58 protein-coding genes, 14 tRNA genes and 3 rRNA genes (2 of these 75 cut by a window edge) are annotated in these 57,671 nt (G+C 39.4%); 59 read left to right on the forward strand and 16 right to left on the reverse strand.

What is annotated here, in order from left to right; translation table 11 throughout:
- From OLD84_RS05575 to OLD84_RS05595, 5 genes are all read left to right on the forward strand, one after another.
- Window positions 1-522, forward strand: the 3' portion of a protein-coding gene (locus tag OLD84_RS05575; protein ID WP_209463720.1) for a hypothetical protein. It extends 504 nt beyond the left edge of the window; only the last 522 of its 1,026 coding nucleotides appear in the window; the start codon falls outside the window, past its left edge; it ends in the stop codon at window positions 520-522.
- A gap of 122 nt (window positions 523-644) precedes the next feature.
- Window positions 645-1,034 (forward strand): hypothetical protein, encoded by a 390-nt coding sequence (locus tag OLD84_RS05580; protein WP_209463719.1) that lies wholly within the window; start codon window positions 645-647, stop codon window positions 1,032-1,034.
- 647 nt (window positions 1,035-1,681) lie between these two features.
- A complete protein-coding gene (locus tag OLD84_RS05585; protein WP_209463718.1) occupies window positions 1,682-2,557 on the forward strand; it encodes a ComEC/Rec2 family competence protein in 876 nt (291 codons plus the stop codon).
- A 163-nt stretch (window positions 2,558-2,720) separates the two neighbouring features.
- Window positions 2,721-3,569 carry an SPFH domain-containing protein gene (locus OLD84_RS05590; protein ID WP_209463780.1) on the forward strand — a complete coding sequence of 283 codons (849 nt, stop codon included), beginning with the start codon at window positions 2,721-2,723 and terminating at the stop codon, window positions 3,567-3,569.
- Between the two features lie 12 nt (window positions 3,570-3,581).
- The gene (locus OLD84_RS05595; RefSeq protein ID WP_209463717.1) at window positions 3,582-3,761 is read left to right on the forward strand and encodes a type II toxin-antitoxin system antitoxin; all 180 of its coding nucleotides are present in this window, start codon (window positions 3,582-3,584) and stop codon (window positions 3,759-3,761) included.
- 74 nt (window positions 3,762-3,835) lie between these two features.
- Here the strand turns inward: OLD84_RS05595 and OLD84_RS05600 are convergent, their stop codons facing one another.
- From OLD84_RS05600 to OLD84_RS05615, 4 genes are all read right to left on the reverse strand, one after another.
- Window positions 3,836-4,612, reverse strand: coding sequence for an ABC transporter permease (locus tag OLD84_RS05600; protein ID WP_209463716.1), 777 nt, complete (start codon window positions 4,610-4,612; stop codon window positions 3,836-3,838).
- Window positions 4,612-5,520, reverse strand: a complete 909-nt coding sequence (locus OLD84_RS05605; protein WP_209463715.1) for an ABC transporter ATP-binding protein — start codon at window positions 5,518-5,520, stop codon at window positions 4,612-4,614. The genes OLD84_RS05600 and OLD84_RS05605 overlap by 1 nt, the downstream gene beginning before the upstream one ends.
- Window positions 5,521-5,724: a PLD nuclease N-terminal domain-containing protein gene (locus OLD84_RS05610; RefSeq protein WP_209463714.1), complete on the reverse strand. Its 204-nt coding sequence runs from the start codon at window positions 5,722-5,724 to the stop codon at window positions 5,521-5,523.
- 96 nt (window positions 5,725-5,820) lie between these two features.
- Entirely contained in the window at window positions 5,821-6,237 is a 417-nt protein-coding gene (locus OLD84_RS05615; RefSeq protein ID WP_209463713.1) for a helix-turn-helix domain-containing protein, read from the reverse strand.
- Window positions 6,238-6,393: 156 nt separating this feature from the next.
- On the opposite strand from OLD84_RS05615, the gene OLD84_RS05620 reads away from it, so the two are divergent.
- Window positions 6,394-6,687 (forward strand): hypothetical protein, encoded by a 294-nt coding sequence (locus OLD84_RS05620; protein ID WP_209463712.1) that lies wholly within the window; start codon window positions 6,394-6,396, stop codon window positions 6,685-6,687.
- 227 nt (window positions 6,688-6,914) lie between these two features.
- On the opposite strand, the gene OLD84_RS05625 is transcribed toward OLD84_RS05620, so the two are convergent.
- Window positions 6,915-7,799, reverse strand: a complete 885-nt coding sequence (locus OLD84_RS05625; protein ID WP_209463711.1) for a TIGR01777 family oxidoreductase — start codon at window positions 7,797-7,799, stop codon at window positions 6,915-6,917.
- Window positions 7,800-7,925: 126 nt separating this feature from the next.
- Between OLD84_RS05625 and recX the strand changes: the two genes are divergently transcribed.
- Window positions 7,926-8,741, forward strand: a complete 816-nt coding sequence (gene recX / locus OLD84_RS05630; RefSeq protein ID WP_209463710.1) for a recombination regulator RecX — start codon at window positions 7,926-7,928, stop codon at window positions 8,739-8,741.
- Window positions 8,742-8,848: 107 nt separating this feature from the next.
- On the forward strand, window positions 8,849-9,184 hold the full coding sequence (locus OLD84_RS05635) for a YfhH family protein (protein ID WP_209463709.1): 336 nt from the start codon (window positions 8,849-8,851) through the stop codon (window positions 9,182-9,184).
- Window positions 9,185-9,245: 61 nt separating this feature from the next.
- Here the strand turns inward: OLD84_RS05635 and OLD84_RS05640 are convergent, their stop codons facing one another.
- Window positions 9,246-10,232, reverse strand: coding sequence for a metal-dependent hydrolase (locus OLD84_RS05640; protein WP_209463708.1), 987 nt, complete (start codon window positions 10,230-10,232; stop codon window positions 9,246-9,248).
- Window positions 10,233-10,366: 134 nt separating this feature from the next.
- On the opposite strand from OLD84_RS05640, the gene mutY reads away from it, so the two are divergent.
- From mutY to OLD84_RS05660, 4 genes are all read left to right on the forward strand, one after another.
- A complete protein-coding gene (mutY, locus tag OLD84_RS05645; protein WP_209463707.1) occupies window positions 10,367-11,440 on the forward strand; it encodes an A/G-specific adenine glycosylase in 1,074 nt (357 codons plus the stop codon).
- A gap of 152 nt (window positions 11,441-11,592) precedes the next feature.
- Window positions 11,593-11,763 carry a gamma-type small acid-soluble spore protein gene (locus OLD84_RS05650; RefSeq protein ID WP_209463706.1) on the forward strand — a complete coding sequence of 57 codons (171 nt, stop codon included), beginning with the start codon at window positions 11,593-11,595 and terminating at the stop codon, window positions 11,761-11,763.
- Window positions 11,764-12,595: 832 nt separating this feature from the next.
- Window positions 12,596-13,123: a nucleoside tri-diphosphate phosphatase gene (gene ntdP, locus OLD84_RS05655; RefSeq protein ID WP_209463705.1), complete on the forward strand. Its 528-nt coding sequence runs from the start codon at window positions 12,596-12,598 to the stop codon at window positions 13,121-13,123.
- A 75-nt stretch (window positions 13,124-13,198) separates the two neighbouring features.
- Complete coding sequence (locus OLD84_RS05660; protein WP_209463704.1) at window positions 13,199-14,956, forward strand: ABC transporter ATP-binding protein; 1,758 nt, start codon at window positions 13,199-13,201, stop codon at window positions 14,954-14,956.
- Window positions 14,957-15,083: 127 nt separating this feature from the next.
- On the opposite strand, the gene OLD84_RS05665 is transcribed toward OLD84_RS05660, so the two are convergent.
- On the reverse strand, window positions 15,084-16,379 hold the full coding sequence (locus OLD84_RS05665; RefSeq protein ID WP_209463703.1) for a glutamate-1-semialdehyde 2,1-aminomutase: 1,296 nt from the start codon (window positions 16,377-16,379) through the stop codon (window positions 15,084-15,086).
- A gap of 179 nt (window positions 16,380-16,558) precedes the next feature.
- On the opposite strand from OLD84_RS05665, the gene OLD84_RS05670 reads away from it, so the two are divergent.
- The 5 genes from OLD84_RS05670 to perR all read left to right on the forward strand — a co-directional run bounded on the left by OLD84_RS05670 (window position 16,559) and on the right by perR (window position 20,131).
- Entirely contained in the window at window positions 16,559-17,002 is a 444-nt protein-coding gene (locus OLD84_RS05670; protein WP_209463702.1) for a potassium channel family protein, read from the forward strand.
- Window positions 17,003-17,063: 61 nt separating this feature from the next.
- Window positions 17,064-17,534 (forward strand): thioredoxin-dependent thiol peroxidase, encoded by a 471-nt coding sequence (bcp, locus tag OLD84_RS05675; protein ID WP_209463701.1) that lies wholly within the window; start codon window positions 17,064-17,066, stop codon window positions 17,532-17,534.
- A 195-nt stretch (window positions 17,535-17,729) separates the two neighbouring features.
- Window positions 17,730-18,398 (forward strand): sugar transferase, encoded by a 669-nt coding sequence (locus tag OLD84_RS05680; RefSeq protein WP_209463700.1) that lies wholly within the window; start codon window positions 17,730-17,732, stop codon window positions 18,396-18,398.
- Between the two features lie 57 nt (window positions 18,399-18,455).
- The gene (locus tag OLD84_RS05685; protein ID WP_264917297.1) at window positions 18,456-19,403 is read left to right on the forward strand and encodes a D-2-hydroxyacid dehydrogenase; all 948 of its coding nucleotides are present in this window, start codon (window positions 18,456-18,458) and stop codon (window positions 19,401-19,403) included.
- Window positions 19,404-19,681: 278 nt separating this feature from the next.
- The gene (gene perR / locus OLD84_RS05690; protein WP_209463699.1) at window positions 19,682-20,131 is read left to right on the forward strand and encodes a peroxide-responsive transcriptional repressor PerR; all 450 of its coding nucleotides are present in this window, start codon (window positions 19,682-19,684) and stop codon (window positions 20,129-20,131) included.
- Between the two features lie 77 nt (window positions 20,132-20,208).
- On the opposite strand, the gene pabB is transcribed toward perR, so the two are convergent.
- Entirely contained in the window at window positions 20,209-21,948 is a 1,740-nt protein-coding gene (gene pabB, locus OLD84_RS05695; protein WP_319962001.1) for an aminodeoxychorismate synthase component I, read from the reverse strand.
- 429 nt (window positions 21,949-22,377) lie between these two features.
- Complete coding sequence (locus OLD84_RS05700; RefSeq protein WP_209463698.1) at window positions 22,378-22,770, reverse strand: YgzB family protein; 393 nt, start codon at window positions 22,768-22,770, stop codon at window positions 22,378-22,380.
- A 1,126-nt stretch (window positions 22,771-23,896) separates the two neighbouring features.
- Between OLD84_RS05700 and OLD84_RS05705 the strand changes: the two genes are divergently transcribed.
- From OLD84_RS05705 to OLD84_RS05790, 18 genes are all read left to right on the forward strand, one after another.
- Window positions 23,897-25,464 (forward strand): 16S ribosomal RNA (locus OLD84_RS05705).
- 195 nt (window positions 25,465-25,659) lie between these two features.
- Window positions 25,660-28,578 (forward strand): 23S ribosomal RNA (locus OLD84_RS05710).
- Between the two features lie 167 nt (window positions 28,579-28,745).
- Window positions 28,746-28,861 (forward strand): 5S ribosomal RNA (gene rrf / locus OLD84_RS05715).
- Together the 16S, 23S and 5S rRNA genes with 14 tRNA genes alongside form the textbook arrangement of a ribosomal RNA operon.
- An 86-nt stretch (window positions 28,862-28,947) precedes the next feature.
- A tRNA-Asn gene (locus OLD84_RS05720) sits at window positions 28,948-29,022 on the forward strand.
- A 1-nt stretch (window position 29,023) separates the two neighbouring features.
- Window positions 29,024-29,115: transfer RNA gene (locus tag OLD84_RS05725), tRNA-Ser, on the forward strand.
- Window positions 29,116-29,131: 16 nt separating this feature from the next.
- Window positions 29,132-29,206: transfer RNA gene (locus tag OLD84_RS05730), tRNA-Glu, on the forward strand.
- A gap of 74 nt (window positions 29,207-29,280) precedes the next feature.
- Window positions 29,281-29,356 (forward strand) — tRNA-Val (locus OLD84_RS05735).
- Between the two features lie 17 nt (window positions 29,357-29,373).
- Window positions 29,374-29,450: transfer RNA gene (locus tag OLD84_RS05740), tRNA-Met, on the forward strand.
- A 78-nt stretch (window positions 29,451-29,528) separates the two neighbouring features.
- Window positions 29,529-29,605 (forward strand) — tRNA-Asp (locus OLD84_RS05745).
- 53 nt (window positions 29,606-29,658) lie between these two features.
- Window positions 29,659-29,734 (forward strand) — tRNA-Phe (locus OLD84_RS05750).
- 27 nt (window positions 29,735-29,761) lie between these two features.
- Window positions 29,762-29,846, forward strand: a tRNA-Tyr gene (locus OLD84_RS05755).
- Window positions 29,847-29,867: 21 nt separating this feature from the next.
- Window positions 29,868-29,941: transfer RNA gene (locus tag OLD84_RS05760), tRNA-Trp, on the forward strand.
- A gap of 12 nt (window positions 29,942-29,953) precedes the next feature.
- Window positions 29,954-30,029: transfer RNA gene (locus OLD84_RS05765), tRNA-His, on the forward strand.
- Window positions 30,030-30,036: 7 nt separating this feature from the next.
- Window positions 30,037-30,111 (forward strand) — tRNA-Gln (locus tag OLD84_RS05770).
- A 3-nt stretch (window positions 30,112-30,114) separates the two neighbouring features.
- Window positions 30,115-30,189, forward strand: a tRNA-Gly gene (locus OLD84_RS05775).
- Between the two features lie 10 nt (window positions 30,190-30,199).
- Window positions 30,200-30,273, forward strand: a tRNA-Cys gene (locus OLD84_RS05780).
- A gap of 11 nt (window positions 30,274-30,284) precedes the next feature.
- Window positions 30,285-30,366 (forward strand) — tRNA-Leu (locus OLD84_RS05785).
- Between the two features lie 615 nt (window positions 30,367-30,981).
- Window positions 30,982-32,148, forward strand: a complete 1,167-nt coding sequence (locus tag OLD84_RS05790; RefSeq protein ID WP_209463697.1) for an MFS transporter — start codon at window positions 30,982-30,984, stop codon at window positions 32,146-32,148.
- A 550-nt stretch (window positions 32,149-32,698) separates the two neighbouring features.
- Here the strand turns inward: OLD84_RS05790 and OLD84_RS05795 are convergent.
- Window positions 32,699-33,025: a hypothetical protein gene (locus OLD84_RS05795; RefSeq protein WP_209463696.1), complete on the reverse strand. Its 327-nt coding sequence runs from the start codon at window positions 33,023-33,025 to the stop codon at window positions 32,699-32,701.
- A gap of 373 nt (window positions 33,026-33,398) precedes the next feature.
- On the opposite strand from OLD84_RS05795, the gene OLD84_RS05800 reads away from it, so the two are divergent.
- The 3 genes from OLD84_RS05800 (at window position 33,399) to OLD84_RS05810 (ending at window position 35,297) form a co-directional block, all read left to right on the forward strand.
- Complete coding sequence (locus OLD84_RS05800; protein ID WP_209463695.1) at window positions 33,399-34,052, forward strand: SDR family oxidoreductase; 654 nt, start codon at window positions 33,399-33,401, stop codon at window positions 34,050-34,052.
- A gap of 283 nt (window positions 34,053-34,335) precedes the next feature.
- Entirely contained in the window at window positions 34,336-34,977 is a 642-nt protein-coding gene (locus OLD84_RS05805; RefSeq protein ID WP_319962265.1) for a YczE/YyaS/YitT family protein, read from the forward strand.
- A gap of 155 nt (window positions 34,978-35,132) precedes the next feature.
- Complete coding sequence (locus OLD84_RS05810; protein ID WP_209463693.1) at window positions 35,133-35,297, forward strand: hypothetical protein; 165 nt, start codon at window positions 35,133-35,135, stop codon at window positions 35,295-35,297.
- Window positions 35,298-35,382: 85 nt separating this feature from the next.
- On the opposite strand, the gene OLD84_RS05815 is transcribed toward OLD84_RS05810, so the two are convergent.
- The 3 genes from OLD84_RS05815 to OLD84_RS05825 all read right to left on the reverse strand — a co-directional run bounded on the left by OLD84_RS05815 (window position 35,383) and on the right by OLD84_RS05825 (window position 37,345).
- Window positions 35,383-35,526, reverse strand: coding sequence for a hypothetical protein (locus OLD84_RS05815; RefSeq protein WP_209463692.1), 144 nt, complete (start codon window positions 35,524-35,526; stop codon window positions 35,383-35,385).
- 252 nt (window positions 35,527-35,778) lie between these two features.
- On the reverse strand, window positions 35,779-36,909 hold the full coding sequence (locus OLD84_RS05820) for an NAD(P)/FAD-dependent oxidoreductase (protein ID WP_209463691.1): 1,131 nt from the start codon (window positions 36,907-36,909) through the stop codon (window positions 35,779-35,781).
- Entirely contained in the window at window positions 36,899-37,345 is a 447-nt protein-coding gene (locus OLD84_RS05825; protein ID WP_209463690.1) for a DinB family protein, read from the reverse strand. The genes OLD84_RS05820 and OLD84_RS05825 overlap by 11 nt, the downstream gene beginning before the upstream one ends.
- 81 nt (window positions 37,346-37,426) lie before the next feature.
- Between OLD84_RS05825 and OLD84_RS05830 the strand changes: the two genes are divergently transcribed.
- The 9 genes from OLD84_RS05830 (at window position 37,427) to acsA (ending at window position 47,784) form a co-directional block, all read left to right on the forward strand.
- The gene (locus tag OLD84_RS05830; protein WP_209463689.1) at window positions 37,427-37,993 is read left to right on the forward strand and encodes a hypothetical protein; all 567 of its coding nucleotides are present in this window, start codon (window positions 37,427-37,429) and stop codon (window positions 37,991-37,993) included.
- Window positions 37,994-38,080: 87 nt separating this feature from the next.
- On the forward strand, window positions 38,081-39,010 hold the full coding sequence (locus OLD84_RS05835; protein ID WP_209463688.1) for a manganese-dependent inorganic pyrophosphatase: 930 nt from the start codon (window positions 38,081-38,083) through the stop codon (window positions 39,008-39,010).
- Between the two features lie 206 nt (window positions 39,011-39,216).
- Window positions 39,217-39,492, forward strand: a complete 276-nt coding sequence (locus OLD84_RS05840) for a DUF485 domain-containing protein (protein ID WP_209463687.1) — start codon at window positions 39,217-39,219, stop codon at window positions 39,490-39,492.
- Window positions 39,489-41,033: a solute symporter family protein gene (locus OLD84_RS05845; RefSeq protein ID WP_209463686.1), complete on the forward strand. Its 1,545-nt coding sequence runs from the start codon at window positions 39,489-39,491 to the stop codon at window positions 41,031-41,033. Before OLD84_RS05840 ends, OLD84_RS05845 begins: the two co-directional genes overlap by 4 nt.
- Window positions 41,030-42,790, forward strand: a complete 1,761-nt coding sequence (locus OLD84_RS05850) for a LytS/YhcK type 5TM receptor domain-containing protein (protein ID WP_209463685.1) — start codon at window positions 41,030-41,032, stop codon at window positions 42,788-42,790. The genes OLD84_RS05845 and OLD84_RS05850 overlap by 4 nt, the downstream gene beginning before the upstream one ends.
- Before the next feature lie 203 nt (window positions 42,791-42,993).
- Complete coding sequence (locus tag OLD84_RS05855; protein WP_209463684.1) at window positions 42,994-43,743, forward strand: LytR/AlgR family response regulator transcription factor; 750 nt, start codon at window positions 42,994-42,996, stop codon at window positions 43,741-43,743.
- Between the two features lie 202 nt (window positions 43,744-43,945).
- Window positions 43,946-44,302 (forward strand): DUF485 domain-containing protein, encoded by a 357-nt coding sequence (locus OLD84_RS05860; protein WP_209463683.1) that lies wholly within the window; start codon window positions 43,946-43,948, stop codon window positions 44,300-44,302.
- Window positions 44,302-45,837 (forward strand): solute symporter family protein, encoded by a 1,536-nt coding sequence (locus OLD84_RS05865; RefSeq protein ID WP_209463682.1) that lies wholly within the window; start codon window positions 44,302-44,304, stop codon window positions 45,835-45,837. Before OLD84_RS05860 ends, OLD84_RS05865 begins: the two co-directional genes overlap by 1 nt.
- A gap of 234 nt (window positions 45,838-46,071) precedes the next feature.
- Window positions 46,072-47,784: an acetate--CoA ligase gene (gene acsA, locus OLD84_RS05870; protein ID WP_209463681.1), complete on the forward strand. Its 1,713-nt coding sequence runs from the start codon at window positions 46,072-46,074 to the stop codon at window positions 47,782-47,784.
- Window positions 47,785-47,960: 176 nt separating this feature from the next.
- Here the strand turns inward: acsA and OLD84_RS05875 are convergent, their stop codons facing one another.
- Entirely contained in the window at window positions 47,961-48,161 is a 201-nt protein-coding gene (locus OLD84_RS05875) for a cold-shock protein (RefSeq protein WP_209463680.1), read from the reverse strand.
- A 335-nt stretch (window positions 48,162-48,496) separates the two neighbouring features.
- Here OLD84_RS05875 and OLD84_RS05880 point away from each other — a divergent pair, with 335 nt between their 5' ends.
- From OLD84_RS05880 to OLD84_RS05910, 7 genes are all read left to right on the forward strand, one after another.
- Complete coding sequence (locus OLD84_RS05880; protein WP_209463679.1) at window positions 48,497-48,658, forward strand: small acid-soluble spore protein P; 162 nt, start codon at window positions 48,497-48,499, stop codon at window positions 48,656-48,658.
- A gap of 384 nt (window positions 48,659-49,042) precedes the next feature.
- Complete coding sequence (locus tag OLD84_RS05885) at window positions 49,043-49,648, forward strand: Dph6-related ATP pyrophosphatase (protein ID WP_209463678.1); 606 nt, start codon at window positions 49,043-49,045, stop codon at window positions 49,646-49,648.
- Between the two features lie 218 nt (window positions 49,649-49,866).
- Window positions 49,867-50,109 carry a CotD family spore coat protein gene (locus tag OLD84_RS05890; RefSeq protein WP_209463677.1) on the forward strand — a complete coding sequence of 81 codons (243 nt, stop codon included), beginning with the start codon at window positions 49,867-49,869 and terminating at the stop codon, window positions 50,107-50,109.
- A 78-nt stretch (window positions 50,110-50,187) separates the two neighbouring features.
- Entirely contained in the window at window positions 50,188-50,742 is a 555-nt protein-coding gene (locus OLD84_RS05895) for an SLOG family protein (RefSeq protein ID WP_209463676.1), read from the forward strand.
- A 78-nt stretch (window positions 50,743-50,820) separates the two neighbouring features.
- Window positions 50,821-51,489 carry an SIMPL domain-containing protein gene (locus OLD84_RS05900; RefSeq protein WP_209463675.1) on the forward strand — a complete coding sequence of 223 codons (669 nt, stop codon included), beginning with the start codon at window positions 50,821-50,823 and terminating at the stop codon, window positions 51,487-51,489.
- 629 nt (window positions 51,490-52,118) lie between these two features.
- Window positions 52,119-52,910: an ABC transporter ATP-binding protein gene (locus OLD84_RS05905; protein WP_209463674.1), complete on the forward strand. Its 792-nt coding sequence runs from the start codon at window positions 52,119-52,121 to the stop codon at window positions 52,908-52,910.
- Entirely contained in the window at window positions 52,907-54,676 is a 1,770-nt protein-coding gene (locus tag OLD84_RS05910) for a putative ABC transporter permease subunit (protein WP_209463673.1), read from the forward strand. Before OLD84_RS05905 ends, OLD84_RS05910 begins: the two co-directional genes overlap by 4 nt.
- A 95-nt stretch (window positions 54,677-54,771) precedes the next feature.
- Here the strand turns inward: OLD84_RS05910 and OLD84_RS05915 are convergent, their stop codons facing one another.
- On the reverse strand, window positions 54,772-55,068 hold the full coding sequence (locus tag OLD84_RS05915; protein WP_319962012.1) for a type II toxin-antitoxin system death-on-curing family toxin: 297 nt from the start codon (window positions 55,066-55,068) through the stop codon (window positions 54,772-54,774).
- 99 nt (window positions 55,069-55,167) lie between these two features.
- Entirely contained in the window at window positions 55,168-55,419 is a 252-nt protein-coding gene (locus OLD84_RS05920) for an AbrB/MazE/SpoVT family DNA-binding domain-containing protein (RefSeq protein ID WP_209463672.1), read from the reverse strand.
- Between the two features lie 160 nt (window positions 55,420-55,579).
- Here OLD84_RS05920 and OLD84_RS05925 point away from each other — a divergent pair, with 160 nt between their 5' ends.
- From OLD84_RS05925 to OLD84_RS05945, 5 genes are all read left to right on the forward strand, one after another.
- Window positions 55,580-56,062, forward strand: a complete 483-nt coding sequence (locus OLD84_RS05925) for a GNAT family N-acetyltransferase (RefSeq protein ID WP_209463671.1) — start codon at window positions 55,580-55,582, stop codon at window positions 56,060-56,062.
- Window positions 56,063-56,106: 44 nt separating this feature from the next.
- Window positions 56,107-56,283 carry a hypothetical protein gene (locus OLD84_RS05930; protein ID WP_209463670.1) on the forward strand — a complete coding sequence of 59 codons (177 nt, stop codon included), beginning with the start codon at window positions 56,107-56,109 and terminating at the stop codon, window positions 56,281-56,283.
- A gap of 87 nt (window positions 56,284-56,370) precedes the next feature.
- Window positions 56,371-56,877 (forward strand): GNAT family N-acetyltransferase, encoded by a 507-nt coding sequence (locus tag OLD84_RS05935; protein WP_209463669.1) that lies wholly within the window; start codon window positions 56,371-56,373, stop codon window positions 56,875-56,877.
- A gap of 126 nt (window positions 56,878-57,003) precedes the next feature.
- The gene (locus tag OLD84_RS05940) at window positions 57,004-57,426 is read left to right on the forward strand and encodes an NUDIX hydrolase (RefSeq protein WP_209463668.1); all 423 of its coding nucleotides are present in this window, start codon (window positions 57,004-57,006) and stop codon (window positions 57,424-57,426) included.
- Window positions 57,427-57,437: 11 nt separating this feature from the next.
- On the forward strand, window positions 57,438-57,671 hold the 5' portion of the coding sequence (locus tag OLD84_RS05945) for an ASCH domain-containing protein (protein WP_209463667.1). 120 nt of this gene lie beyond the right edge of the window; 234 of the gene's 354 nt are visible here — the first part of the coding sequence; it begins with the start codon at window positions 57,438-57,440; its stop codon lies beyond the right edge, outside the window.

Raw genomic sequence — 57,671 nt, forward strand, 5'->3', positions numbered from 1 at the left:
TCAACTGCCCTATATCAACATCTTGCCAATGAAGGATTAGCAGAAAAGGAAGCGAATTATACTTCGAACTTTATTACAGAAGAAGTTATAAATCGAATAATAAGCGAGGTAGGAAAAGGTGCTGATTCTATCCAAACATGGATAGAATTTCAATCTGGGAAACAAGAACTTGAAGAAGCAATAACAATCGGAGATTCTCAGAAAGCAGCTGCTTTCTTAGGAATGGAATTTTCAATTTCACAAAATCGTTCTGTTCCTGGACTACAGCATGGAACAGATGTCCAGCTCTATCCTACTGAAACCACATATGCTATTGTTGATAGATGGCAAACAGTCCATGAAATTAATTCGAGTATTCCTTATCCGAAAAACCATATTGCATCACAAAATTGGTATAAAGTCAGTGATTTTTTAAGTGATAATAATACACAAATCGATGATGATATATTAGATTATATTACAAATGAAACTCCAAGCGATAATCCGACTGTTGAAGCAGCAATCACTAAAGACAATAATTAAATTAATAATCAACCAGAATAAATTAAAATGGAACCATCATTTTCTGCGTATTTTTCTTTCTTTGAATAAACCATTTTAATTTTTAGTACTGATATACGCAGAAGATCAAGGGGGGACTTACTATGAATATGAAGAAAACTTATTTGCTGACCTTTTCTCTTTTAATCTTTGTTCTTGGAGGATGCACTGAAGAAATAACAGAAGAAAATTTAATAGGAGGAAATTGGGTAGCGATAGCAGGGTTCCAAGATGGAGAAGTAGTTGGAGATCCTAATTGCTCTCCTTTTGAAGAAGGAATAGAATTTAAAGATGAAGATACTGTTTTTGTTGAAACGCATGATAGGGATTATGAGTACTGGTTATATGAAGCTGATAATGGGTTTGAGATTATGTTTAATGATACGGGTTCGGGAATTTACAGTTACGAAATCTCGATATTAGGAGAAAATGAAATAGGCATTACAGGTAAAGGGGATTTCCAAAGTGAAGAATCATGTTACTTAGAAAGGTAGTATTGCTTTTTCATAAGGTTGAGGGATATTATAGAAGATGGTGAAGTGGCGGCTGACCCTTATTGTAATCCATTTGATGAAGGTATAGAATTCACTGATGAAGAATTCCGTTTATGTCGAGTGGTTTGAAAGAGAGTTGAATACAGGCTTAGTGAAAATGATGAAGGTTTTACAATTACTTTTCGTGATAGAGGTCCAGACTCTCCATCTAGAGATCCAGGATCCGTTGATTATTACTTTCAAATAAAAATGTCAAGTTCAGATGAAATGGTTTTAGAAGGAGATGGGATGAAGGAGGGTCATAATTGCTATTTGGAAATGGAAGAATAAATAAGGAAAAAATAACAAAACATCCTCATACCCAGTCTTCAAATAATTTTTAAATCCTTAGCATAGAAGCTAATCAACAATATAGTATGATTAGCTTTTGTTAATGCTGTAAGTATAAAACAGGAAATTTTTGAGAAGATTTTCAAAGCATACTTCTGTCAACTATTGATCCTCCAGCTTGCTCACGCTTACCCCAATTTCGTATAAAGGAATCCCAAAGTTTCTAATAGCAACAGAAAAATTTCAACCCAAGTAATAAATATTAAACAAGATCTGTGTAAAAACTAACAACATCATTTTAATAAAGGATGTTTTCCATGCGTAGCAGCAAAATTTCCCTCGTATTTATACTGTTCATTTCCATTTTCACCCTGCAACCAGCACAAATTCACAGTGAATCCCAAGATGAAATGCAAGTTCATTTCATTGATGTAGGCCAAGGGGACAGCATTTTAATACAAACACCAACAAATAAGACAATCCTGATTGATGGCGGGCCACCTGAAACTGGGAAAAAGGTTGTATCCTACTTGGAAAAGCAACAGGTTGAAAAAATTGATCTTCTTATTGCTACACATCCCGATATCGACCATATTGGCGGACTTCCCAATGTAATGAAATCCTTTGAAGTAGATCAAATACTGGATTCTGGAAAATTGTATACAACCAAAACGTATGCAAAGTATTTAAATCAAATTCGCAAGCAAAATATTCCTATAAATATAGCGGAGGAAGGCGAACTCATAAAACTTGATCCAATGTTAACGATTCGTGTTCTAAATAGTTTCGAGAAAGACAAAAATAATAACCAATCTTCCATTGCACTAAAAATAACCTATAATGATATTGATTTTGTCCTAATGAGTGATGTGGAGATGGATCAGGAAAAAGAAATAATAGATAAAAATGAGCTTCAAGCTGAAATTCTAAAAGTTGCACACCACGGTTCCAATACAAGTAGTTCATTTGAATTTTTACAGGAAGTTAATCCGCAAATAGCAATACTCACTTACAGTATGGATAATGATTTTGGTCATCCAGTGGATCGTGTTATTAAAAATTTAGAAAAGATAAATGCAACGATTTATTCAACAGCAACGTTTGGAAATGTCGTCGTTACAACAGACGGGGATAACTACTTTATCACCCCACAAAAAAGTCCAATTCATAACTTGGAAAAATCAGCTAGCTAATACTATACAGAATGAAATCAAAGTGACATCATAATAATATTAGTAAACTTAGCGTTCGACAAGCTTTTCGGAGAATGCCTTAGTTGCACTTATGCAAATAGGAAAGTTTTAACTTTCCTATTTGCCAATAAATCACTTTAATTGGGGAAGGTGTGTTTACATGATTCAAGAGAAGAATGCTTGGATGATGAATGGGTTTTTAGGTATTTTTATGATTGCGCTTCTTTTAGCTGGGGCGGTGTTTGGTTTCGTTGAACAACAATTTATATTGGGTGGTATTTGCTTAGTTCTAGCGGTTACTGTAGGTAGCGGGATCACGTTGGTTCAACCAAATCAATCTGTTGTCGTTATTTTTCTGGGGAAATATATGGGAACGATTCGTCGGGAAGGGATTGTAGTCACTGTTCCATTTTCTATAAGGCAGACGATTTCGCTTCGCGTGCGAAATTTTAATAGTAGTCGTCTAAAAGTAAATGATGTTAACGGGAATCCAATAGAGATTGCTGCGGTTGTAGTATATAAGGTGGTTGATTCAGCTAAAGCTGTTTTTGATGTGGATAAATATGAGCAATTCATTGGTATTCAAAGTGAAACAGCAATCCGCGCTGTTGCTACAAAATATCCATACGATACATTTGAGCATGTGGAAGAACTTACCCTCCGCGGAAATGCCCAAGAGATTTCAAATGAATTAACGGCTGAGTTACAGGATCGCCTAAAAGTGGCAGGTGTTGAAATTATCGAAGCACGATTAACTCATCTAGCCTACTCAACAGAAATTGCTCAAGCCATGCTTCAACGTCAACAGGCCAGTGCGATTATTGCAGCAAGAAAACAAATTGTTGAAGGTGCTGTTGGTATGGTTCAGGATGCTATCTCACGGATGGAAAAAGACGGATTAGTTGATTTGGATGACGAACGCCGGGCTGCCATGACAAATAATTTACTTGTTTCTATCGTAGCTGACAGTGGCGCACAGCCTGTTGTGAACACTGGATCATTATATCAATAAAAGAGGGTTTTTATGGCTAAGAAAAAGAATTTTCCATTGCGAATTGACCCGAAACTGTATGATGCTTTACAAGTCTGGGCGAAGGATGAATTTCGCAGCGTTAACAGCCATGTGGAATTTTTGTTAAGGGAATCAGTTAAAAAGGCTGGTAGGCTGCCGAAAAATGAAGATAAGGAGATAGAAGAAGATTAAGTTTATTAAATTTTTTGAGAAGCATAACGATGTGGAATAGAAAGGAGACTGGAGCATATGGCCCCAGTCTTTATTTAGTTCCCCAGTTCTTTATTTTTTAACGTAAAAACCGAAGCAGCTAACAGGATAATCGTAATCACTATTGTCACCAATCCAGTCGCAACCAAGTCTGATGAAATACTACCAGTAATTAGCATTTCATGAATATAGCTCGATAAATGAACCGGACTCCATGTAAGCAGATGTCCAAATATTTGTGTGATGATACTCATCAGCATGATCGTAATGATGGTCAGAAAAGCCACCAGGCCAGGTGTTTTAAATAATGTATTATAAAAGATAGAAACCGTCACAACAAGTGTGAGCCAAAGTCCATAGAAAAAGACTATTTGTAAAAAGGCCAGTAAGGATAGGTGACCAAATAATATATTGGTGTAATACCAGCTTGCCAGCATTCCTAAAAATAATGAACCCCATACAAGTACAAGCAGTGCTGCCCATTTTGCTGTAATATAATTTTGGTAAGAAACGGGTTTTACTAATATAAGCTCAGATACCCCGCTTTTGCGCTCACCCGCTATTATTCCCATTGATATGAGTACAATAACCAATACCCCCAAACTGCTTAACTGTCCCAGGCTCATCATCACGACGTCAGCCGGGGTAAATTCAGGTAGGTCAATAGAAGCTCCTTCAGGCATTCCACCAACTGATTCAATAATCTGCGGCAAATAATAATTGGATATTGGATCAATAATGGCAATTAGAATAATAACTAAAGGAACCCAAATCCATTTCTTATTCCGCCAGTTCTCCAGCATTTCCTTTTTAAAAAGCGTTGACCACTGCATTACGTATTCACCACTTTCATGAACATGTCTTCAAGAGAAGCACGATTTAGTGTAAAGCTTGTTAACGGCCAATATCCACCAGATGCAGCCGTAAAGATTTCCTGCCTTGCTTTTAGAATGTCGGTTGCGGTGACATGTAGTACATTTCGGTCGATATAACTGTTTGTGATAGCTGAAAGCTGATCAATCTTGTCTTTGTATTTTCCAATATCACTCTGAAATTCGAGTTCAATTTTAGCTGTTTGATACTTTTGACGTAATGTATTCATGGACCCTGATTCCACAATTTCCCCTTGATGGAGAAGCAGTAGTTCATCACTAACCTCGTCAGCATCACTTAAAATATGGGTGGAAAATAGAATACTCATTTCTTCTTTTAATTCTTCCATCATGGTTAAAATTTCACGACGCCCAATCGGGTCTAATGATGAAACAGGTTCATCTAATAGCAACAGTTCTGGCTTGTGGATGAGTGCTTGGGCAATGCCAAGTCGTTGTTTCATCCCACCGGAATATTTGCCAATTCGTTTGTCTTTTGCATCGAAAATCCCTACTTTATCTAGCAACTCGTCTGCACGATTATTGGCGTCTGTTTTTGATAGCAAAGCAAGCTCGCCACTGTAGACTAAAAACTCCCGGCCGGTCATCCATGAATAGAAAACAGGGTGTTGCGGCAAATAACCGATATATTTGCGAATATCACCAGTTGTCTTCATATCCCCAAGTTGAAAGGATCCGGAAGTTGAATGTAAAAGTCCTGCTAATGTTCGCAAAATCGTTGTTTTTCCAGCACCATTCGGCCCGATTAATGCAATACATTTCCCGGAATCAATAGAAAAGCTTACATTGTTAACTACAGGTTTACTGTCGTATCTTTTGGAAAGATTGGAAACGGTTAATAATGTCATTTAATCTTTACTCCTTCCAAAAATAAAGTATAAGACAGGACCGATAATATTTACCAAAACAATAATAAAGAACCACATCCATTTTGGCCCATTTATATTATCTGCTTTTGCCCAATCGATGAGGGCAACGATTAGCAATATCCCTTGAATGACTAAGAGCGGGGCAATAACAGCCCAATTAATTTGACTCAAAACTTCCTGCATTTTTGTCACTCCATTCCTTTTCTACTATTCTATTGTACGAATGATAGTAGAAAAGGATTCTTTAAAATATAAAAAATCGAGTTTTCACTCGATTTTTTATATTTTTTCATATTGATCAATGATACCGGCAAACATTGTATGTAATGATAATTGCTTTCTAATAGGTAATTTTTTTAACCGGTATACCTGGTCTTTAAAGTTTGGATGGGTCATTATATATTCGACAAGATCTACTACTTCCTCATCGAAAGATTTTGATTTCGAACTATAGATGCGCTTAAAATCTTTCAAGAGATCCTCATGGTAGGACTGCTTCCCAACTAACTGGTCAAGCGTTACTTCAAAGACATTACTCAACTTTATTAACGATGATATATCCGGGGTAACGGAATTACTTTCCCACTTAGCGATTACCGAGCGAGAAACCACTAGTTGCTCGGATAGTTCCTTTTGTGTCCAGTCCTGCTGATCCCGAAAGAACTTTATATTATATGCAATTTGTTCTAAAGTCATTATCATCACATTCTCACATACTAGATTAGGATTAATGTATCCTTAAAGATTTACTTAATCCTATCATGATTGAAGTGACTAGAAGGGGAAATGCTTGTTCCCATACAGAACATTTAGTAAAATGATCTTATAAAGAACAATGCGAGGAGGATTTCAGTGGTTAGTTGTTTGATTTTGTATCACTCTACAATTACAAACTTAACAAAACGCAAAATACTCCGCGCTATATTTCATCTAGAAGAATTTGAATTACATACTATGGATAATACTACGGTCATTATTTATGTATGGAATATAAACAAGGAAGCGTTTTTAGAAGCAGTTGTTAACTTAGAAACAACTGATATAGAACTCGGTTATGGCTTTGGAAACCGGAAAATGAATGCAAGAATAGATGCAGAGGAATTAGTAGAGAACCATTTAGCACAGGTTAACGGTCAGGTCGACTAAATAAGCACGTCCTGGGACTGCGCGTAAATGCTCGCCCCATCGAAGCCCATTGGGACTGCGCGTGAATGCTCGTCCCACCGAAAAGAATTATAGTTTTTGACACAAGTTCCTATAGCATGCGACGTAAGAGCCAGGTTGATTTCCGCTGTGTACAGTCGCACACCGTAGGGCACGGCTTCAGCCTCCTTGCCCTAGTGTGAAATCATGTGGAGATCAATAATTTGATATCAGGTTTTGATGTCTCGTAATGCATCGCGTAAATAAGGATAGGAAAATTGATAGCCTTTATTCTGGGCTTTTTTTGGTAAAACATATTGGCCTTTGGTAATTAATTGGCTCATTTCTCCTAACGTTAACCGAATAAAAGGGGACGGTGTTGGAAACCAATACGGGCGCTTTAGTACATCAGATAATAGTTTAGTGAAGTCTTTATTTCTTCTTGGGTTGGGTGCCGTAACATTAACGGGGCCTTCTATATTGTTAAATAAACAAAACTGAAGAATACCTACAACGTCTTCAATATGAACCCATGTAATCCATTGCTCTCCATCCCCAATTTTGCCACCGACAAACATTTTCACTGGCAGACTCATATACTGCAGCGCGCCTTTCTCGCCCAAAATGACGCCAAATCGTGCATAAACGGTTCGAATCCCCATTTCTTCCACCTGTTGTGCAGCTTGTTCCCATTCCGTAGCAACCTCTGCTAGAAAGTCATCACCTGGTTGAGTGGTTGCTTCTGTAAAGATTTGTTCGTCAGACATTCCATAAAACCCTACTGCAGATCCACTTATAAATACTTCAGGCTTTTTATCTAACTTACTTATGATGTCGATGACTTTTTGTGTTATTTTTAATCTGCTATTTATGATGGATTCTTTTTTCTTATCGGTCCAATAACCGAAAAGTGATTCACCCGCAAGATTGATGACGCCATGTATCAGTGGAAGTTTTTCAACTGGATAATCATAGCTAATAAAGGTAGTTCTATCGCTGATTGAGTAATTCTCAGGAAATCTAGTGAGTACATAACAATGGTGATCTTTCTCATGTAATGCTGCTGTAAGGTTTCTGCCGACAAAGCCTGTTCCGCCAGTTACTAATATATTCAATGTATAAACCTCCTCTAATAATAGTATATGCAATTGTGATCATTTTTACGGTGTTTTTGCATGAAATCTTTTAAACAGGCACTTTTTATTCGTATTTGTTATTATAAATGAAAGGGGGGGCTATCGTTGAATAAAAAAATAACTCGCATTACCACACAAAAGAAAAGCAAAGATCGATATAATATTTTTTTGAATGAAGGCCAGGATGAAAGATTTGGCTTTAGTGTGGATGAAGCTATTTTAATAGAGTTCAACCTTCGAAAAGATCTTGTATTAGATGACGCTACGATTAATGAACTTATCGAAAAAGATACAGTACATAAATCATATACCCAAGCTATCAACTTTTTAAGCTACCGAATGAGAACAAAAAAAGAAATCCACGATTATTTAGTTAAAAAAGAGGTGGATCCAGAACATATTACGCAGATCATGGAAAAACTGAATGAAGAAAAATTAGTTGATGATAAGCAATTTGCCGAGATGTTTTTGCGAAATAGAATAAACACTTCGACAAAAGGGCCTATGCTCATCAAAAAGGAAATGATTGAGAAAGGTGTCTCAGCCGATTTAGCTAGTCAGGCAGTTGATCAGTATCCGTATGAATCGCAATTCGAAAATGTATCCATTTGGATAAACAAGAAATTGAATGCAGGTAAAAAAGATTCTTTTCGTAAGCAGATTCAACAGCTACAAGCTACACTGATGCAAAAAGGATTTACCCAGGATGTTATTAAAGATGCTCTGTCCGAAATAAATGAAGAAAAAGATGAAGACGCAGAATGGGAGTCCGTCGTTTATCAAGGTGAAAAACTTGTACGAAAGCATCAGCAGAAGGTAACGGGATATAAACTACGAAATAAAGTGAAAGAAGGTTTATTTCGAAAGGGATTTTCAATGGAAATGATTAATCAGTTTTTGGACGAACAGGTAGAGGAATGAGGTCAATTATCAGAATGCAGTTCATCCAAGCCATTACGTAATGGAATAACATACATATTTCCAATGTCTAAAACAATTGGTAAAATAGGCTAGAAGGGGGATAAAAAATGAATTATCGATATAGTGATTACTCAATTGAGCAATTACGCGTAGAAGCTAGAAACTTTAAGGAGAAAGCAATGAAAGCAGAACAACTAGGTAACGTATCAGAGGTAGCAGTGAATGAACGAAAAATGCAAGTTGCTTTAGCATATACGATCAATCCAGAAGACTTTTATGCCACTGGAGTATATCAATTAAATAACGATCCTGGGCATAAATTCAAAATTAATTATATAAACGGTGTGTTTGCATGGGGACATCGGGTTAATTTGTTAAATGAAGCGTATGAAAAAGAAGAAGCTTTACCCATTTCCTTACTAGGTGATGAGATCTCTGAGTAATAATAACAGCAAGTGCAAATGCACTTGCTGTTATTATTGGTACACTGATTGAAGTTTCACTTTATACTGGGCTATCTCTCATATATAATTTACTTTGCAGTTTTTGTTCAGAAAAGATCCATCCCGTATAGGAGCTCATTATCCGCATGTTATCATCAATTTGTACGACTGCAACAAATGGATAACGGCTATCAGATCGGTAACGTAAGTCAATAAATCGAATTTCTGTAAAATCATCAAAATCGTTTATTTCCCATCGATAGACAGGGGAAAATGTTAGGAATGCAGCAGCGTTCTTATCTTTTTTTGCTAATCCCATCATGTCTGAATGAGGCATTGGTACTTTTTTAAATTCATCAACGATTTCAATATGACCATTTTCAACTGTAGCAACATAATAGGTCGTGTCTGTTGTAATGGCGACACGCCAGTAATTATGCTTTATTGTTGGTGAAGTATCAATCTGTTCGATGTTTGGAAGGTAATCTTTAATTTTTTTGACAATTTCTCTTTTATCCATATATCGCTTGATATAATACAGCACAAGGACGCTATACATAATCACCCATGTATAAACAGGGTTTGCTCCGAGGATCCATGCACCTATACCTGCTATATGCAATATGAAAATATAGGGATCAAATGTGTTGATAAATCCATATGCGACCCATCTATGGGTGAATGGTCGATAGGCTTGAGTTCCATATGCATTAAAAATATCTACAAAAACATGTATAATAACTGCTAAGAACGTCCATAGCCATAGATGGAGAAAGTCTACCTGTGGGACGAACATATAAATTATTCCAGAAACTAATAACCCCCAAATTATAACTGCGGGGATCGAATGGGATGCTCCACGGTGGTGACGAATATAAGTAGCGTTGTTTTTTAATTTAAAAACGGTATCGAAGTCCGGCGCGTGGGAACCTATGATTGTTCCAGTTAAAACGGCCGCGAATAATGTAGGGTTAGCTTGCACAACCGGATCTAGTGTTGCCAGTCCCCCTAGTGCAACTCCCATTACAATGTGGGTTCCAGTATCCATAATATTTAGATTCTCCTTGGATCTTTCAAAGTTTCGATTCATTTTTACTTTTTAAGTTGAGAACATTCTATGGTGTTCCATATATTTCAACGTTCATTACATTGAGGTTATTGTACCATAAAGGAAGTGCTTTTATGACATATAAAAACTTACAAAATTTTAACAAGTTGGCTTTTCAACAGAGATTACTTGATTGGTATCAAGCAAATAAACGTGACTTACCTTGGCGTAAGGATCAAAATCCTTATAAAGTCTGGGTATCCGAAATAATGCTACAGCAAACAAAGGTAGATACGGTTATTCCATATTTTTATCGGTTTATTGAAAAGTTCCCTACTGTCTATAAACTCGCTGATGCTGAACCAGAGGATGTCCTCAAGGCATGGGAAGGTCTAGGTTATTATTCCCGTGCAAGAAACTTACAAAACGCTGTGCGGGAAGTCGTCGCCACATACGGTGGTGAAATTCCATCAGATCCAGCCGAGCTTGGATCATTAAAAGGAGTTGGCCCATATACGAAAGGAGCAATTCTTTCCATCGCCTTTGATCAAGCTGAACCGGCAGTAGATGGGAATGTGATGCGTGTGCTTTCTCGTATTTTGAAGATAGAGGAAGATATAGCAAAAGCACGAACAAAGAAATTGTTTGAGTCGTATGTTCGTGAACTGATATCCGAACAAGATCCGTCCTCATTCAACCAGGCGGTCATGGAACTAGGTGCATTAATTTGTACACCTAAATCACCAGCATGCCCGCGATGTCCAGTTCGAGAACATTGCCTTGCTTTTTCTGAAGGAATAGAGCAGGAGCTTCCAATCAAAACGAAAGCGAAGAAGCAAAAAACAATACCTTACGTTACACTACTAATCAAAAATGAAAAAAGTGAGTATATAATAGAAAAACGGGCAAATAAAGGGCTGTTGGCAGATCTATGGCAATTTCCAATGGTACCGATAAATGAAATAGGATGGGATCATTTGGAAAACTGGATTTATAATGAATATGGGTTAGACATTAAAATTTCCGAAAAAAAAGGAGAATTAAAGCATACGTTTTCCCACTTGATATGGGAATTGGAAATTTATACTGCAATGACTTCCCATCAACAAACAGATGATGAGCGTTTATGTTTTGTTGAACCAGAAGGCTTACAGGCATATCCTTTTCCAGTATCTCATCAAAAAATGATGCAATATATAGAAGAATGATCGTTACCACAGACAGGTCGACAAAAAAGACTTTCCTTTGCTTTTATTATGCATAATAAGTTACTGATTATCCACCAAGGTATATTTTCCATGAAAATTTTACGAATAACAACCAATAAAATGGACAAATTAGTATTGCGGAGGTGATACTGATGGCTAAAAAACCTAACAAAACAGCTGCAAAAACCGATGTACAAGAAGTGAAACAACAAAACAAAAAAGCAGCTCAAGGGCAAGGTCAATACGGTACTGAATTTGCATCTGAAACGAATGCACAAGAAGTTAAGAAACAAAATCAGCAATCTCAGCAAAGAAAGAAATAAACACTTTCCCCATATAATACAAAAAGAGCTTCCTTTCTTCCAGGAAGCTCTTTTTTATTGGATAAAGAACTTATAGAGGTTATTCCAAAAGTCCGGTAAAAATGACACGTCGAGTTGGTTTGTTTCTCGCGTGGAAAATAAGGTTGTTTTCTAAGGATTGTTTTTGACACAAAATCTATAAAAGACGAAGTAATTACTGTTTGCTATAAACGCCGTTCGGGATCGCTCCGGGCGGATGCTTTCCGCGGGCACGGCCTCAGACTCCTCGAGAAAACCACTCTGCGGGGTCTTCGGACTCGTGCTATTCCCGCAGGAGTCACCGCCCTTCGCTCACCCGAACTGGTGAGGTGGTCCGATGTTTTGAATATTGGTTACTAATGCAAATTAGCTGCAGTAACCGGAATACTAGCGTAGGAAATACATGGAGACTCCTGCGGGAGGAAAGGCATCGGTGAGACCCCACAGTGCGCTAAATGATGATGGCCAACTAAAACCGCCCTTTGCGGGCAACGTCGGCATACCCCTTGCCGGGGCAAGGGGGGCTCACCAGCCGCCCGCGGAAAGCGGAATGTATTTCCGTAGCGAATTCCTGCTCTCAACCAACGTTTGCAAAAGAAATTTCACTACGTCGTCTTTTATATCAACTACGACGATTTAAAAGAGACAATTGTTTTCGGTGGGACGAGTAAGTGCAGTCCCAATACTTACGAAAAGAGCCAAAAAGAAGAACCTAGGGCGTCTTTGAGTTCATAATACTTTATATTTCATAATGTTACTATTATAATGAATGAAGGATGAAAACGGAAATAATTTGGATAGGAAGGAAGATAGGATGATTGCTCCGAGACCGGGTTCTAAGATGCAAATTCAAAGTTATAAACACAATGGACGACTTCATCGGGTTTGGGAAAACAGTCTCGTGTTAAAAGGAACGGAAAAAATCGTTATCGGAGCTAATGATAAAACAAAGGTGACGGAAAGCGACGGTAGAACCTGGGTAACGAGAGAACCAGCGATTTGTTATTTCCATGCTCATTATTGGTTCAATATTATTGGGATGCTCCGGCAAGACGGCATTTATTATTATTGTAATATAAGCTCTCCATTTATTTATGATGAAGAAGCATTGAAATATATTGATTATGACTTAGATGTTAAAGTTTACCCCGATATGACATATAAAGTATTAGATGAAGATGAGTATGACGAACATAAAGTACAAATGAATTATCCAAAAGTATTAGACCGTATTTTGCATCATAATCTTGAAAATCTATTAATATGTATACGGCAGAGGAAGGGTCCTTTCTCGCCGGATTTTATTGATCAATGGTACGAGCGCTATTTAACGTACCGATAGCTGTTAAAAGGATCCTTGTTACAGGTTGTAGCAAGGCTTTTCTATTCAATGATGATGATAGAGGTAGATTAATTTATGAGTAGTATAAGACAATTTATGAGTTTCGTAAAACCATATAAATGGAAAATTTTGTGGACCATACTAATTGGTGTTGTGAAATTTGGTATTCCACTATTAATGCCCTTGATTTTACGGTATGTAATTGATGATATTATTGGTGCAGATGCAAGTGATGCTGCTAAGATATCTCAACTATTCTGGTTAATGGGAATAGCGTTCGTTGTTTTTCTGATATTACGACCACCAGTAGAATATATTCGACAATACTTAGCACAATGGGTAGGTAACAAAATTCTATACGACATAAGGGATAGACTGTTTGACCATATTCAAAAATTAAGTTTAAAGTACTATTCTCAGACAAAAACCGGCGAAATTATTTCCCGGGTAATACATGATGTCGAACAATCGAAGAACTTTGTTATAACAGGATTAATGAATATATGGCTGGATTTAGCTACCATCGCTATTGCTATTGTCATTATGTTGACGATGGATGTGCCTTTAACACTTGTTTCTATTATTTTATTTCCTTTATTTGGATTTGCGATCAAGTACTTCTACGGGAAGTTACGTCGTCTGACTCGGGAAAGGTCTCAAGCTCTCGCAGAGGTGCAGGGGCATCTACATGAACGAATACAAGGTGTACCTGTTACAAGAAGCTTTGCTTTAGAAGATTATGAACAGGGTCAATTTGATACGCGAAATGGTAATTTCCTTGATAAAGCATTGAAACACACCGACTGGAACGCTAAAACCTTCGCAGTTACAAATACGATTACAGATTTGGCACCATTACTTGTTATTACGTATGCAGGCTATCAGGTCATAACTGGTAACTTGACAATGGGTACGATGGTTGCGTTTGTGGGTTATATGGAAAGGGTTTATAGTCCGCTACGACGGCTGATAAATTCATCAACCACCTTAGTTCAATCTATTGCATCGATCGATCGTGTATTTGAATTCTTTAATGAGAAATATGACGTTGTCGACAAAGATAATGCAAAAGAGCTCAAAAGAGTAGACGGTGCTGTAGAAATTGAAAATATTTCTTTCCGTTATGATGATGAAGAAGATGAAGTGTTGAAAAATGTTAATTTAAATGTGCAAAGAGGGGAAACTATTGCATTTGTGGGAATGAGTGGTGGCGGAAAATCGACGCTTGTCAGTTTAATACCTCGTTTTTATGATGTCACAAGCGGTTCGATAAAAGTAGATGGTATTGATATTCGTGATGTAAAGGCCCGCTCATTACGTAATAATATTGGGATGGTTTTACAAGATAACACATTGTTTAGTGAATCGGTTGCGATGAATATACGAATGGGTTCACCAAATGCAACAGATGAAGAAGTTGTAGATGCGGCAAAGGCAGCCAATGCGCATGAATTTATTGAGCATTTATCCTATGGCTATGATACATTAGTTGGGGAAAGAGGCGTGAAATTATCAGGAGGGCAAAAACAACGAATTGCCATCGCGCGTGTGTTCTTAAAAAATCCGCCAATCCTAATGTTCGATGAAGCAACCTCAGCACTTGATCTGGAAAGTGAACAAACAATACAAGAAGCTGTCGAAAAGCTAGCTTCGGATCGCACGACATTTATCGTAGCACATCGACTGGCAACCATTACACATGCCGACAGAATAGTTCTTATTGAAAATGGAGAGATCCAGGAAATCGGAACACATAAAGAATTAATGCGTATGAAAGGCAGTTATTACGATTTATATCAAGTACAGCATTTAGATGACGGCACGATGACTTAAAAAATATTATATGGTTGATGAGCTCCTTCACATATAGTGTGAGGGAGCTTTATATATGGTTTGGCGTGTGTTTCGCTCAAGCAAAAATGAATACACCCCTAAATCGGAGAGTGTATTCAGTCAAAATCTATTCATTGGCCATCATTGCAAATGCTCGACCTACTGCTTCAATTGTTTCATCAATATCTGCTTCTGTATGTTCTGTCGTTATAAACCACGCTTCAAATTTAGATGGAGCTAAATTGACACCTTGATTAAGCATTAAATGGAAAAATTTTGCAAACGACTCGCCGTCACTTGCTTCAGCTTGATCATAATTGGTAACCTCATCTTCTCCGAAATAAACAGTCAGTGCGCCACACAAGCGGTTTACAGAAAGTGCAACTCCATTCAGGGACGCTTTTTCCAGTATTCCACGTTCTAACCGTTCCCCGAGCTGGTCTAACTTTTCATAAACACCATCTTCTTGTAAAACTTCTAAACAAGCAATTCCTGCTGCAATTGAGGCAGGATTACCAGACATTGTCCCAGCTTGATATGCAGGTCCAAGTGGTGCCACTTGTTCCATAATATCCTGACGGCCACCGTATGCACCTATCGGCAGGCCACCGCCAATAATTTTTCCCATTGCAGTCATATCAGGCTCTATATTGTATACTTGTTGAGCACTGCCATAAGTGAATCGAAAAGCAGTAATGACCTCATCATAAATGACTAATGCCCCCGTACCGTGTGTTAAATCATTGATAGCTTGCAAGAAACCTTCATGCGGCTTAACGATCCCAAAGTTTCCAACAATCGGTTCAACTAAGACAGCTGCAACCTGATCTCCCCATTGATCTAGCGCTTCTTTAAATGCAGTTAAATCATTAAAGGGTACGGTAATCACATCTTCAGCAACTGAACGAGGGATACCAGCTGAATCTGGCGTTCCAAGAGTAGCAGGGCCTGACCCCGCTTCAACCAATACAGCATCGAAATGGCCATGATAACTACCAGCAAACTTGATTATCTTTGTACGATCCGTGTAGGCACGTGCCACACGTATGGTTGTCATGACAGCCTCTGTACCAGAATTAACAAAGCGTACTTTCTCCAGTGACGGAATCGCATCTTTGAGCATTTTAGCAAATTGATTCTCAAGTCGGGTTGGTGTTCCGTATAGCACGCCAGTTGTGGCCGCATGTGAAATGGCCGCAGCAACATGGGGATGCGCATGCCCTGTAATAATCGGGCCATAAGCCGCTAAGTAGTCAATATATTTATTCCCGTCAACATCCCAGAAATAAGCGCCTTGTCCACGTTCCATATATATTGGTGACCCACCCCCAACACCTTTATAGGCACGTGATGGTGAATTAACACCACCAACGATATGTTCTTGAGCTTCTTCGTGTAACGCTTTTGATTTTGAAAAATCCATTGAAGATTGCCTCCCTAAATTTACGTGACTTTTGGTTAAATTAAGTTCCATGATGCTAGGTAAAAGAATAGATGATGTGAATGTGTTTTGCAATGTAGGAATCATCCTGATAAAAAGTTGACAAGCTTTGTAGTAGATAAGCATATATATCAGGTAAAGTATTGAATAGAGGGGATTTTATGGGGATCATTCCTTGGTTGATATTGATTGCGATCTGTTTTGTTATGTTGAAAAGTCTAATTGATTTCATTCGTGGAGGTGGTAAAGCACGTTTACGCATCGACATGCGACAAAGTAGATTTTCGGTTGGTCTTTTTTATATGTTATTAATGATATATATAACCGTCATTATTGGGTTTGGATTGATTTATTTTATTATGTCCTTTAATGGAATAATTTTGGTGGAGGCTGGTGAATTACGCGAGGTTAGTGTATTTGGTTCTTTCATTCATTCGTTGTATTTTAGCGGAGTGACCATGCTTACAATTGGCTATGGAGATATTACACCGATTGGAATTGGGCGGTTTATTGCATTAATAGAAGCACTCATTGGGTATATATTGCCTGCAGCATTTGTTTTGCGTCTTGTTCAATCACAGCAGGAGAGAAGTAGGGATAAATGAAACCTGTGTTTTTGTGTGCTATAGTTGACCATATAATAAAACAAATATGGAGGGGACCCACATGGCAGTTGAAATAGGGAAACAAGTTGCAGACTTTACATTGCCAAACCAAAAAGGAGAAAAAGTCAGTCTGTCTGATTATAGCGGGAAGCATGTCGTATTATATTTTTATCCCAAAGACATGACGCCTGGCTGTACGACAGAGGCATGTGATTTCCGAGATCACCATGAAAGTTTCGGAGAATTAGATGCAGTTATTATCGGGATAAGCCCGGATCCTGCCTCCAGCCATCAGAAATTTATTGATAAGCATGACTTGCCATTTGAGCTTCTAGCAGACGAAGACCATAAAGTGGCAGAGGATTTTGATGTATGGAAGCTGAAGAAAAACTTTGGCAAAGAATATTATGGAATCGAGCGTTCTACTTTCATTCTGGATAAGGAAGGACAGCTGCAAAAGGAATTTCGTAAAGTTAAGGTTAAAGGGCATGTGGAGGAAGCGTTGGAATTTATAAAAGAAACATATAATTAAAATGAGGCAGTCCTATGTGGGCTGTCTTTTTTACAGATACAGGTTAAAACTTTCCTATTTTCATAAGGGTGCAGTAACACTTATGAAAAGAACCTTGTTAATAGATAAATTATTCTATTGTTATATAAACTAGCTTTTTAGAATAGGATATAGTACGAGCTTTACCTATTGCTATTAAAAAGCGGGGTGTTTTATATGGAATTACAGGAAAACGTAAAGTCGAGAGTTGAGGCTAAGAAAATTGCCACACAGCCAAGTAAAATGTATTTTTTTATAAAACGATTGGTAGATATCACTGTAAGCTTTATGCTACTTCTATTGTTAACGCCATTTTTTCTGTTTATCAGTTATAAGATTAATAAAAAAGAGGGAAGGCCTGTATTTTACCGTGAAAGGAGAGCTGGTAGGAATAGTCGTGCATATATAATGTGGAGATTTCGTACGATGACGAATCCATCACGTGTTATCTGTGCATTACCACCACATCCAAAACCGGAATCATGGAAAGATGGAGTTCCAGACACATTTAAATTTCATAGAAATACCAATGTTACGGTAACGTCAACGGGAGCCTGGATTCGAAAATATAAACTTCATAAACTGCCACAATTATGGAATGTATTAAAAGGAAACATGAGTTTAATTGGGCCAAAATCAGAACTACCGGAGATTGTCGACTATTATAACGACTATCAAATGCGGAGATTGAAGGTAAAACCTGGAATGACTGGTTATGCCCAAGTAGCTGGGGATTTAACACATAATGAAAAAGTTAATCATGATATTTATTATATACAGAACTGTTCCATTCGGATGGATGTTCATGTTTTAATGCGTACTATTAAAATACTTCTACCTTTCTAGTGTTCAACAAAACAAAAATCCTTTAATATAGAAGGGAGAATGAGGGAGGTAGTATAGGTGATTTTATTTTCTGCAAAAATTTCTCGCAAACATCACGAAACATTAATGGAAAACCATCCAACCCAAGCTTTTTTATTTTGTAATAACATGGAAGAGGCTAAAGCTTATATAAAGAAAGCTGAAATACTAGTCACATACGGTGGAGATCTTACTCCTGAATTAATTGGACAGGCTCAGAAATTAAAGTGGATTATGGTTATGTCTGCAGGTATTGATCAAATGCCGTTTCAAGCGATTGAAGAAAGAGGAATCCTTGTGACAAATGTAAAAGGGATTCATAAAGTTCCGATGGCAGAGTATGCTATATCCATGTTGCTACAAGTTTACCGTGAAGCAAAAGTATTAAGTCAAAGTGAAAAAGAGCATTACTGGAATAGCGCTGCACGTATGCAGGAGATAACCGAAAAGACAATCCTGATAGCAGGAGCAGGTTCAATCGGTCAAGAAGTTGCGCGCTTGGCAAAAGCCTTTCGTATGAAAACAATAGGCGTATCCAAAAGCGGCAAGCCTGTAGATTATTTTGATGAAAACCATACTACAACGAATCTGGACAAGCTCCTTCCTGAGTCAGACATTGTTGTATCCGTTCTTCCACGTACAAAAGAAACGCAAGGGCTTTTTACATATGAACAGTTTTCTAAGCTTCCAAATCATGCCGTCTTTTTGAATATGGGACGTGGAGATGTTTTAATCGAAGGTGATTTACTGAAAGCGTTACAGGAAAAAAAGATTGCACACGCCATTTTAGATGTTTTTGAAGAGGAACCGTTACCGGAGGAACATCCATTCTGGCAGGAGGAAAGTGTAACCATCACACCTCACATATCAGGGGTTTCACGTCACTATACGAGGCGTGGCTTGGAAATTTTTGGGGAAAATCTTCAACGCTTTTTAGAGGGAAAAGAGCAGTATGTAAATAAAATTGATGTGACTAAGGGGTATTAATGATGTGTATTTATCCACGATCAGTGGTAAAGGACAAACATGATTAAATCACGGAAACTTGCTGATGAGCTTGAGAATATGCTTGTTGTTTCCTATATAAATAAATCGATTAATTGAGGAATTCATGATTTGTATTGTGTTACGAGTTATAAAATTAGTCATTCAATAATATACTTATATTGACATGGTGGTAATATAACAGGTAAACTAATTATAAACACTATTATTTAATAATGAAGTTAGATTTAAATAAATTATTGAAAGAGAGGTGGTTGACCGTGTCTGAACAACAATTAGAACAAGCGATTGATACATTAAGGGACTCAGGCGTCCGGATCACACCACAACGTCATGCTGTTCTTGAATATCTTTTAAAAGCACCAGTTCATCCAACAGCGGATGAAATTTATAAAGCACTTGAAGGGAAATTTCCTAATATGAGTGTTGCAACTGTTTATAATAATCTGCGTGTCTTACGTGAAATTGGCCTTGTTCGTGAATTAACTTACGGTGATTCCTCAAGCAGATTTGATAGTAATACAACAGATCATTATCACATTATATGTGATAAGTGTGGCAAAATTGTCGATTTCCACTATCCGGTGTTAGATGAAGTGGAATCATTGGCAGAACAGGTGACAGGTTTTGACGTTAGCCACCATCGTATGGAGATTTATGGTAAGTGTGAGAAATGTCAAGAAACCGCAACTCCAACTCCAAGTCACTAACATCGTTAAAGAAAAACCCACATGCAGACTGGTGCATGTGGGTTTTCCAGTATATAACTATAAATTTAGGTTAGAAATTACGGTTCTTTGATTAATTGTACATGCACCCATTCTCTAACACTATTTATAAGCCAGATATTTGAAGGTTCCGCGATCTCATCAAGCGTGATTTTTCTTTCTGTAATAACCCTGTCTTTTAGCAGCCTATCTCGATAGGTCCCAGCAAGTAAACCACTTTCAACGGGTGGAGTGTATAATTGATTGTTGATTTCCACTACGATATTTCCTGTTGTGAATTCCGTTAGTTCCCTGTCTTCATTCCACAATAATATATCGAAAACATCAGGATGTTGATGTAGTATCTTCGTATATACGGATCGATTTGTTGTTTTATGGTAGAGGAATATATTTTGTTTATCTATTGGAACGTTTGCAATGGTGACAGGAACTTGATTTTCAAAGGGTGAAGCTTCACTTCCTTCTATAGTAGGTTCACCTTTATCGTTTACGAGAAGACGCACTTTCAAGAAACTATTTTTTTCGTTTTGCGCATAATTCAGCAGTTTCTCTCTTATGAAATGAATATCTATATCAAAATTAAAATAAGCTGCGGAACTCTTTAAACGTTTCATATGTTCTTCAAGTACCAAATATCGCCCATTAACAAGTCCCAATGACTCTAATAATTCAAAGCCAGTATTCGTTGTGTTTACTATCGCTGCTTTCGTTAAAACTTCTTCATATTCTTCTTCATCTGTTGAATCCCAAGTAATTCCACCACCAACACCATATTGTGCTTCATTCGTTTGGTTATTAATCACCACTGTTCGAATTGGAACATTAAAAATGGCTTCCTGCTCAGGGGTAATGAAACCAATGGTACCGCAATACACCTCCCGCGCTGAATCCTCTAATTCATTGATAATATTCATGGTGCTTATTTTAGGGGCGCCTGTAATGGAACCACATGGAAACAAGGCCTTGAATATATCCGGTAGTTGTTTATCATCAGAAACTTCTGCAGTTACCGTTGACGTCATTTGATAGACGGTAGGGTATTTTTCAATTGCAAAAAGTTCTGGTACTTTTATCGTGCCTGGTTTGGCGATCATGCCTAAGTCATTGCGTAGTAAATCAACAATCATTACATTTTCTGCGCGGTTTTTCTCAGATCTATAGAGCCAATCACGATTAGATTTATCTTCTGCTGGTGTTTTACCGCGGGCAACCGTTCCTTTCATTGGCTTCGTCGTGATGTCCCCGTCCTTTATGCGAAAGAATAGCTCTGGAGAAGCGGATAAAATTGTAAAGTCTCCAATATCAAGGTAAGCACTGTAATTGGCTGATTGAGCCTGGGCCAATCGATTATAGTAAGCAACAGTGTCTCCTTCGAACGTTGCTTGCATTCTTATCGTGTAGTTCACTTGATATGTATCACCTTGTCCAATACATTGTTTAATTGTATTTATAGCGTTGTTGTATGTATCAAGGCTCGTCTGCGGAAACCACTCTGTTGTATAAAATGTCTTGGAGCTTTGTAGTTCCTTTTGGACAGGTTTCTCGAAAATACCAAACCAAAGCAATGGCATTTTTGGGTCGTCATTTACTTTATATGCAGAATCAAAAGCTGGTGCGGTCTCATAGGAAAGGTAGCCGGCAGCATAATACCCGTTATCTACAGCAGCTTGCACACTTCGTAAGGCAGGAAGAACTTCTTCAATCGTTGTTGCGACAATATGTTCAACTGGATTATTAAATTGCAATGGCTTCTTTTGACCAAGATAATCCATGTAATTAAAGTAAAGTAGTGGATCCAATTGGTTTCATTCCTTTCACTTGAAAAAATTCGTAACAATGGAAGTCTATCTTTCGTTAAGGTAGATCTTGGATGTGTTTTGAACCTTCTATTTGTTTTATCGCAGTTTAACGGACGTCCAATCATGAATGGAAACTTGACCAATAATGATGAAAATGGTTTCCGTTCATATATAGGATGTATATTAGCATTCGATATTTCTAATAGAAGTATCGGCACCTACCAAGCTCCAGACTTACGACGCCCAAATGTTTTCGACGGGGTGAGCATTCACCTACAGTCCCAATGGTCTTCGATGGGATGAGCATTCACACGCAGTCCCAATGATCTTCGATGGGACGAGCGTTCACGCGCAGTCCCAAAGGTCTTCGATGGGGCGAGCATTCACGCACAGTCCCAGGACATGCAAAAAATCCGTCGATGGGACGGATTAGGATTTTGTGTTATTTTCTTTTGCTTTTTTCTTGTAACTTCGTTTATTGTATTTTGTATCTAATTCTTCACCTTCTAAGTCTTTGTCTAGTGTTAGTGGCTGTTTACAATGCATACATGCATCAACACGGCCTAACATTTTGGTTGGTTTCTCGCAACTTGGGCAAACGATCGGTACTGCCCGTAAGGATAATGTTCCAATCCAAACATAAACAACACAACTAAAGACTATCGCCAAAAGCCCTAAGATAAAGAATATTGCCATTAACCACTCAGTGCTTCTAGTTAAAAGTCCACCATACATTAATAGAATACCTGCAAAAATTAAAATTAATGCAAAAGAACGTATTTTATTTATTTTACTTGAATTGATTGAACCTTGCTGCGCCATGGTTGTCCTCCTTAATTCTTTCATAGGTAGTATAGCATATTTTTATTAAAATATCGTACTAAAAAAGGAACTTAACGTACATATATCATATCAAAAAAATTGTAACGTGAATATGAGGGAACTGTGGATAAGGAAAATTCCCTGAAACCAATATATCAAGAATGAAATAAAAACATTAGGCGTTTTCCTTTAGCGGCTACCAAGTTCTAATAATGGTCAGAGAAGCCTGATGCATGATGGGGTTGCAGAAAGAACAGTAGAACAGCACATCATAACAGCGGGATTTCCTTTAGAATGGACTGATACAGAGTAATAATGTATGAGAAGGGAATTCAATTGGGATAAATTCATAGAAATTCATAGAAATTTAAAGGAATAGTATAGAGGTTTTCTTATATAACACCATATTTTGAACAAACACCATCAATTAAGTTTGTACTGGAAAAAATAAAGGTGTAGACTATTCTAACGTAAGTATCTAGTGATAAGGAATAAAGGATGATATTGTATCAGGTTCCTATGTTAGAAGATATATGTTGTATTCCAATTCAATAATCTAATTATAAAATGAACAACTTGATTGATCGTTTTGATGAGATGAAAAAATGAAGGTAGAAAAATGTCGGATACTTGTTGACTTTATAAATTAACCATGATACATTTAATTCCGTCGCAAAAAATCGATTGTTTATTTAACGATTTGTGGCGTAAGTCTTAATTGCATTCATAAAGTAAGAGATTTTTTATTCTCTTAGATCTGCAAAAGAAAAATTAAATTACTTATTGACTTTAATAAGTCAGCATGGTAAATTAATAAAGTCGCATTTTTGAGAAGCGGCACAAAATCAAATCTTAAAAAACACTTCAAAAAAGTTATTGACTTATAGAAGTGGGCATGATAAGATGAAGAGGTTGCTATTTTAAAGTAATCACTGAAATTTGCTCCTTGAAAACTGAACAAAACAACCAGTATGTCAAGAAGAACAGGTTACTGTTTTTCACATGTCAGAAGAGGTAAGTGAATGTCCGGATTTTATGAATTCGACAAAAACAAATTTCTTTTGCGCATGAAAGGAAGAAAGCTAAGACAATTGATGAGATTGACGGTGTCGATCTTATTCAAACTTTTTTGGAGAGTTTGATCTTGGCTCAGGACGAACGCTGGCGGCGTGCCTAATACATGCAAGTCGAGCGCGTGAAGCAGATGGAATCCTTCGGGAGGAAATCTGTGGACCGAGCGGCGGACGGGTGAGTAACACGTGGGCAACCTACCTGTAAGATTGGGATAACTCGCGGAAACGCGAGCTAATACCGAATGACACTTTTTATCTCCTGATGAGAAGTTAAAAGGCGGCTTTTAGCTGTCACTTACAGATGGGCCCGCGGCGCATTAGTTAGTTGGTGAGGTAAAGGCTCACCAAGGCGACGATGCGTAGCCGACCTGAGAGGGTGATCGGCCACACTGGGACTGAGACACGGCCCAGACTCCTACGGGAGGCAGCAGTAGGGAATCATCCGCAATGGACGAAAGTCTGACGGTGCAACGCCGCGTGAGTGATGAAGGTTCTCGGATCGTAAAACTCTGTTGTTAGGGAAGAACAAGTACCGTTTGAATAAGGCGGTACCTTGACGGTACCTAACCAGAAAGCCCCGGCTAACTACGTGCCAGCAGCCGCGGTAATACGTAGGGGGCAAGCGTTGTCCGGAATTATTGGGCGTAAAGCGCTCGCAGGCGGTCTTTTAAGTCTGATGTGAAATCTTGCGGCTTAACCGTGAGCGGTCATTGGAAACTGGAGGACTTGAGTACAGAAGAGGAGAGTGGAATTCCACGTGTAGCGGTGAAATGCGTAGAGATGTGGAGGAACACCAGTGGCGAAGGCGACTCTCTGGTCTGTAACTGACGCTGAGGAGCGAAAGCGTGGGGAGCGAACAGGATTAGATACCCTGGTAGTCCACGCCGTAAACGATGAGTGCTAGGTGTTAGGGGGTTTCCGCCCCTTAGTGCTGAAGTTAACGCATTAAGCACTCCGCCTGGGGAGTACGGCCGCAAGGCTGAAACTCAAAAGAATTGACGGGGGCCCGCACAAGCGGTGGAGCATGTGGTTTAATTCGAAGCAACGCGAAGAACCTTACCAGGTCTTGACATCCTCTGCAACCGGTAGAGATACCGGGTTCCCTTCGGGGACAGAGTGACAGGTGGTGCATGGTTGTCGTCAGCTCGTGTCGTGAGATGTTGGGTTAAGTCCCGTAACGAGCGCAACCCTTAATCTTAGTTGCCAGCATTAAGTTGGGCACTCTAAGGTGACTGCCGGTGACAAACCGGAGGAAGGTGGGGATGACGTCAAATCATCATGCCCCTTATGACCTGGGCTACACACGTGCTACAATGGATGGAACAAAGGGCAGCGAAGCCGCAAGGTGTAGCAAATCCCATAAAACCATTCTCAGTTCGGATTGCAGGCTGCAACTCGCCTGCATGAAGCCGGAATCGCTAGTAATCGCGGATCAGCATGCCGCGGTGAATACGTTCCCGGGCCTTGTACACACCGCCCGTCACACCACGAGAGTTAGCAACACCCGAAGTCGGTGAGGTAACACGTTTACGTGAGCCAGCCGCCGAAGGTGGGGCCAATGATTGGGGTGAAGTCGTAACAAGGTAGCCGTATCGGAAGGTGCGGCTGGATCACCTCCTTTCTAAGGATAAATAGAAGGAACGCTTCAGAGGTACCCTAACGGGTTCTCTGAGGTCAGGGGCATACATGGTTGTTTGGTTCAGTTTTGAGGGATGTAAATCTCTCATTTTGTTATTTTGTACCTTGAAAACTAAATAAGAGTAATCAACGACATCAAATTAAATTGTACGTTCTTTTGAATGAAAACAAGTAACTTAGTTAAGTGAAGAAGAGCGCACGGTGGATGCCTTGGTACGAGGAGCCGAAGAAGGACGGGACTAACGCCGATATGTCTCGGGGAGTTGTAAGTAAACATTGATCCGAGAATTTCCGAATGGGGGAACCCACTGTTCGTAATGGAACAGGACATTTATCTGAATACATAGGATAAATGAGGCAGACCCGGGGAACTGAAACATCTCATTACCCGGAGGAAGAGAAAGCAAATGCGATTTCCCAAGTAGCGGCGAGCGAAACGGAAACAGCCCAAACCAAAGAGCTTGCTCTTTGGGGTTGTAGGACATTCCATTGGAGTTACAAAGAAATGCGTTAGACGAATCGATCTGGAACGATCAGCCATAGAAGGTAAGAGCCCTGTAGTCGAAAAGGCATTTCCTCCGGAGTGTATCCTGAGTACGGCGGAACACGAGAAATTCCGTCGGAATCTGGGAGGACCATCTCCTAAGGCTAAATACTTCCTCGTGACCGATAGTGAACCAGTACCGTGAGGGAAAGGTGAAAAGCACCCCGGAAGGGGAGTGAAATAGAACCTGAAACCGTGCGCTTACAAGTAGTCGAAGCCCGTTAATGGGTGACGGCGTACCTTTTGTAGAATGGACCGGCGAGTTACGATTACATGCAAGGTTAAGTGGAAGACACGGAGCCGCAGCGAAAGCGAGTCTGAACAGGGCGTCTCTAGTATGTGGTCGTAGACCCGAAACCGTGTGATCTACCCATGTCCAGGGTGAAAGTCAGGTAACACTGACCGGAGGCCCGAACCCACGTATGTTGAAAAATGCGGGGATGAGGTGTGGGTAGGGGTGAAATGCCAATCGAACACGGAGATAGCTGGTTCTCTCCGAAATAGCTTTAGGGCTAGCCTCAAGGTTGATTGTACTGGAGGTAGAGCACTGATTGGACGAGGGGCCCTCACCGGGTTACCGAATTCAGTCAAACTCCGAATGCCAGCTACTTTGCCTTGGGAGTCAGACTATGGGTGATAAGGTTCATAGTCGAGAGGGAAACAGCCCAGACCGCCAGCTAAGGTCCCAAAGTATACGTTAAGTGGAAAAGGATGTGGAGTTGCCCAGACAACCAGGATGTTGGCTTAGAAGCAGCCATCATTTAAAGAGTGCGTAATAGCTCACTGGTCGAGTGACTCTGCGCCGAAAATGTACCGGGGCTAAACGTATCACCGAAGCTGCGGATTGTTCTAATGAACAATGGTAGGAGAGCGTTCCAAGTGCTGTGAAGTCAGACCGTGAGGACTGGTGGAGCGCTTGGAAGTGAGAATGCCGGTATGAGTAGCGAAAAAAGAGTGAGAATCTCTTTCACCGAAAGCCTAAGGTTTCCTGAGGAAGGCTCGTCCTCTCAGGGTTAGTCGGGACCTAAGCCGAGGCCGAAAGGCGTAGGCGATGGACAACAGGTAGATATTCCTGTACCACCTCGTGACTGTTTGAACGATGGGGGGACGCAGTAGGATAAGGAATGCGCACAGATGGAATAGTGCGCCCAAGCAGTGAGAAAGTCGAATAGGTAAATCCGTTCGGCAATTTCAAGCTGTGATGGGGAGGGAAATTGAGTACCGAAGTTCCCGATTTCACACTGCCAAGAAAATCCTCTAGTGAGGTCACAGGTGCCCGTACCGCAAACCGACACAGGTAGGCGAGGAGAGAATCCTAAGGTGAGCGGGAGAACTCTCGTTAAGGAACTCGGCAAAATGACCCCGTAACTTCGGGAGAAGGGGTGCTCACTCGTGAGTGAGCCGCAGTGAATAGGCCCAAGCGACTGTTTATCAAAAACACAGGTCTTTGCGAAGCCGAAAGGCGAAGTATAAGGGCTGACACCTGCCCGGTGCTGGAAGGTTAAGGGGAAGCGTTAGCTTTCGAGCGAAGCGCAGAACCGAAGCCCCAGTAAACGGCGGCCGTAACTATAACGGTCCTAAGGTAGCGAAATTCCTTGTCGGGTAAGTTCCGACCCGCACGAAAGGTGCAACGACTTGGGCACTGTCTCAACGAGAGACCCGGTGAAATTATACGATGTGTGAAGATGCACATTACCCGCGACAGGACGGAAAGACCCCGTGGAGCTTTACTGTAGCCTGATATTGAATGTTGGTATAGCTTGTACAGGATAGGTGGGAGCCTTGGAAACGTGAGCGCTAGCTTACGTGGAGGCATCCGTGGGATACCACCCTGGCTGTACGAACCTTCTAACCCAGGACCGTAATCCGGTTCGGAGACAGTTTCAGGCGGGCAGTTTGACTGGGGCGGTCGCCTCCTAAAAAGTAACGGAGGCGCCCAAAGGTTCCCTCAGAATGGTTGGAAATCATTCGTAGCGTGTAAAGGCACAAGGGAGCTTGACTGCGAGACCTACAAGTCGAGCAGGGACGAAAGTCGGGCTTAGTGATCCGGTGGTACCGCATGGAAGGGCCATCGCTCAACGGATAAAAGCTACCCCGGGGATAACAGGCTTATCTCCCCCAAGAGTTCACATCGACGGGGAGGTTTGGCACCTCGATGTCGGCTCATCGCATCCTGGGGCTGTAGTCGGTCCCAAGGGTTGGGCTGTTCGCCCATTAAAGCGGTACGCGAGCTGGGTTCAGAACGTCGTGAGACAGTTCGGTCCCTATCCGTCGTGGGCGTTGGAAGTTTGAGAGGAGCTGTCCTTAGTACGAGAGGACCGGGATGGACATACCGCTGGTGTACCAGTTGTTCCGCCAGGAGCATGGCTGGGTAGCTACGTATGGCAAGGATAAGTGCTGAAAGCATCTAAGCATGAAGCCCCCCTCAAGATGATACTTCCCATCACTTTAAGTGAGTAAGATCCCTCAGAGACGATGAGGTAGATAGGTTCGAGGTGGAAGCGTGGCGACACGTGCAGCTGACGAATACTAATCGATCGAGGACTTAACTAATTTCTTATTTGATCGGCGTTGATGATACTCTTATTTAGTTTTTAGGGTATAAATGGACAAAAACCCTTGCAATTTAGACAAAAAATGCATATAATAAAACTTGTCCTTATCATAAGGAAGTTCTGTAAAATGTTCACATCCAGTGAATAACACAGAATGACATCAGGTCTGGTGGTAATAGCGGAGAGGTCACACCTGTTCCCATGCCGAACACAGAAGTTAAGCTCTCCAGCGCTGATGGTAGTTGGGGCTTTGCCCCTGCAAGAGTAGGACGTCGCCAGGCAAATTCTATTTCATGGAATAATTTCTTAGCATGTTCATACATATATCTGATTAATTATTCTCGAATGAATTGCTCAAATTGATTATTCCACAGTAGCTCAGTGGTAGAGCTATCGGCTGTTAACCGATCGGTCGTAGGTTCGAATCCTACCTGTGGAGCCATGGAGAGCTGTCCGAGTGGCCGAAGGAGCACGATTGGAAATCGTGTAGGCCGTTCACGCGGCCTCGAGGGTTCGAATCCCTCGCTCTCCGCCACTTTTAATATATGATTGGCCCGTTGGTCAAGTGGTTAAGACACCGCCCTTTCACGGCGGTAACACGGGTTCGAATCCCGTACGGGTCACCAACTTTTAAATTATAAGACTTCTTTATAACCTATCTTATGTATTGGACATAAGACGGTAACGCATCATTTTCACTGGAGGATTAGCTCAGCTGGGAGAGCACTTGCCTTACAAGCAAGATGTCGCAGGTTCGAGCCCTGCATCCTCCACCATTACTAATTCATTATATCGCGGGGTGGAGCAGTCTGGCAGCTCGTTGGGCTCATAACCCAAAGGTCGCAGGTTCGAATCCTGCCCCCGCAACCAAAAAATTTCAGTTGACTACTATGAATGTGTATTTATGTTAATTGAAAATGATAGTGTACTTTAGTGCACAAAAAACATGGTCCGGTAGTTCAGTTGGTTAGAATGCCTGCCTGTCACGCAGGAGGTCGCGGGTTCGAGTCCCGTCCGGACCGCCATTTTATACAGAACTAATGTGTTGATTTATGATTAAATATTTACTGTTTCATCTGGCTCGGTAGCTCAGTCGGTAGAGCAACGGACTGAAAATCCGTGTGTCGGCGGTTCGATTCCGTCCCGAGCCACCACTTTTAATTAATTAGTAAGACATATATGGAGGGGTAGCGAAGTGGCTAAACGCGGCGGACTGTAAATCCGCTCCCTCAGGGTTCGGGAGTTCGAATCTCTCCCCCTCCACCATTTATGTTTAAATAAATACGTAGGGGTATAGTTTAACGGCAAAACGGAGGTCTCCAAAACCTTTGATGTGGGTTCGATTCCTACTACCCCTGCCATTTTTTTATATGGCGGTCGTGGCGAAGTGGTTAACGCACCGGATTGTGGCTCCGGCATTCGTGGGTTCAATCCCCACCGGTCGCCCCATAGAAATTGGGCTATAGCCAAGCGGTAAGGCATCGGGTTTTGATCCCGTGCATCCCAGGTTCGAATCCTGGTAGCCCAGCCACTTGCGGAAGTAGTTCAGTGGTAGAACACCACCTTGCCAAGGTGGGGGTCGCGGGTTCGAATCCCGTCTTCCGCTCCATTTTATTAATGGCGGTATAGCCAAGTGGTAAGGCAGAGGTCTGCAAAACCTTTATCACCGGTTCAAATCCGGTTACCGCCTCCATATATAATTATGCCGGTGTGGCGGAATTGGCAGACGCGCATGACTCAAAATCATGTTCCTTCTGGAGTGCCGGTTCGATCCCGGCCACCGGTATCAGTGTAACATATATATGGCGCTATCTATTCGACTAGGTAGTGTCTTTTTGTTTATAAAATTACGTAGAATGTACATATAATAGTCATGCAACCACGAACAACCATGACGAAGGCTTGACTTTCTTTCCTTATTTACTAGGAAGGATGCTTATTTTTGTGTCTAAACGGAGAAGTAATAATTTAAATCCGTAGGAAATTCGCATAGCAATCGAGTCATAAGAGTTAGAGACGTTGACTTACTACGAAGTGGTAAGGATTCAGCCAAACTGTAAATTTTTAAACAATCACTTTTGTACATATAATAGTGGATTAATGAAGGTCCAGGATATTGCTATAGCATGGTAATGATGGTGGGACGAGAAAGCGGGCAAGATGTCCCAGTTAGCTATATAGAATGGGACACTTTTCCTGTCCCTATGTCCCATAACCAAATTAATTGGTAAAATAAGAAAACTTTCTGTCCCGCAAACAAATATAAATGGAAAATGGGTTTCCGGGTTTGCTCCTGTGAAAATGCTGAAATTTTTACATGACTATCAGGGAGATTCGGACTGAGTATGTTTGGTAAATAGACATGCTCGCGGGTCCAACTAACAACTAAGGTGGATGTACATTGAAACTAAATAAAGCATTGCCAATACTTTTTATCATTATGTTCCTTGTCATGGTTGGCTTTGGGATCATTATACCTGTGCTTCCATTCTATGCAGAGGAACTGGGAGCATCGCCTACGGAACTTGGATTATTAATGGCTGTTTATTCCTTGATGCAGTTTATTTTTGCCCCAATGTGGGGACGTATTTCCGATCGTGTAGGCCGGAAGCCAGTAATCTTGATTGGTATTTTTGGATTGTCGCTATCCTTTTTCATGATGGCACTGTCTACACAGCTATGGGTGCTTTTTGTTGCGCGCTTTATCGGTGGTGTATTATCTGCTGCAAACATGCCGACAGTCATGGCTTATGTTGCGGATATCACAACAGAGGAAGATCGAGGCAAGGGAATGGGAATCGTAGGAGCAGCTACCGGGCTTGGTTTTATATTTGGTCCGGCGATTGGTGGAACATTTACGGACATTAGCTTGGATGCTCCGTTTTATATTGCAGGGATTGTATCGTTCGCTACTATGTTCCTAGTATTCTTTATTCTAAAAGAATCTATCCATCTATCAACAAGTGGAGCGGCTGCACAAAAAAAACTGTCATGGAGAAATGTTTTTCAAGGACCTTTATTCATGTTGTATTTTCTGCAATTTTTTATAACAGTATCATTAGCCGGTTTGGAAGCAACCTTTGCTTATTTTGCAGCGGAAAGGGCAGGGTTGGACGCCGTGTCGTTGGGTTACATATTTATGATTATGGGGCTTGCAAGTGCGGCTGTACAGGGATCTATGGGTGCATTGACAAAAAAATTCGGAGAAGTGCGTATTATACAGGCGGGAATTTTCATTTCTGCCCTAGGTTTTGCGCTTATTCTATTTACACAGAATTTTATCACTGCGGCCATATTTCTGTCCATATTTGGTGTTGGCAATGGGGTAATCCGGCCAAGTGTTTCCTCGCTGTTAACGAAAAAGTCAACTGTTGGGTACGGTATGGTGACGGGATCCTTGTCTTCATTTGATTCCTTGGGGAGAATCATTGGACCTGTGCTTGGAGGACTTTTGTATTCCGTTTTCATAGGATTGCCATACATATCGGGTATCATTCTTTCTTTGTTTGCCTTTGTCCTGTTTCGGACGGCCTTGGCAAAAACAAATCTCGCAGATAGGGGTACATAAAATAAATTCGGTGTTGCGGAATTACATCAAATCACCTTATAAACGTTTGGAGTTTTTTCTTCAGGCGTTTTAATTTGTTGTAAGTAATGGTAAAATTCTGATGATGGCAATAAATAATGGTTAACTGAAGTTTGTGTTGCTATGAGAGAAGTGGTTATTGCTTTTAAAGGATGTTGATTTAAAATGAGTATGTTACTGTAGGCTTTCGCTATCATTCTTCCTTTCTTAGGATTTTTGGTTTATGGCTAGTCCAAAATCGCAGGAGGAATTTAATTTCCATCCCTATTGCAATAATATTAATGCTGTCTGGTAGATTTTGGCAATCAATACGAAAAAAAACAGACAGAGCCTTCTCATTAGCTGTCGGCTCTTTATATAAATGATGGTTTGGAGTAAAGACGTGTTATAATTAGAGTTACTTCCCCCAATCATTTTAGCCTGCTGCACTTTATCTTTTGGATAAATGCAATAACAGGTTCTGCCGGATAGGAATATTCCACCTCGCGGCTAAGATGATCAACAATTTTTTTGCGTTCCATCTGACTCCTTACTATTCAATTTCCTCCAAAAACTGTATATCCTCTTTTGATAGACGTTCTCCGTTAATCTTCACATTCCCATCCAGCTTTACTTTTCCTTCCATCAATTCCTTATGGGACAGTACACACGGAATATCGTGCTTTACTGGTATTCCTTCATTGTCATAAAATATGTATCCTTCTTTTTCATCAAATATAAAAGAGTTGATTTTCATATTTGGTGTAATGAATAATGTCAATTTGTCATTTCCATTCCACATTATTTTTACAAGGATTTTCTTTTTTGTTTTCTTTTCAAGAAGCGTTTTTAAAGCACTAATTGAAACGATGTCATCCATGAGTACACCTCCTGACTGCGATACTCCACTTTGAATTAAAAAATTATCGTATAGATCATATTTTAACTGTTATTCCTTAAATTTAAAAATAAAAATCCTGCATTGTTCAACTGATTAACGGAGGAACGGCATGAAAAAAATATGCAGATCAAATTTCGCGGCACACATTATGATTTTGGCTATTATTAGGGAGAAATACTGAAAGGTTCCATTTTGATAAAAAATAGGGAGCAGCAATGGAAAGTGAGAAATGATCCAGCTAATCAGCTTTACTGCTTGAGTCAGAATAATAGACAACGCCCTGCTAATTATTTACGATAAAGAAAGGGAATACAAAAAGGTCTTATTAAATCTATTAGAAAGGGTGGATAAAGTGAAAGTTCTAGTAGTAGGAGCAAATGGTCAAATTGGAAAACAGTTGGTTAAATTTATACAGGAAAGTGACAACCTTGAAGCTAGGACAATGATCCGCAAACAGGAACAGGCGTCTTTTTTTGAAGATTTAGGTGCAGAAACGGCACTGGTGGATCTGGAAGATGATATCGATGCAATTGCAAAGGCTGCCGATGGAGTTGATGCGGTCGTATTTACTGCAGGTTCCGGTGGTCACACAGGAAAAGACAAAACCATTATGATTGATTTGGATGGGGCTGTAAAAACGATTGAAGCTGCTAAAACTGCAGGAGTGAAACGATTTATCATGATCAGTTCATTTGATACCACTCGTAAAGCCATTCAGGAAGCAAATGAAAACTTTGCACCATATGTTGTCGCCAAGCACTATGCTGATGAATGGTTAAAAGCAACCGACCTAGATTATACGATTATCCATCCAGGGTTTTTAACAAATGATGAAGGAACTGGAATGATAAATGCCGCTCCTGAAGTGAAGAGCGACGAAGTGCCAAGAGAGGATATTGCAAGAGCGATTCTTGCCAGTCTGGAAAATGATAAATCAATCGGAAAGGAATTTCAGGTAGTAAAAGGCACAACAACGGTGAAAGAAGCAGTTGATTCCATCAAATAATTTTAAAATAATTTTACCAGTGAAGACAACTTGCCAAAGAGGTGGGTTGTCTTTTCGTTTTCAGTGATCTCAAAGGAACGTTTTAAATTGCTGATCAATATTGCAGGCACTGGCGGTTTTCTAGTCACATCTGATGATCTGACGAATGCCAAGTCTTCTAATCACTTGTTTATGATAAAATCGATAATGGGTGTTAGTCAGAAGCCTGCTGTGAAATGGATTTTATGTTAACATAGTTATTTATAGGCTCTTTTTTGAAAGAAGGTTGATCGTATTGATACATATGATGCGTTGGTTCTTTTTCGTAATAGGAATTATGTTTTTTAGTTTAGGAATTAGTATTGCAATAAAGGTACAACATCTGGGTATCCACCCGTGGGATGTGCTGAATGTAGCGCTTTTCGAGCGAGTTGGCTTATCGATTGGTTCGTGGGCTATTATCATTTCTGGTGTGTTAATTATTGTGTCGTGGATCCTGGATAAAAGTTATATTAAATCGGGGACCTTCTTCAATGCTTTCTTAGTAGGAGCATTTGTTGATCTTTTTTTATGGGTTGATTTCCTTCCAAATGCTACGCATGCATGGCCGGATATTCTTATTATTCTTTCTGGAATTGTAATTATGGGTCTTGGTGGTGGGATGTATAATGCTGCAGGAGTTGGATCAGGCCCGCGAGATGGGTTTATGTTATCCATTTCTGATAAGTTGAATGCACCTATTAGTAGGGTTCGGATTGTGACGGAAAGTTCTGTTCTGGTATTAGGTCTAGTATTGGGAGGGCCTGTATTTTGGTTTACGTTTATTTTTACATTCATTCAAAGTCCATTGTTTCAATTCTCTTATTATAAATTCGGTAGCCTTATCACTGCTATTGAATCTAATTTTTTAAAGCGCAAGGAACAATATTCAAAAACAAGTGTGTAAATGAATTTTCAGGATAATTTGTACTTAGTTATGGGTTTTTCACCAATAGATAATTGAATTTCACTGTAAAAACCTATTGTAAAATGGTCTTTTAAACTTCTGCAAGTATTTCTCCTCTCTGCTACAATACTTAAAAATAGGAGATGAGAGCTAGGATGATAAACAAGGGGGACGAAAATTATTTTCCGATGAAAAATGTAACAGGGCTGTGCAAGATGAAGAATAATACGGAAGAAATTATTAATGCATTAGTGACGAGAAAAATTAGGATTGTCTTTGTTGACGAATGTAAGTATACAAAAACGATACGGAAGTTGTGATAATTCATGAAGACCAAAGAAACATAACGGTTCCTTTGGTCTTTTGATTTGCTGATTTAAAATTTGATCCTCTGTTCGTAATTCTTTACAGGATATACGTTTCAATTGTATTAGCCATGGCTCTATCAATATCATATGCATCGATTATAAATTCAAGCACGAACCAGCTCAACGTTACCAATAATATAGAAGCTATTAGAATTATAAGTACCATCGTTTTACCTTTCATGATAAATCTCCCTTCATTATCCAGCTTAAGCGTACCAAATCAATTCATAAGTGTAAATATATGTATTCAAGTTGGTAGAGAAAGTATGAACTATCCATATAGATCATACTAGATTAATAGCAGTTGATTAGCTATTTGTACTCCGTTCATCATTATCTCCGCATTATCTCCGATTAGTGGAATCTCCATTTCATTACCTGCAACTCAAGCAGCTTTCTGCCAGCAAAAAGGACAGACTTTTAAAAGTCTGTCCTAATTTATCGCTCCAGACACGTCATAATCAAGTAAATCAATGTCTAAGTCCTCACCTAAAGCAAGTTTTGCTAATTGTATGCCTACATATGGTCCTGTTGTTAGACCAGATGAGCCGAGTCCGTTGGCAAGTAACAGTCCGTCATATTCCGGTAGCGCTCCTACAACTGGAAGGAAGCCAGGAGTGAATGGACGGAATCCAACTCTTGTCTCAAGTACTTTGCTTGAAGCAATACCTGGTGCTATTTGTATTGCCTTAGTTAAAATCTCCTGAATTTTACCCGCAGTAACCCGCGTATCAAAGCCAGTATTATCTTCCTGTGTAGCTCCAATAACGAAGCGTCTATTATTTAAAGCTAGCATGTATGAATTATTAGGAGGCATAATAAGAGGCCAGGCCGCAGTATTCTTTGCTAGCACTTCTAAATGCATGATTTGTGCTTTTTGTGGTGTTACCTCAAACGATATACCTAATGGTTTGAATAATTCATCCATCCAGGCGCCAGATGTGGCAATAACCGTATCTGCTTCAATGATTTGGCCGTCAAGCTTAACACCTGTCACCTGTGCTCCACTATGAACAAGCTTAGCGTTGCCATACGCAATGGTTCCACCATGTTTTTTAACACCACGCAGTAAAGCATCACGTAACTTTCTGCCGTCGACTCGTGCTGCGCCACTAACATGAACAGCCCCATACCCATCGTTGAGTAGTGGAAACAGTTCCTTCGTTTGTGCAGCATCAAGCAGTGAGACATCACCAATTTCTGGGGCATCTTCCCGCCGTTTAAGGATACGATCTTGCATTGCCATTAACTTTTTTTCCTCGGTATGAAGACGAAGGGCTCCAACCTGTAAGTAGCCAGTTTCCGTTTCGCCGTCTTTTGCTAGTTCATCCATTAGTTTTGGATAAATCCTGGCTCCACCTTTTGCTAAGTGATACCATGCTTTGTTTCGACGCTGGGATAACCATGGACAAATAATTCCCGCAGCAGCATCGGTTGCTTGCCCTTCATCTTTTCTATCGATTACAACTACTTCAGCACCGCTTTTAGCAAGGTGATAGGCTGTACTAGCACCTAATATCCCTGCACCAATAATAATAAATTTATTTCTGAAATTAGGATGCATGTACAACTTGCTTCATTGCTTTCATTTTTCCAAGATGCTCACTTTCATGTTGAATTACCATTGCAAATAATTCGTCATAGGTTTTAAAATTCATAAACTTAAAAGGAAGCTCTTGTGCGAAAAAATCATCTGAAAGCTCATTGATGCGCGTTTGCTGTTCTTCTAAAAGGTTGACAAGCTCTGAAATTGCAGGGACTTCCGATGGCCAGTCTGCAGGCTTTGTTCCACCTCCGAACAGATCATTATATTTTTCTGGAAAATTAGCGGATTGTTTCGGGTAGCCAAATAGTAATGCTTCTGCGGTGACAAGTACGTGTCCCACATGCCAGTGTATCGTGTTATTAAACGCCTCAGCCTGGTAATCCGCCGTCTTCTCATCGAGGTCTTTCGCGAATGAAAGAGAAGCGCTCCTTGTAAAATTAAATAGATTTGACATTAGAATCCCACCTTTAATTAATTATTTCTATATTAAATATAAGAATAAATGGTACAATTGTAAAGGAAAGGGGGATAAAATATGGAAAGAAACATAGTCGGGAGAGTTTTATTATATACGGGAATTGTATTTATAATTGCTGGTTTATTTTTAGGAATTTCAATGATAGTGGCGCATAGTGCTCGCCTTCCAGCTAATATGGAAGGGGAAATCAGAATTATGGATATGTTGGTAGGTTTCTCCAATTCATCGCTGCCCTATATAATAGGTGGTTTCTTATTAATAGGTGCTTCTGAAATAATAAAATTATTGCACTCAATTAATAGAAAGCCCGGTCTCTACAAAGAGGTGGCAACAATGCAGCAATCAGATACTGGCGTAAATATTCAAAAAATTGAAGATGAGAGTCGACCAACTGATTGGAAGTTAAGTAAAACAGATGAAGAGAAAATATATGAAGCTTTTTCGGATAAAGCTATTTTGGAAATTATTGCATCTCCCTTTGAAGGTTACTGTATCGTTAAATTACAAGAATATGACGGCCCGTTAGATCCGGTTATTAAAGTGGTCGATTTAAATGGATTAAATCTGCAGGAAGTGAAAGACCATGCTACCAAACAGAAAATATTGGATTGGTATAAGGAGTAAAACTAAAGTAAATGCTTTTTCCTAGGCACTATATTATGGTAATCTTAGAGTTGGACAAGTTATATTACATATGAAGGAGAAATGAACATGGGTAAGACCTTAATTTTCGGACATAAAAGTCCTGACACAGATACGATTTCCTCAGCATTAGCTTATGCTGATTTAAAGAATAAACGAGGTGAAAATGCAGAGCCTGCCAGACTAGGTCCAGTAAACAAAGAAACACAATATGCATTGGATTATTTTAACGTGAAAGCACCACAACTTATTGAAAAAGTAGACGCTGATGTGGAAAGCGTAATTTTAGTTGATCATAACGAATTTCAGCAGAGTGTGGATAATATCCAGGAAGTACGGATTGCTGAAGTCATCGATCACCATCGTATTTCAAATTTCGAAACGAAGGAACCGCTCTATTTCCGCGTGGAGCCAGTTGGGTGTACAGCGACTATTTTGAATAAAATGTATAAAGAAAATGATGTAGCTGTTTCAAAAGAAGTGGCCGGGTTATTAGTGTCAGCAATTATTTCTGACTCTTTATTGTTAAAATCACCAACCTGCACAAAAGAAGATGTGGATGCGGCATATGAGCTAGCGGAAATTGCTGGTGTGGATTTGGAAAAATATGGCCTTGATATGCTGCAGGCAGGCGCTGACTTAAGTGATAAAAAGATTACGGAACTTTTAACAATGGATGCTAAAGAATTTGCAATGGGTGGAGAGAGAGTTGTTATTGCCCAGGTGAATACAATTGATATCAATCAGGTCTATCACCAACAAGCGCAGCTGGAAGAAGAAATAGACAGGTCTATAAAGGAAAAAGACCTTGGATTATTTGTGTTTGTCGTAACCGATATTTTAAACAGCAATTCAGATGTGCTAGCTCTTGGAAGAAATAAAGACAAGTTAGAAAAAGCATTCGATGTAGAATTAAAGGAAAATCGCGCCTTACTTGAAGGGGTCGTATCCCGTAAAAAACAAATCGTTACGACGTTGACAGATGCATATAGTGAATAAGTAAGTCTGATCCCTTTGCAATGAATGTTGTAAGGGGATTTTTTATGTCCGGGTTAGTAAGTGTGCCTCCTCATAAAAAATAGGCTAGTAAATGAAAATTGCATTAATCTTTACAAGTATCCATCGTTGGATTATTATTAGTTTACAATAAATCAAATTTTCTTAATTTATATAATAGACTCAATTATGGTGGTGAGAATTTGGTGATGGAAAACCTATTTCATCAATTAATGAAAAAAAGAAGACGTCTACTCATAAAGCTGTTAACGTTTCTTATCATCTTTTATTTTGCATTGCCGCTCACGTTGACTTTTTTTCCCTATCAAATGAATAGAGCTATCCCTTTTGTAGGTATATCCTGGGGTTGGTTGTATGCATTTGCCCAAATACCAATGACTTGGATTCTTGGGTGGATTTACTATAGGAATGCAAAAGATTTCGATCGATTCATTGAACAAATAAAGCAGGGGGAACAACGGTGAATCTTACCTATTTCTTGTTTTTTATATGCATTATTGTCTGCACGTTAATTATTACATACTGGGCAGCAAAACGAAGTCAAACAACGAATAGCTTTTATACGGCTGCAGGCAGTTTAACAGGCTTTCAAAACGGAATGGCGATTTCTGGTGATTTCATAAGTGCTGCTTCCTTTCTTGGTATTGTTGGCGCAATTGCGATAAATGGCTATGACGGATTTTTGTATTCCATAGGTTTTTTGGTTTCCTATTTGATTGTGATATTTTTAATTGCTGAACCAGTCCACCATTTGGGAAAGTATTCACTTGGAGATGTTATATGCGCTCGATTTCCCAGCAAGCGAATCCGTTTGATTATGGGTTGTGGGGCGTTTGCCATCTCGATTCTTTACATGATCCCACAATTGGTAGCTTCGGGACTGTTAATCCGTTTGTTATTGAATATCGATTATTCGCTTTCCGTTGTTGTTATTGGTGGTTTAATGACTGTTTATGTCGTGTTCGGTGGAATGATTGCCACTTCCTGGGTCCAAATTGTTAAAACAGTTGTACTGATGTCGGGAACATTTCTTCTTTCATTAATTGTATTTTCCCGTTTCAACTGGAATATTACAAACTTAATAGAAGAGGTCAAACAAGGTACGCCTTTAGGAGATGACTTTTTCTCTTCAGGAAATTTATTTAATAGTCCACTGGAATTAATTTCACTGCAGCTTGCTTTAATACTAGGAACAGCAGGACTACCGCATATTTTGATTCGACTTTTTACAGTACGAAATACGGTTGAAGTACATCGTTCCTTAATCAGTGCAACTTGGATTATTGGACTTTTTTATCTAATGACACTTGTTCTTGGTCTTGGAACCGTCGCTTTGTTGGGATACGAGAAATTAATTGCTGCCGATTCCACCGGAAATTTGGCAGCACCATTACTAGCAAGAGAAGTTGGTGGTGACTTTTTGTTGGCTTTTATCTCAGCGGTTGCCTTTACCACCATTGTTGCAGTTGTAGCTGGCCTGGTTATTTCAGCTACAACAGCTATTTCTCATGATATTTACCATCATATTATAAAAAAAGGGAAATCAACTGAAAAGGAGCAACTACGAGCAGCACGTTGGACAGCAGTGGGAATTGGACTAATTTCCATATTGTTTGCTTTAAGATTGGAAAATACCAATGTTACGTTTTTAGTTTCATTAACATTTATTGTGGCAGCGTCCAGTATTTTCCCTGTTTTGCTTTTGACTATATATTGGAAGCGATTTAATCAAAACGGGGTCATAACTGGAATGGTAAGTGGACTGATTGCTTCACTGACATTTCTAATGCTAGGTCCTCATATCATGAATCCAGATGGTGGATGGATTGCAAGAGAAGCTATATTTTCACTATATAATCCGGGGATCGTGGTTATACCGATTGGTTTTTTGGGTGCAATTCTCGGGAGTCTTCTTTCACCCAATTCATCTCAATTCAGCAGGGAATTCAAGCCATTTTATATTAAATCACAGACTGGAATTACTACGAGGAGAGAGAGTTCGTGAATGAATTGATGATCATTTTATTTGAACGAATGGGGTTATTACTTGTCATTGCTTTTGTTCTAACGCGAACTCGTGGTTTCCGGTCGCTCCTTTACCGTGAATCTAGCATTAAAATGTCTATTGTTCATGCTTTTATATTTGGACTTTTTGGTATTGCGAGTACAATAACCGGAATTGTGATCGAAGCTGATTCTACGATCATTCGTGATTTTGTCTGGACAGTCGAAAGTGATCAACTCGTTCTCGGTTCAAGCCTTGTTGCTATAGTAATTGGAGGATTATTAGGTGGTCCATTTGTTGGCTTTGGTGCGGGTATTATCGCGGGATCCCATTTGGTATTTCTCGGAGGAATCGGGTGGCTGGCAAATGGGTTCGTGAATCCACTTACTGGATTGTTGGCGGGGTTGACAGCTCGATTTTTTTCACAAGAACGGGTCATTTCATGGATGAAAGCTTTATTTATCGGTGTTTTTCCAACTGTGCTGCAAATGCAGCTATTACTTATTTTTCATCCAAACACCGATGAAATAATTGCTATTGTGGATACAGTTGGTTTGCCGCTGGTACTGTCGAATAGCATTGCAATTGCCATTTTCACAGCGATGATCGGAATTGTTTTGCGCGAGCAGGAAAACGAGGCAGCATTTGCAGCAAAACAGGCATTAACGATTGCGGAAGAAGCGCTTCCCTTTTTAAAAAGAGATTATCAGCGTGAAATGGCTGCAGGAATCGCCAACCTGCTATACGATCGATTGGAACTGGCTGCGGTATCAATGACTAATGAGCATGAAGTACTGGCGCATATTGGGATGGGTTCTGATCATCATGGGTCAGGAGATAGAATAACGACCCCTTTATCCAAGCAGGCAATTCGGACAAAGTCGATGAAAGTAACGTATACACACTCGGAAATACAATGTGAAGATCCTAACTGTCCCTTACAAGCTGCCATCTTTATTCCAATCACCGAGGCAAATGAGGTAACAGGGCTTATTAAGCTTTATTTTCTAAAAGCACAGCATATCCGTCCAGTAGAACGTATGCTAGCTCAAGGATTGGGACAATTGATTTCCAATCAGTTAAATGTCATTGCTGCAGAGAAACTGAAGGTACATATTCGTGATGCAGAACTGAGGAACCTGCAAGCTCAAATAAATCCGCATTTTCTTTTTAATACCCTCCATTTGGTATCAACACTTATTCGGATGGATGCTGTAAAAGCACGTCATATCACCATTCAATTAGCGCAATATATGCGGTTTAACTTGGGGCTTGCCTCCCATTCACTCATACACATGGAAAAGGAGGCTGAACATGTAAAAGCATATATAGCCATTATACAAGCACGTTTTGAAAGTCGTTTGGATATTTCTTTTACCCAGTCAGAGGGGATATCCGACGTATTGATTCCTCCTTCAACCATTCAGCCACTTGTGGAGAACAGTGTTGAACATGGATTAAGGAATACGATCAACAACGGGAAGGTGAAGATTGAAATAAAAAAAATAAATGAGGTGATTCGTATATCTGTTCGTGATAATGGCCATGGATTTCCTTTCGATATCCTGAATCGTGCTGGTCATGAGCCATTAAAAGAAAAACAAAACGGAGGAAAAGGACTTTATAATGTCAATCAGCGTTTAGTTAGCTTGCTGGGTGATTCAGCACGTATACGAATTAAAAATTTACCTTCTGAAGGAAGTGAGGTATTTTTTGAAATTCCATATGAGTGCGAGTTCAAAAAGGTGCCGAATTAGAAGCAAGAAGGTCGAGGAGGCGTAGTTTTGAGCAGACGACCTTGCACGCAGGAAAAGTGGTTTTCCTTTTCCAAGGAACGGAACGTAGCTTTTAATACGTGAGTAGCGGAAAAACAAGCCAACGAAGAGATTCGCCGCTTATCATTTGGTGACTTTTTGAACAACTTCTATGACGCTCAAACAGAAAGGGGAGGGACTCGACATTGATTCGTGCAATTATAGCCGAGGATGAAAAAGTAACACGGGATGAATTGATTTATGTGCTGCAAAAGGAAGAGGACGTTTATCTTTGCCCAAGTGCTGAAACAGGAGAACAACTGCTTGAATTATTTTTCGAATATAAACCGGATGTGGTATTTCTTGACGTTCATATGCCTGGAATATCTGGGGTGGAAGCTGCAAAACGCTTAACTGAATTGAATGAAGGAGAAAGACCATTATTTATCTTTACGACAGCATATGATGATTATGCTATCCAAGCCTTTGAAATTGAAGCGGTTGATTATTTGTTGAAACCATATGATCATGCACGTTTTCATCAATCAATGGAAAGGTTGAGAAATCAGTTACGGAAATCTGATATAAGAGAAAGTCCGAATCCTTCAAGTTTAAAATCATCAGGTCCATCTAAATTACTAATTGATGATGGGGAAAAGACGATCGTATTACATCCAGATATGATTTATTATGCGGTTCCGTTTAAGCGAATGCTTGAAATTCATACAGAAGACAACGTAATCATGAGTCGGATGACCTTGCAGGAGCTAGAAAAAAAGCTTTCCGGATATACCTTCCTCCGGACCCATCGAAGCTATTTGGTCAATCTGGATCATATTCAGGAAATCACTCCTTGGTTTAATGGAACAAGCAATATAACACTAAAAGATAAAGATCGGACTTCGATTCCTGTCAGTCGAGCATCTAGGAAAATACTTTTTGATTTCTTAGAATGAACCAACCATTAAGGTACCATTCAAAACCGTTCAACCATGAAAAATAACCATTCATGCAAAATTTCCCTAAAGAACCTCTTAACCTTATATACTTCAGTAAGCGTTTTCATTACTGGAAGGTGAGAGAGGGAGTCGTTACAAGATTAATCGTAATCTTGGATAGGGTGCTCCTGAAAAAAACAGATACAAGGAGGATGGTTTGATGAATGGTGAAAGTGGTTCCGCCAAAGAATATCAGACAGAAAAACGGCCTGATTTTGTTAAAGTAGAAAATAGCACACAGTTTAAAAGGCTAATAAGAGAGAAGAAAAAGTTCACTATTCCAATAACGATATTTTTTATGGTGTTTTATTTTTTATTGCCAATTTTGACATCTTATACAACGTTTCTGAACACACCAGCAATTGGTGATATTTCGTGGGTATGGCTATTTGCCTTTGCGCAATTTATTATGACATTTACCCTAAGTATTGTGTATGTAAAAAAGGCAAGCGGTTTTGATAAGCAAGCAGAACAAATTATCGCGGATCAGCTTGAAAAAGGGGAGGATGATGCATAATGGATACTATTGTAATTGTCCTTTTCCTTGCTATCGTATTTTTAACGCTTGCTATTACGTATTATGCTTCTAGAAATACGAAAACAACCGGTGATTTTTACACTGCTGGGGGTAGTTTGACAGGAATACAAAACGGGATTGCCATATCGGGTGACTATTTATCGGCAGCCTCCTTCCTTGGTATCGCGGGGGCTATTGCGTTGTATGGATTTGATGGCTTTTTTTACAGCATAGGTTTTCTTATTGCATACTTGGTTGTCATGTTTCTAGTGGCTGAACCTTTGAGAAACCTTGGTAAATATACGATTGCAGATATGATAAATGCCCGTTTTGACGCGAAGAAGGTGAGGGGGGCTGCCGCACTTAGTACCGTAACGATTGTTATTTTTTATATGATCGCACAACTTGTCGGGGCTGGTGCTCTTATTCAATTATTGTTCGGGATCGACTATTGGATAGCTGTACTCATTGTTGGTGTCATGATGACCATTTACGTGCTATTTGGTGGAATGATCGCTACCAGCTGGGTTCAAATTACAAAGGCTGTCCTGCTAATGGCTGGGATGATTATTATTTCATTCCTCGTTTTATTAAAATATAACTTTGACCTTGGATTTATGTTCAGTGAAGTTAAAACAGCAACAAGCCATGGAGCAGATTATTTGAATCCAGGGTTGCAATATACGAATCCACTGGGGACCCTATCTCTTATGCTTGCATTAGTGTTAGGAACCTCAGGGCTACCACATATTCTCATGCGTTTTTTCACTGTTAAAGATGCCAAGACAGCAAGAAGTTCCGTTATTACAGCAACATGGACTATTGGAATCTTTTATATATTAACGCTTTTCCTTGGTTTTGGAGCAGCTGCATTTGTTGGTGAACAACAAATTATCGCGGCAAACCCTGGTGGAAATATGGCGGCACCTTTATTAGCACAGGCTTTAGGTGGCGATATCTTGTTTGCTTTTATATCAGCGGTTGCTTTTGCCACCATTTTAGCTGTTGTAGCAGGGCTCGTTTTATCAGGTGCATCAGCATTTGCTCACGATTTGTATGCGCAGATTATAAAGAAAGGAAATGTAACTGATAGGCAACAAATGTTAGCTGCACGTTATGCAGCTCTGGCGGTATCCGTATTTTCTATTGTTTTGGCATTATTCGCACAATCGTTAAATGTGGCTTTTCTCGTTTCACTTGCATTTTGTATTGCAGCAAGCGCTAATTTACCAGTGATCCTGTATACCGTCTATTGGAAAAAATTCAACACAGCAGGAGCTGTTACAGCATTACTGTCCGGATTATTCTCAGCCTTAATTCTTGTATCAATGAGTCCAAGTGTCTTTTCACCTGTAGAAGGTGCAGCATTATTTGTAGGCGATCCTATTTTTCCACTTGAAAATCCGGCATTGATTTCCGTGCCATTAGGATTCCTCGGTGGCTATATAGGTACCAAAATATCTAAAAAATCAGATCCTGTACGATATGCTGAAGTTACAGTAAAGGCAAATACCGGCTATAAAGAAGCGAGATAATAGACTTAAACTTAGAAAGTGTATGTGTACGGTGAAGCGGATGGCACGATTTAGCGGGCTGATTCTTATATAGTGTCATTAAAGTAGCAGCCCGAATACACCCTAAAAAGGAAAAGACTGATGTCCTGACAATCCGTCTTTTACTAAGGACTCGGAAAGAAGTGCTGTCATAGTGGCAGCAACTTTTTCATAGATTTGTATAACAAGTATATTATCATAGGGGAGGAAATAAATATGAGTCATTCAATCAAACAGCCAAACATGCAGGATTATGATGAGGCCTATGCAAATTTTTCCTGGAAAGAAGTAGAAGAGGCGTTTTCTTGGCATGAAAGCGGAAAAGTGAATATGGCCTATGAGGCGATTGACCGCCATGCTGAATCATTCAGGAAGAATAAAGTAGCGTTGTACTATAGTGATGAAAAGCGTGATGAAAAATATACGTTTCAGGATATGAAGTACTTATCCAATACGTTTGGCAATGTACTGCGCAACCTTGGAATTGAAAAAGGCGAACGGGTATTTTTATTCATGCCCCGCTCACCTGAGATTTATATAAGTATGATGGGAACGCTTAAAATTGGTGCGATTGCAGGTCCGCTTTTCGAAGCATTCATGGAACAGGCTGTTTTTGATCGATTGGAAAATAGTGATGCTTCCGTACTTGTTACCACGCCAGAGTTATTACCGCGTGTGCCCTATAAGGAACTTCCTTCTTTAAAACATATTATATTAGTAGGAGACGGGGAAATTCCTAATAATAGTAAAGATATAAATTTCTATGTTTATGAACAGGAAATGCGAAAAGCTTCCCGAGAACTAGAGATCGAATGGATGGACCGAGAAGACGGCATGATCCTGCATTACACATCAGGTTCAACAGGGAAGCCAAAAGGTGTGTTACATGTTCATAACGCTATGATCCATCAGTATCAAACTGCAAAATGGATATTAGATCTGAAAGAGGATGATATATACTGGTGTACAGCAGACCCAGGTTGGGTAACAGGTACTTCCTATGGTGTGTTTGGTCCGTGGTTGAATGGTGCCTCCAATGTGATCCGTGGTGGTCGTTTCAGCCCTGAGGATTGGTATTCCACGATTGAAAAATACCGTGTAACCATTTGGTATAGTGCTCCAACAGCGTTTCGACGACTAATGGCTGTTGATGAAGAAGGTATAAAGCAATTCGATTTAAGTTCATTGCGACATATTTTAAGTGTTGGTGAACCCTTAAATGCTGAAGTTGTACATTGGGGTAGAAAGGTCTACGGCTTAAGTATTCATGACCACTGGTGGATGACAGAAACAGGGGGAATTATCGTGTCCAATTATCCTTCCATGGAAATTAAACCTGGTTCGATGGGCAAACCTTTCCCTGGGGTAGAAGCAGCTATACTGGATGGAGAGGGAAATGAAGTGCCGCGAGGGCAGATGGGTCATTTGTGCGTTAAATCGGGATGGCCAGCGATGATGCGTCATATATGGAAGAACGAGGAAAAGTTAAATGGTTATTTTGAAATTCCAGGATGGTTTGATTCCGAAGACCTTGCCACAATGGATGAAGATGGATATATTTGGTTTGAGGGACGGGATGATGACGTTATTCTCACTTCCGGTGAACGTGTAGGACCTTTTGAGGTAGAGAGCAAACTTGTTGAGCACCCATCTGTTGCAGAGGCTGCGGTAATTGGGAAGCCTGATCCGGTTCGTGGCGAAATTATCAAAGCATTTGTTTCACTTCGGGAAGGCTATGAAAAGTCAGACGGACTTGAAAAAGAGCTGCGCGAATTTGTTAAAAAAGGGCTAGCAGCACATGTCGCCCCAAGAGAAGTAGAAATCAGGGACTTCCTGCCGAAAACAAGAAGCGGCAAAATCATGCGCCGTGTATTGAAGGCTTGGGAACTGGATCTGCCAACAGGGGATTTATCGACAATGGAAAAATAATACGTGTGGGTTAAAAAGGATGAAGGATCATCTGATAGGAGATCTAAATTTTCGAAAAAAGTTTCCAGTCAATGGTAACGGACTTCTCTATTTAGGGAAGTCCGTTATATTAACCAATTCAAATTCATTTAAAAAAGCTCTTCCCATCGATGGGAAGAGCTTTTATTAATTGTTAATTAGTTTTTCACAACGTTAGTAGCTTGTGGGCCACGGTTACCTTCTTCAATGTCGAAAGTTACGTTTTGACCTTCATCTAAAGTTTTGAAGCCTTCGCCTTGAATTGCTGAGAAATGTACGAATACATCGTCTCCACCTTCAACTTCGATGAAACCGAAACCTTTGTCTGCGTTAAACCATTTTACTGAACCTGTGTTCATGTTAATTCCTCCAAGTGCTTGATTAGCACATTTATTACTATTTTTGTTCTGGATAATAATTCAAGACGATAACTTAAAAGTTACAATATATCTTGTATTGCTAACGAACATCAATAATTAACTTTAGTATAACACAAACTCTAAAAAATATATACATTTTTAAAGAAATAGTTTTAAATTATTCTTTAACAAGGTGTAACGATCAATAAACCCCCACTGAATGAAGTTTTACTATAGATGGAATGACCTTTTCAATTTCCTAAACTTCACTCATCCGCTTGTGTGAATAAAACTTCATATCTATCCAAAAGCTATGGCAAAAGCAAGGAAGGAGGATGATAACAGTGGGTGGAAAACCAAAAGGACCGAAGCAGCAGGAACATCCGAACTTACCACAAAGTCCACAGAACCCGGATGGCGAACCATTGAGGGGTTCAAAAAAAGTGAAAAATGCCAATCACTCAAGGCAAAATAAGAATCCGAATCATGGATTATAGGCACCTGATATTGGTGAAAATATAAAATCGCAAGTGAAACACTGCAAATCAACTAACCATATAATTAGCTCTGCTTAAATGTGATAGGCACTGCTACTTTGAATTAGATAACTGGTAAGACGAGGTGGACGCAAGAACATTCGCCATATAGCAGTCCCCTCGTTAACCAGATGTTAAAATGATATTATGTTTTTAAAAAGATACTTCTTGTTTTACATTTCATACTGCCCTTTAACCCCTTTTTGCTGTATCCTAAACAAGAAGGGGTTTTTATTTAGCAGTTAACAAAGTATAAAAACTTTCTTACTGCATAAGTGCAACTAAGGTTGTCACTTAAAGGCTTGGTGACAACCAAGTTTTCTAATATGAACAGGAGTTGAGACGATGACTAAAAAGGTCGCATTATCCTTCAGTGGCGGGAAGGATAGTTGTTTGGCACTTTATCAGTTGCAGGAACAAAATATTGATGTTGCTTGTCTGGTTACGACGGTATGGAAAAGAAACCAGCAAACAGTTGCGCACGATGAGAAACGTGATCGAATCAAGGATCAGGCAGAAAGCTTTAACATACCTGTACACTTTATAGAAACCGATTTTGATACATATAAGACAGATTTCGTGGAAACCTTGAAAGAATTAAAGCGTCTTTTCGCTATTGATGGGGTTGCTTTTGGTGATATATACCTAAAAGGACATCGTGAGTGGGGCGAAGAGGTCGCAAAAGAAGCTGAACTTAAAGCATTCTATCCATTGTGGTCGAAGAAAGCGGATGCATTGGATTTATTGCGGGAATTTGTGTTATTGGATTTTAAAGCGGAAGTCATTAAAGTGGATGCTACAAAACTTCCCCAAGAGTGGGTTGGCCGTAGATTGGATGAGGCATTTATACAAGCTATCATGCAACAAGATGTGTGTCCGATGGGGGAGTCAGGCGAATATCATACCACCGTGTTTGATGGGCCGGTATTCAGATATCACCTCCGTGATTAAATGTGAATAGAATATCATTACTTTTCCAGAGCTATTGATAGCATTAGGTTCATCCATCTTTTTCAATTGGGAGAAAGTTACGATGAACAAAGGGTTTGTTAGACCATTATTAGGAGAAGTTTTATAGATATATTTTTTAATTGGGTACGTGTCTTATACAGATCCTGTGTATATACCATATATTAGTAGTGAACCTAATACTGGAAAGGGGATTTTAAATGAGACATCGTCATGGACCGCATTGCGGATGCCCGCAGACAGTAGTTCATCCGACAAAGCATAATTGTGTGAATAAGTACTCTGAAAGCGTTGTGAAGCATGTGCACCCTTCACATACGACTGTCATGAATCATCATCTAGTTAAAAATCAGCATGTTTTTCCGCATTCAACCTCTGTTCAAAATACGACGAACTGTGTAGATGAATTTCCACAAGGTAGACCAGGAATGCGTAGGTGGTAAAAGCCGAGTATATGATGTTAAGTTAGAAGAACTGGCATAACGATGTCAGTTCTTTTATTTAAAGGGGATGTAAAATGTATGAAGATTATAACTGTAACAGGCTATAAACCAATGGAGTTAGGGATATTTAAAGAAGACGATACGAAAATTAAATTCATTAAAGCAGCAATCGAGAAGAAACTCATCGGATTTATAGAAGAGGGTCTGGAATGGGTGCTGATTTCTGGCCAAATGGGTGTGGAATTATGGACTGCTGAGGTTGTGTTGGAATTAAAGGAAATGTATGATATTAAAGTCGCTATCATACCCCCGTTTGAGAACCAGGAAAATCGCTGGCCAGAACAAATCCAGCAAAAATATCAAGAACTTATTCAAGCTGTTGATTTTTATAAACCTATTTATAAAGGCGATTATAAGGGAGCGTTCCAATTTAAAGCGAAAAATTTGTGGCTAATAGATAAAAGTGATGGTTGTCTGTTACTAATGGATGACGAATTTCGTGGTAGTAATCGATTTTTTTATGACATTGCGATGGAAGCGGAAAAGGATTATCCCGTTCATCTTATTACACCTGCTGACTTGGAGGATATCGTTGATGAAATGCAAATGGCGGATCCAGATTATTGGGAATGATCTAGTGGGAAGTATATAATTATTTTGTCCAAACATACATATTAGGTAGCAAAGCTAATTTTAAAGGGGGAAGTGAGTATGTATTATCATTATGTACCTCAATTTAGACAACCGCTACCTAGCGTGGAATCTCAAACAAAGGTCATGACAGTTACTGGAACAGGAAGTGTTACGGTAAGGCCTGATATTGTCACCGTACAGTTAGAAGTTAGGACGGAAAATACACTGCTTCAGCAAGCTCAGCAGGAAAATGCCAACACCATGAATCAAGTTATTCAAGCACTTATGGATGCAGGAATTGCTCGTGAGTCTATTCAAACAACTGCCTACACGATTAATCCGAGATATGATTACATGGAAGGAGAGCAAGTATTTAGAGGGTATGAAGTAAAAAATGAAATCACGGTTCGGATTAGGAATACGAATCATGCAGGTAGTATTATTGATGTTGCTGTCCAAAGTGGTGTGAATCGCGTAGCGGATATTCGGTTTACGGTTGAAAATGAGCAACATTATTACGAGCAAGCACTAAATGCCTCTCTCCAACAGGCCAGTTCTAAAGCCAAAACAATTGCTGAGACAATGCAGTTACCCCTCGACCCTATACCAATTACAATTGTTGAACAATTAAGTGAACCCCCTAGGACGTACCAAACAATGCTTGCTACAGATGAAAGTATGACTACACCGATTGAACCAGGCCAAATGATCATAAGGGCATCCGTTGAAGTGAAATTTCAGTATTAGAATTGCAGGATTATACCTTTCTAAAACTATACATGTCCACCTTCTTTGCAGAAATATAAGCTCACTGAAGAGTGAAGCTATGATGATAGTTCCTGTATTTTGAAAAATCGCTACCCTGAAAAAAGCCTGTTTCTTCTTAGAACCAGGCTTTTAGATAGTATCTGATTGTATAAACTAATTCCATATAAATTAGAGTGGAGGTTATGTTTTCTTTGTCCGGAAACTTTGTATACTTAGGATAGTAGATAAAACAAAAATTAATACCATCCAAATGGCTGTCACATTATGTATGTTGAAATAACTCAAAACACCTAGTAGATCTAAAACGCCAACAAATCCACATACAGTTAAAGCAGTCTTAAAAAACTTCATCATTAAACCTCTTTTCGAACATCTTTCTAAATTTTTCTTCACGAAAAAGTTTTCCGATCGATTCATTGCTAAAAATATAATTCATCGTATCAGCCCTTTTATCTTGCGAATCTATCAAATCTAACTCTTATTCTAACATTGAACTTCGTTTTGACCAAAAAATACATATTTGATTCGTTACATTATTTAAAATACTTTGACCGATACTGGAAGAACCACGTACAATAGATGAAAAAGCATCTGCAAAGGAGATACCTATGACTGTAGCATCAATTAAACTAACAAATATTACAAAATCATACCGTAAACAACTAGCAGTACATAATCTTAATCTGGAAATTCCTAAAGGGGAACTGTTTGGCTTTTTAGGACCAAATGGAGCAGGGAAAACAACGACAATTAAAATGATGACGGGTTTACTGGAACCATCGACTGGGTCAGTTGAAATAGGCGGTATCAATATCTGGGAAGAACCGATCGAGGCAAAGAAACTCATTGCTTATGTTCCTGACCAACCAAATCTGTATCCAAAATTAACAGGTTGGGATTATCTCGAATTTATCGCATCTGTTTTTCGAATTCCACAAGATACATTTCAAGCAAAAGCAGAAGAATTACTACGTGTGTTTCGTTTAACAGACCGAGCAGATGAATTAATTGAAGGTTATTCCCATGGAATGAAGCAAAAAATAGCAATATGTGGAGCATTGGTTCATGAACCTGATGTGCTATTTTTAGATGAACCAACTGTGGGACTTGATCCCCAAAGTGCACGAAGCTTGAAAAGTTTGCTTAGAAGATTATGTGATAACGGTATGACGGCATTTGTCTCAACACATATCTTAGAGATTGCTGAACAAATGTGTGATCGTATTGGGATTATCTCGGATGGACGTATTATCGCACTTGGAACAATGGATGAACTCAAAACACATGAGGAAAAAGGAGAGCAAAGCCTTGAAGATATCTTCCTGGAGCTAACAGGTGGTGAGGAGCAGCAAGACATAATTAGTGAAATTTCAAAAGAAGATCAAGGTGATAGCAAATGATGAAGGTGCTTCTGAAAAATCAGCGTAAACTGATATTAAATGCTATTAAATCACAAAGCAGATCCAATTTCATTAGCTATTTACTTTCATTTATCGTGGTTGGTGTTCTGCTGATTTTCCTGGGCAGGGGTGTTTTGGCTGTAGGTGAATCTATTACGGAACCAGTACTTTTAGGTATTTTAGGTTACGGCTTTTTAGTTAGTATCGTTTTTATTATTTTATTAAGTGTGCCACAAGTATTTAAGCACTTGTATGCTGCAACTGATTTAGGTTTACTTTTCACGTTGCCTATCCCAACACGACATATTTTCTGGATAAAATATCTGCAAAGTTTTATTGGTATTCCCTTGCTGATCTTTGTGTTTCTAGCTGTGCTACTAGTTATTTACGGGATTTTAGTGGATGCGAGCTTGATCTTTTACCCTGTCTCATTTTTTGTTCTACTCGCACTAATGGTCATCGCCCTATCCCTTGCTTATTTAATAAACCTTGTGCTAATACAGATTATCCCTGCGAGTAAGGTTAATGAGTTACTGATGCCGATCGTAAGTGTTGTTGCAGGACTGTTTGGCTATCTTACGGTTATGATACCGAATATGGCAAATGAGGGATCGATAGTAGATTCACTTTTAGCTGGTCTTCCATTATTTCCTGACTGGGTTCCTGTCACATGGGCATGTGATGCGATCGTATATGCAATGAACGGGACAACTGATTTACTACTTCCGTTCATATTATTAATGGTTCTTGCTATTCTTATGGTGTCGGTGACATCTATGCTTGTGGAAAAAGGTTTTCGTACTGGTTGGATTCGGTTAAGTGAAGGTGGGGGGAAGAAGAAAAAGAAACAAAAGGCTGCGAAAAGAGGCCAACGTACAACTCGTCATCCTGTTATTGCGATTGGAAAAAAAGAATGGTTTGCGATTAAGCGTGATATGCGGGAATGGGTCATCTTTTTACCTATTTCATTCATTATTATTATCCCGTTGATTAGTTTGTTCAGTAGTGGATCAGCACTCAGTGATTTACAAGGGTTTAACGAAATATCATGGCCGATCGCACAGATTGTTTTTCTCTTTATTTATGCTATTTTTAATGGACAACTGGCTGCTTTTTCCATTGGACGAGAAGGCGTGTCCGTTTGGATATTACGAACACTTCCATTAACTGGTCGCGATATTGCGCTTGGAAAACTGTGGATTAGCTGGGTGTTGCCGTTTATTCTGTTGACTGTGCTTGAAGTGATTATTGGGATTTTGCTAGGTTGGACGATCACGCAATTTATTATTGGGGTTGCAGTGAAAGCAGCTATCACGATTGGAATTAGTGCGATTGGATTATGGCTTGGTACAACCGGATCTAAATATAACCCGTCCAACCCACAGCAACGGGTGAAATTCGGAACAGCTATTCTCCTAATGGTTGTGTCCTATGTTTATCTGTTTGTTGCTTTAGTCCCGTATGTGCTTTTGGTCATTCCAGGTGATGTCGGGTCATTTCTGACAGAGATAAGTACTGATTTATCTGGATTTTTTGGAGCATTTGTTGGACTTTTTGCAACACTTCTATCCTGGAAGGCGAGCTATCCAGCACTTATGATCATCCTTGGTATTGTTGCTATGCTCATCGTTTCGTTGGGAGTTGCTGCACTGTTCACGTCAGCAAGTGGACGTCGAATTGACAAAGGACTAGAAATTGAAATTGTAAATGAAAGTAATGCTAAAGCATTGTTTAAAAATAAAAAATCCGGTGGTAGTCTGTATTAACAGGAGGGATTGTTAGCTGAGAGGAACGATGAGGACTTTTTTAAAAAACGAAAAGGCATTGTACAAACGCAATGCCTTTTCGTTTTCCCATTTGCTTATCGAAATGGGATACTATTTGCTTCAATTATCTCTACCATTCCATTAAAGCTGTACTTTTTATTAACCACATTGACAGTGAAATCTGCTAGCTCCGTTTGACTGTTCATTGTAAAATCATACCCGTTATAATACAAAAACTGTGTTAATGACAGAAAAGCTGTACGTTTATTACCATTATGAAAAGCATGGTTTTGGGCAATAGATTCAAAGAGTGCCCCTGCTTTTTCAAACACTGAATGATAAGCATCAGAACCAAAAGCGGATTGACTGGGCCGATGCACAGCAGAATCCAACAATTCTGACTACTTTATCCCAATTTGCTCTCCTGGACTAAATCTTTCAATAACGTATTGGTTAATGGCAGCGACTTCCTTGTATGTTAAGTACCGCATTTATCTGTCCACCAATTCGTTTATTGTTTTTTCATGTTTATTCGTATTACGCTCCAACACATCAAAGAAATCTTCACTTATACCTTCAGGAAGCTCTACCTGTTTACCCTTTTTTAACACAATCTCTCCCTCCTTCACTTCCAATTGAACGTTGTCTCCATAAGAAATACCTGCCTCTTTTAATAGTTCTTTAGGGAATGTGATTCCATAGCTGTTGCCGATCTTTGTTACTTTTCTTTCATGCTCACTCATTTTATTCACCTCATATTGTTATAACTGTTATAACAATTATAACATAATCTGAAAATAACGCAATAATTTTTTAAAAAATTAGACGATACAGAAGAGTTGATAGGTGGTATAATATTATAAAATATTGCAATTAAACAACAACTCTATAAGGGTGATGGGAATGAATATTGTTATTCGTAAAATGCGAAAGAAAGATGTACCGCAAGTGCAGGATGTTGCAAGAACAAGTTGGAATGCCACCTATGAAGGGATAATACCTGCCCCAATTCAGCAAAACTTCTTAAATGCTGCTTATAGTGACAAGATGGTGAAAAAGCGTTTAAAGAACACTGTTATTTATGTTGCGGAAGCAGATAGGAAAGTGGTGGGGTTTGCAAATTTTACTCCTGGTTCCAAAGAAGGAAGCGTTGAGCTTGCTGCACTTTATTTATTTCCAGCATATCAAGGAAAAGGGATAGGTACTGCCCTATTACATGAAAGTATGGATCAATTAGGTTCACGAGAAGTTCATTTAAGCGTTGAAAAAAACAATGAAATCGGAACAACATTTTATAAAGCAAAAGGATTTGAAGTCGTCTCTGAGTTTGATGATGATTTTGATGGTCATGTTTTGCGGACAGTACGCATGGTATTGAGAGTGTAGAGATGAATTTTATTAAATGTTGATGGGAGGAGGTTATAAAATCCATGGCGCCTTTTGCAGTGGTTTTGATTGTTGTTTTGGCTGTTATTGTGGATGTTTTTTGGTTTGATATCGATAGAAAGAGATGGGGCTGGATGAAAAATTGGTCTAATTTGAATAAGATTTTGTTTTTCTTAGGGTTTATAGTAGTTTCAGGGGTTATTTATTTGGGTTTGAGTTAGGGGATTCTGTCTTTACCGAAAGCTGAGTAAAAGGAAGAGGAAGGATTGAATCCTGCGTTGTATATGTCGCCTGAAAGGAGATAAACAATGAAAATTAGAAAAGCTACACAACGTGATGCACCGCATATAGCAACGGTACATGTAGACAGTTGGCGAACTACATACAAAGGAATTTTGCCATGTGAATTTTTGAAAAAGTTGTCCTATGAACAGCGAACAAAATTATGGGAAAGTAACGTGACTGAAGAAAATGTGTATGTTGTAGAAAATGAGGATGAAGAGATAGTTGGATTTGCAACTGGTGGTAAAAAGAAAACGGAGAATTATGATCAATTTCATGGAGAGCTGTATGCTATTTATATTTTAGAGGAATATCAAGGAAAGGGGATTGGGAAAATGTTGATGCAACCAGTGATTAAGGAGCTTGAGCAATTTGGTATCAATTCCATAATCGTACTGGTTTTAGAAGATAATCCCTCCAAGTATTTTTACGAAGCATTGGGTGCTAGAGAGATAGATTCATTAGAAATTACAATTGCTGGGGTGGAGCTTAATGAATTGGTTTATGGGTGGGATGATTTGAGTGAATTCTAGTTAAGGTGCAGAGCAATTTAAAAACGAGGAGGCTTTAGTTAATAATGTAGATTTGTTTAAAAAATATATTCTATAAGTGAAAGAAAGTGATTGGATTATCGGCTATCGAAGTACAGGGGGGAGTATATGGAGAAGATAGAGTGGTTTGGTGCTGCTGGCCTTTGTAGCAATGATAACGATCAAATTTTGATGATAAAGCAAGGCAGTTTGGATGAAGAGAAACGTTGGTCTATTCCTTCTGGTGGAAAAGAGGAGAACGAAACATATGAAGACTGCTGTGTCAGGGAATTTAGCGAAGAAACTGGCTATGATATCCATGTAGTTAAACCGCTGTTTTTAAAAGAAACTAAGGATCAAGGTGTAGATGTAAAAGTGCATTATTTTGAAGTTGAAATTATTGGTGGAACAGAAAGAATACAGGACCCAGACCACCTCATTTATGCTATTGAGTGGAAGTCAGCTGATGAGATCAGGTATATAAATCTCTCTTTTCCTGAGGACAGAGATTTGTTCTTAACGTTTATAAAAGAAAATGCAGATGATCTGTGAGGTGATCGTAAATGTTACATAAAATGGGGTTATATAATGGGCCATTTCAATCAATTAAGTCTGGAAGAAAAACAGTCGAGGTCAGATTGAATGATGAGAAAAGAAGGAAGTTAACACGCGGGGATGTTATTGTGTTTACAAGAATTCCTGAGAGAGATGAGGTTTTAACAGTAGAGGTATTGGCACTAAGGAAATATGATACTTTTAGGCAAATGTATGAGGAAATTCCTGCTGAGGATATGGAT

It is taken from the genome of Virgibacillus natechei, from assembly GCF_026013645.1.
GTDB classification, from domain to species: domain Bacteria; phylum Bacillota; class Bacilli; order Bacillales; family Amphibacillaceae; genus Virgibacillus_L; species Virgibacillus_L natechei.

Bases quoted from the DNA above. Each gene is read 5' to 3' on its own strand.
- OLD84_RS05580 (WP_209463719.1), top strand. From the start codon at position 645: ATGAATATGAAGAAAACTTATTTGCTGACCTTTTCTCTTTTAATCTTT.
- OLD84_RS05585 (WP_209463718.1), top strand. From the start codon at position 1,682: ATGCGTAGCAGCAAAATTTCCCTCGTATTTATACTGTTCATTTCCATT.
- OLD84_RS05595 (WP_209463717.1), top strand. From the start codon at position 3,582: ATGGCTAAGAAAAAGAATTTTCCATTGCGAATTGACCCGAAACTGTAT.
- OLD84_RS05600 (WP_209463716.1), bottom strand. From the start codon at position 4,612: ATGCAGTGGTCAACGCTTTTTAAAAAGGAAATGCTGGAGAACTGGCGG.
- OLD84_RS05605 (WP_209463715.1), bottom strand. From the start codon at position 5,520: ATGACATTATTAACCGTTTCCAATCTTTCCAAAAGATACGACAGTAAA.
- OLD84_RS05610 (WP_209463714.1), bottom strand. From the start codon at position 5,724: ATGCAGGAAGTTTTGAGTCAAATTAATTGGGCTGTTATTGCCCCGCTC.
- OLD84_RS05615 (WP_209463713.1), bottom strand. From the start codon at position 6,237: ATGACTTTAGAACAAATTGCATATAATATAAAGTTCTTTCGGGATCAG.
- OLD84_RS05635 (WP_209463709.1), top strand. From the start codon at position 8,849: ATGAATTATCGATATAGTGATTACTCAATTGAGCAATTACGCGTAGAA.
- OLD84_RS05640 (WP_209463708.1), bottom strand. From the start codon at position 10,232: ATGGATACTGGAACCCACATTGTAATGGGAGTTGCACTAGGGGGACTG.
- mutY (WP_209463707.1), top strand. From the start codon at position 10,367: ATGACATATAAAAACTTACAAAATTTTAACAAGTTGGCTTTTCAACAG.
- OLD84_RS05650 (WP_209463706.1), top strand. From the start codon at position 11,593: ATGGCTAAAAAACCTAACAAAACAGCTGCAAAAACCGATGTACAAGAA.
- ntdP (WP_209463705.1), top strand. From the start codon at position 12,596: ATGATTGCTCCGAGACCGGGTTCTAAGATGCAAATTCAAAGTTATAAA.
- OLD84_RS05660 (WP_209463704.1), top strand. From the start codon at position 13,199: ATGAGTAGTATAAGACAATTTATGAGTTTCGTAAAACCATATAAATGG.
- OLD84_RS05665 (WP_209463703.1), bottom strand. From the start codon at position 16,379: ATGGATTTTTCAAAATCAAAAGCGTTACACGAAGAAGCTCAAGAACAT.
- OLD84_RS05670 (WP_209463702.1), top strand. From the start codon at position 16,559: ATGGGGATCATTCCTTGGTTGATATTGATTGCGATCTGTTTTGTTATG.
- bcp (WP_209463701.1), top strand. From the start codon at position 17,064: ATGGCAGTTGAAATAGGGAAACAAGTTGCAGACTTTACATTGCCAAAC.
- OLD84_RS05680 (WP_209463700.1), top strand. From the start codon at position 17,730: ATGGAATTACAGGAAAACGTAAAGTCGAGAGTTGAGGCTAAGAAAATT.
- OLD84_RS05700 (WP_209463698.1), bottom strand. From the start codon at position 22,770: ATGGCGCAGCAAGGTTCAATCAATTCAAGTAAAATAAATAAAATACGT.
- OLD84_RS05795 (WP_209463696.1), bottom strand. From the start codon at position 33,025: ATGGATGACATCGTTTCAATTAGTGCTTTAAAAACGCTTCTTGAAAAG.
- OLD84_RS05805 (WP_319962265.1), top strand. From the start codon at position 34,336: ATGATGCGTTGGTTCTTTTTCGTAATAGGAATTATGTTTTTTAGTTTA.
- OLD84_RS05810 (WP_209463693.1), top strand. From the start codon at position 35,133: ATGATAAACAAGGGGGACGAAAATTATTTTCCGATGAAAAATGTAACA.
- OLD84_RS05815 (WP_209463692.1), bottom strand. From the start codon at position 35,526: ATGAAAGGTAAAACGATGGTACTTATAATTCTAATAGCTTCTATATTA.
- OLD84_RS05820 (WP_209463691.1), bottom strand. From the start codon at position 36,909: ATGCATCCTAATTTCAGAAATAAATTTATTATTATTGGTGCAGGGATA.
- OLD84_RS05825 (WP_209463690.1), bottom strand. From the start codon at position 37,345: ATGTCAAATCTATTTAATTTTACAAGGAGCGCTTCTCTTTCATTCGCG.
- OLD84_RS05830 (WP_209463689.1), top strand. From the start codon at position 37,427: ATGGAAAGAAACATAGTCGGGAGAGTTTTATTATATACGGGAATTGTA.
- OLD84_RS05835 (WP_209463688.1), top strand. From the start codon at position 38,081: ATGGGTAAGACCTTAATTTTCGGACATAAAAGTCCTGACACAGATACG.
- OLD84_RS05840 (WP_209463687.1), top strand. From the start codon at position 39,217: ATGGAAAACCTATTTCATCAATTAATGAAAAAAAGAAGACGTCTACTC.
- OLD84_RS05860 (WP_209463683.1), top strand. From the start codon at position 43,946: ATGAATGGTGAAAGTGGTTCCGCCAAAGAATATCAGACAGAAAAACGG.
- OLD84_RS05865 (WP_209463682.1), top strand. From the start codon at position 44,302: ATGGATACTATTGTAATTGTCCTTTTCCTTGCTATCGTATTTTTAACG.
- acsA (WP_209463681.1), top strand. From the start codon at position 46,072: ATGAGTCATTCAATCAAACAGCCAAACATGCAGGATTATGATGAGGCC.
- OLD84_RS05875 (WP_209463680.1), bottom strand. From the start codon at position 48,161: ATGAACACAGGTTCAGTAAAATGGTTTAACGCAGACAAAGGTTTCGGT.
- OLD84_RS05880 (WP_209463679.1), top strand. From the start codon at position 48,497: ATGATAACAGTGGGTGGAAAACCAAAAGGACCGAAGCAGCAGGAACAT.
- OLD84_RS05885 (WP_209463678.1), top strand. From the start codon at position 49,043: ATGACTAAAAAGGTCGCATTATCCTTCAGTGGCGGGAAGGATAGTTGT.
- OLD84_RS05890 (WP_209463677.1), top strand. From the start codon at position 49,867: ATGAGACATCGTCATGGACCGCATTGCGGATGCCCGCAGACAGTAGTT.
- OLD84_RS05895 (WP_209463676.1), top strand. From the start codon at position 50,188: ATGAAGATTATAACTGTAACAGGCTATAAACCAATGGAGTTAGGGATA.
- OLD84_RS05900 (WP_209463675.1), top strand. From the start codon at position 50,821: ATGTATTATCATTATGTACCTCAATTTAGACAACCGCTACCTAGCGTG.
- OLD84_RS05905 (WP_209463674.1), top strand. From the start codon at position 52,119: ATGACTGTAGCATCAATTAAACTAACAAATATTACAAAATCATACCGT.
- OLD84_RS05910 (WP_209463673.1), top strand. From the start codon at position 52,907: ATGATGAAGGTGCTTCTGAAAAATCAGCGTAAACTGATATTAAATGCT.
- OLD84_RS05920 (WP_209463672.1), bottom strand. From the start codon at position 55,419: ATGAGTGAGCATGAAAGAAAAGTAACAAAGATCGGCAACAGCTATGGA.
- OLD84_RS05925 (WP_209463671.1), top strand. From the start codon at position 55,580: ATGAATATTGTTATTCGTAAAATGCGAAAGAAAGATGTACCGCAAGTG.
- OLD84_RS05930 (WP_209463670.1), top strand. From the start codon at position 56,107: ATGGCGCCTTTTGCAGTGGTTTTGATTGTTGTTTTGGCTGTTATTGTG.
- OLD84_RS05935 (WP_209463669.1), top strand. From the start codon at position 56,371: ATGAAAATTAGAAAAGCTACACAACGTGATGCACCGCATATAGCAACG.
- OLD84_RS05940 (WP_209463668.1), top strand. From the start codon at position 57,004: ATGGAGAAGATAGAGTGGTTTGGTGCTGCTGGCCTTTGTAGCAATGAT.